This window comes from Gemmatimonas sp. UBA7669, assembly GCF_002483225.1.
Lineage (GTDB): Bacteria > Gemmatimonadota > Gemmatimonadetes > Gemmatimonadales > Gemmatimonadaceae > Gemmatimonas.
In genome coordinates this window covers 57,672-102,991 of sequence record NZ_DLHL01000048.1, presented here as the reverse complement: position 1 = coordinate 102,991, position 45,320 = coordinate 57,672, and the positions used below count along the sequence as shown (strand labels likewise).

At 66.4% G+C, this 45,320-nt stretch carries 47 protein-coding genes, 1 tRNA gene and 1 pseudogene (2 of these 49 cut by a window edge); 7 read left to right on the top strand and 42 right to left on the bottom strand.

Translation table 11 applies throughout. The features are described from left to right. From secA to smpB, 22 genes and pseudogenes are all read right to left on the bottom strand, one after another. A pseudogene (gene secA, locus B2747_RS13900) lies at positions 1–722 on the bottom strand (preprotein translocase subunit SecA); its annotated part reaches 2,147 nt to the left of the window's first position; the annotation flags it as partial. A 60-nt stretch (positions 723–782) separates the two neighbouring features. After that, positions 783–1,406: a nicotinate (nicotinamide) nucleotide adenylyltransferase gene (gene nadD / locus B2747_RS13895; protein WP_291162087.1), complete on the bottom strand. Its 624-nt coding sequence runs from the start codon at positions 1,404–1,406 to the stop codon at positions 783–785. A gap of 14 nt (positions 1,407–1,420) precedes the next feature. Then, positions 1,421–2,338, bottom strand: a complete 918-nt coding sequence (locus B2747_RS13890) for an outer membrane protein assembly factor BamD (protein ID WP_291162085.1) — start codon at positions 2,336–2,338, stop codon at positions 1,421–1,423. A gap of 34 nt (positions 2,339–2,372) precedes the next feature. Then, complete coding sequence (locus B2747_RS13885) at positions 2,373–3,719, bottom strand: nucleotide sugar dehydrogenase (protein WP_291162082.1); 1,347 nt, start codon at positions 3,717–3,719, stop codon at positions 2,373–2,375. 28 nt (positions 3,720–3,747) lie between these two features. Next, positions 3,748–4,860 carry a DegT/DnrJ/EryC1/StrS family aminotransferase gene (locus B2747_RS13880; RefSeq protein ID WP_291162079.1) on the bottom strand — a complete coding sequence of 371 codons (1,113 nt, stop codon included), beginning with the start codon at positions 4,858–4,860 and terminating at the stop codon, positions 3,748–3,750. A gap of 18 nt (positions 4,861–4,878) precedes the next feature. Beyond that, the gene (locus tag B2747_RS13875) at positions 4,879–5,940 is read right to left on the bottom strand and encodes a Gfo/Idh/MocA family oxidoreductase (protein ID WP_291162076.1); all 1,062 of its coding nucleotides are present in this window, start codon (positions 5,938–5,940) and stop codon (positions 4,879–4,881) included. Beyond that, the gene (locus tag B2747_RS13870; RefSeq protein ID WP_343125907.1) at positions 5,937–6,590 is read right to left on the bottom strand and encodes an acyltransferase; all 654 of its coding nucleotides are present in this window, start codon (positions 6,588–6,590) and stop codon (positions 5,937–5,939) included. The genes B2747_RS13875 and B2747_RS13870 overlap by 4 nt, the downstream gene beginning before the upstream one ends. A 47-nt stretch (positions 6,591–6,637) precedes the next feature. Further along, the gene (carB, locus tag B2747_RS13865; RefSeq protein WP_291162070.1) at positions 6,638–9,889 is read right to left on the bottom strand and encodes a carbamoyl-phosphate synthase large subunit; all 3,252 of its coding nucleotides are present in this window, start codon (positions 9,887–9,889) and stop codon (positions 6,638–6,640) included. Next, positions 9,873–10,862 (bottom strand): GDP-mannose 4,6-dehydratase, encoded by a 990-nt coding sequence (locus B2747_RS13860; RefSeq protein WP_291162067.1) that lies wholly within the window; start codon positions 10,860–10,862, stop codon positions 9,873–9,875. The genes carB and B2747_RS13860 overlap by 17 nt, the downstream gene beginning before the upstream one ends. Then, the gene (gmd, locus tag B2747_RS13855; protein ID WP_291162065.1) at positions 10,859–11,830 is read right to left on the bottom strand and encodes a GDP-mannose 4,6-dehydratase; all 972 of its coding nucleotides are present in this window, start codon (positions 11,828–11,830) and stop codon (positions 10,859–10,861) included. Before gmd ends, B2747_RS13860 begins: the two co-directional genes overlap by 4 nt. A gap of 138 nt (positions 11,831–11,968) precedes the next feature. Beyond that, positions 11,969–12,190 (bottom strand): 50S ribosomal protein L28, encoded by a 222-nt coding sequence (gene rpmB / locus B2747_RS13850; protein WP_291162062.1) that lies wholly within the window; start codon positions 12,188–12,190, stop codon positions 11,969–11,971. 10 nt (positions 12,191–12,200) lie between these two features. Then, complete coding sequence (gene rplQ / locus B2747_RS13845) at positions 12,201–12,557, bottom strand: 50S ribosomal protein L17 (RefSeq protein WP_291162059.1); 357 nt, start codon at positions 12,555–12,557, stop codon at positions 12,201–12,203. Between the two features lie 6 nt (positions 12,558–12,563). Next, positions 12,564–13,661, bottom strand: a complete 1,098-nt coding sequence (locus B2747_RS13840) for a DNA-directed RNA polymerase subunit alpha (protein ID WP_291162056.1) — start codon at positions 13,659–13,661, stop codon at positions 12,564–12,566. Between the two features lie 157 nt (positions 13,662–13,818). Beyond that, the gene (gene rpsD / locus B2747_RS13835; RefSeq protein WP_291162053.1) at positions 13,819–14,454 is read right to left on the bottom strand and encodes a 30S ribosomal protein S4; all 636 of its coding nucleotides are present in this window, start codon (positions 14,452–14,454) and stop codon (positions 13,819–13,821) included. Between the two features lie 3 nt (positions 14,455–14,457). Then, complete coding sequence (gene rpsK / locus B2747_RS13830; protein ID WP_291162049.1) at positions 14,458–14,835, bottom strand: 30S ribosomal protein S11; 378 nt, start codon at positions 14,833–14,835, stop codon at positions 14,458–14,460. Positions 14,836–14,838: 3 nt separating this feature from the next. Next, complete coding sequence (gene rpsM, locus B2747_RS13825) at positions 14,839–15,216, bottom strand: 30S ribosomal protein S13 (RefSeq protein ID WP_291162046.1); 378 nt, start codon at positions 15,214–15,216, stop codon at positions 14,839–14,841. Between the two features lie 15 nt (positions 15,217–15,231). After that, positions 15,232–15,348, bottom strand: coding sequence for a 50S ribosomal protein L36 (gene rpmJ / locus B2747_RS13820; RefSeq protein WP_012683466.1), 117 nt, complete (start codon positions 15,346–15,348; stop codon positions 15,232–15,234). A 279-nt stretch (positions 15,349–15,627) separates the two neighbouring features. Continuing rightward, the gene (gene pyrF / locus B2747_RS13815) at positions 15,628–16,341 is read right to left on the bottom strand and encodes an orotidine-5'-phosphate decarboxylase (RefSeq protein ID WP_414652197.1); all 714 of its coding nucleotides are present in this window, start codon (positions 16,339–16,341) and stop codon (positions 15,628–15,630) included. A gap of 41 nt (positions 16,342–16,382) precedes the next feature. Next, positions 16,383–17,381 carry a dihydroorotate dehydrogenase gene (locus B2747_RS13810; RefSeq protein WP_291162034.1) on the bottom strand — a complete coding sequence of 333 codons (999 nt, stop codon included), beginning with the start codon at positions 17,379–17,381 and terminating at the stop codon, positions 16,383–16,385. Positions 17,382–17,432: 51 nt separating this feature from the next. Continuing rightward, entirely contained in the window at positions 17,433–18,833 is a 1,401-nt protein-coding gene (locus B2747_RS13805; protein ID WP_291162032.1) for a hypothetical protein, read from the bottom strand. Next, positions 18,830–20,188 carry an N-acetylmuramoyl-L-alanine amidase family protein gene (locus B2747_RS13800; RefSeq protein WP_291162029.1) on the bottom strand — a complete coding sequence of 453 codons (1,359 nt, stop codon included), beginning with the start codon at positions 20,186–20,188 and terminating at the stop codon, positions 18,830–18,832. Before B2747_RS13800 ends, B2747_RS13805 begins: the two co-directional genes overlap by 4 nt. Positions 20,189–20,196: 8 nt before the next feature. Next, positions 20,197–20,667 (bottom strand): SsrA-binding protein SmpB, encoded by a 471-nt coding sequence (gene smpB / locus B2747_RS13795; protein WP_291162027.1) that lies wholly within the window; start codon positions 20,665–20,667, stop codon positions 20,197–20,199. Positions 20,668–20,774: 107 nt separating this feature from the next. Here smpB and B2747_RS13790 point away from each other — a divergent pair. Further along, positions 20,775–20,858, top strand: a tRNA-Leu gene (locus B2747_RS13790). A gap of 115 nt (positions 20,859–20,973) precedes the next feature. Here the strand turns inward: B2747_RS13790 and B2747_RS13785 are convergent. From B2747_RS13785 to B2747_RS13700, 18 genes are all read right to left on the bottom strand, one after another. After that, positions 20,974–21,507, bottom strand: a complete 534-nt coding sequence (locus B2747_RS13785; RefSeq protein ID WP_291162024.1) for a hypothetical protein — start codon at positions 21,505–21,507, stop codon at positions 20,974–20,976. Positions 21,508–21,516: 9 nt separating this feature from the next. Continuing rightward, positions 21,517–22,011, bottom strand: a complete 495-nt coding sequence (locus B2747_RS13780; protein WP_291162021.1) for an Rrf2 family transcriptional regulator — start codon at positions 22,009–22,011, stop codon at positions 21,517–21,519. Between the two features lie 62 nt (positions 22,012–22,073). After that, entirely contained in the window at positions 22,074–23,492 is a 1,419-nt protein-coding gene (locus B2747_RS13775; protein WP_291162018.1) for an aspartate ammonia-lyase, read from the bottom strand. Continuing rightward, positions 23,492–24,304 carry a hypothetical protein gene (locus tag B2747_RS13770; protein WP_291162015.1) on the bottom strand — a complete coding sequence of 271 codons (813 nt, stop codon included), beginning with the start codon at positions 24,302–24,304 and terminating at the stop codon, positions 23,492–23,494. The genes B2747_RS13775 and B2747_RS13770 overlap by 1 nt, the downstream gene beginning before the upstream one ends. A 30-nt stretch (positions 24,305–24,334) precedes the next feature. After that, positions 24,335–24,988: an MBL fold metallo-hydrolase gene (locus B2747_RS13765; protein WP_291162013.1), complete on the bottom strand. Its 654-nt coding sequence runs from the start codon at positions 24,986–24,988 to the stop codon at positions 24,335–24,337. 20 nt (positions 24,989–25,008) lie between these two features. Then, positions 25,009–26,040 carry a thioredoxin-disulfide reductase gene (trxB, locus tag B2747_RS13760; protein ID WP_291162010.1) on the bottom strand — a complete coding sequence of 344 codons (1,032 nt, stop codon included), beginning with the start codon at positions 26,038–26,040 and terminating at the stop codon, positions 25,009–25,011. A gap of 55 nt (positions 26,041–26,095) precedes the next feature. Continuing rightward, positions 26,096–26,878, bottom strand: a complete 783-nt coding sequence (locus B2747_RS13755) for a hypothetical protein (protein ID WP_291162007.1) — start codon at positions 26,876–26,878, stop codon at positions 26,096–26,098. Positions 26,879–26,885: 7 nt separating this feature from the next. After that, complete coding sequence (locus B2747_RS13750) at positions 26,886–27,659, bottom strand: SDR family oxidoreductase (RefSeq protein ID WP_291162005.1); 774 nt, start codon at positions 27,657–27,659, stop codon at positions 26,886–26,888. Continuing rightward, on the bottom strand, positions 27,628–28,482 hold the full coding sequence (locus B2747_RS13745) for a PHP domain-containing protein (protein ID WP_291162002.1): 855 nt from the start codon (positions 28,480–28,482) through the stop codon (positions 27,628–27,630). The genes B2747_RS13750 and B2747_RS13745 overlap by 32 nt, the downstream gene beginning before the upstream one ends. Then, a complete protein-coding gene (locus B2747_RS13740) occupies positions 28,479–28,745 on the bottom strand; it encodes a hypothetical protein (protein ID WP_291161999.1) in 267 nt (88 codons plus the stop codon). Before B2747_RS13740 ends, B2747_RS13745 begins: the two co-directional genes overlap by 4 nt. A 1-nt stretch (position 28,746) precedes the next feature. Beyond that, the gene (locus B2747_RS13735; protein ID WP_291161996.1) at positions 28,747–28,992 is read right to left on the bottom strand and encodes a hypothetical protein; all 246 of its coding nucleotides are present in this window, start codon (positions 28,990–28,992) and stop codon (positions 28,747–28,749) included. Next, positions 28,993–30,342, bottom strand: coding sequence for a dihydrolipoamide acetyltransferase family protein (locus B2747_RS13730; protein ID WP_291161993.1), 1,350 nt, complete (start codon positions 30,340–30,342; stop codon positions 28,993–28,995). It lies immediately after the preceding gene. 4 nt (positions 30,343–30,346) lie between these two features. After that, a complete protein-coding gene (locus tag B2747_RS13725; protein WP_291161991.1) occupies positions 30,347–30,619 on the bottom strand; it encodes a hypothetical protein in 273 nt (90 codons plus the stop codon). Beyond that, positions 30,619–30,912, bottom strand: coding sequence for a hypothetical protein (locus B2747_RS13720; RefSeq protein ID WP_291161988.1), 294 nt, complete (start codon positions 30,910–30,912; stop codon positions 30,619–30,621). Before B2747_RS13720 ends, B2747_RS13725 begins: the two co-directional genes overlap by 1 nt. 1 nt (position 30,913) lies before the next feature. Further along, a complete protein-coding gene (locus tag B2747_RS13715; RefSeq protein WP_291161985.1) occupies positions 30,914–31,474 on the bottom strand; it encodes a hypothetical protein in 561 nt (186 codons plus the stop codon). Then, complete coding sequence (locus B2747_RS13710; RefSeq protein WP_291161982.1) at positions 31,471–32,805, bottom strand: inositol-3-phosphate synthase; 1,335 nt, start codon at positions 32,803–32,805, stop codon at positions 31,471–31,473. Before B2747_RS13710 ends, B2747_RS13715 begins: the two co-directional genes overlap by 4 nt. A gap of 5 nt (positions 32,806–32,810) precedes the next feature. Continuing rightward, the gene (locus B2747_RS13705; RefSeq protein ID WP_291161979.1) at positions 32,811–33,452 is read right to left on the bottom strand and encodes a CDP-alcohol phosphatidyltransferase family protein; all 642 of its coding nucleotides are present in this window, start codon (positions 33,450–33,452) and stop codon (positions 32,811–32,813) included. A gap of 98 nt (positions 33,453–33,550) precedes the next feature. Next, the gene (locus tag B2747_RS13700; protein WP_291161976.1) at positions 33,551–34,951 is read right to left on the bottom strand and encodes an exo-beta-N-acetylmuramidase NamZ family protein; all 1,401 of its coding nucleotides are present in this window, start codon (positions 34,949–34,951) and stop codon (positions 33,551–33,553) included. A gap of 72 nt (positions 34,952–35,023) precedes the next feature. Here B2747_RS13700 and B2747_RS13695 point away from each other — a divergent pair, with 72 nt between their 5' ends. The 6 genes from B2747_RS13695 (at position 35,024) to B2747_RS13670 (ending at position 42,889) form a co-directional block, all read left to right on the top strand. Next, a complete protein-coding gene (locus tag B2747_RS13695) occupies positions 35,024–36,388 on the top strand; it encodes a serine hydrolase domain-containing protein (RefSeq protein WP_291161973.1) in 1,365 nt (454 codons plus the stop codon). Positions 36,389–36,610: 222 nt separating this feature from the next. Beyond that, a complete protein-coding gene (locus B2747_RS13690; RefSeq protein ID WP_291161971.1) occupies positions 36,611–36,967 on the top strand; it encodes a HesB/IscA family protein in 357 nt (118 codons plus the stop codon). Positions 36,968–37,039: 72 nt separating this feature from the next. Beyond that, a complete protein-coding gene (gene nagB, locus B2747_RS13685; RefSeq protein WP_291161969.1) occupies positions 37,040–39,004 on the top strand; it encodes a glucosamine-6-phosphate deaminase in 1,965 nt (654 codons plus the stop codon). Between the two features lie 51 nt (positions 39,005–39,055). Next, positions 39,056–40,588, top strand: coding sequence for a sodium:solute symporter (locus B2747_RS13680; RefSeq protein WP_291161966.1), 1,533 nt, complete (start codon positions 39,056–39,058; stop codon positions 40,586–40,588). Next, the gene (locus B2747_RS13675) at positions 40,588–41,541 is read left to right on the top strand and encodes a BadF/BadG/BcrA/BcrD ATPase family protein (RefSeq protein WP_291161963.1); all 954 of its coding nucleotides are present in this window, start codon (positions 40,588–40,590) and stop codon (positions 41,539–41,541) included. Before B2747_RS13680 ends, B2747_RS13675 begins: the two co-directional genes overlap by 1 nt. Before the next feature lie 10 nt (positions 41,542–41,551). Continuing rightward, positions 41,552–42,889 carry a sigma-54-dependent transcriptional regulator gene (locus B2747_RS13670; RefSeq protein ID WP_291161960.1) on the top strand — a complete coding sequence of 446 codons (1,338 nt, stop codon included), beginning with the start codon at positions 41,552–41,554 and terminating at the stop codon, positions 42,887–42,889. 193 nt (positions 42,890–43,082) lie between these two features. On the opposite strand, the gene B2747_RS13665 is transcribed toward B2747_RS13670, so the two are convergent. Then, positions 43,083–44,366 carry a dicarboxylate/amino acid:cation symporter gene (locus B2747_RS13665; protein ID WP_291161957.1) on the bottom strand — a complete coding sequence of 428 codons (1,284 nt, stop codon included), beginning with the start codon at positions 44,364–44,366 and terminating at the stop codon, positions 43,083–43,085. Between the two features lie 27 nt (positions 44,367–44,393). Next, positions 44,394–45,320 carry the 3' portion of an amino acid permease gene (locus B2747_RS13660; protein WP_291161954.1) on the bottom strand. It continues 510 nt past the right edge of the window, so only the last 927 of its 1,437 coding nucleotides appear in the window; the start codon falls outside the window, past its right edge; the stop codon is at positions 44,394–44,396.

Below are 45,320 nucleotides of genomic sequence, written 5' to 3'. Positions count from 1 at the left end.
GTGCCGTAGGTGATGTCGGAGGCGTACACCGCCTTGCGTTCCCACGACCCCGGTTCGGTGTCATCGAGACAGCCGACGGTCAGACCAAGCCAGCCGTAGAGATATCCCATCCACTGCGAGTCGCGGCGGGCGAGATAGTTGTTGACGGTGACGAGATGCGCGCCACGCGCCGGCAGGGCGTTGAGGTAGAGTGGCAGCGTGGCCACCAGCGTCTTGCCCTCACCCGTGGCCATTTCCGCGATACGGCCGAGATGCAGCTGAATGCCGCCGATGAGCTGCACGTCGTAGGGCACCATGTCCCACACGAGCTCGTGCCCGAGCACCTGCACCTTGTGGCCCTTGAGACGGCGGCAGGCTTCACGCACGGTGGCAAAGGCTTCGGGCAGCAGCTCGTCGAGCACCTCGGCGATGGTGCTGCGAAGTTCACCTTCCGCCCCGCCACGGCCATCAGCGCCCTGCAGCTCGTTGTCGAGTCGCTCACGCTCGGCGGCATCGGCGGTGTTGTGCTTTTGTGCCTTGAGCTCCGCGATGCGAGCCTCGATGGGGCCGGTGCGTTCCGCGAGGATGCCACGGAACTTCGCGGTCTGCGCCTGAATCTCTTCGTCGGACAGCGAGGCCAGCCGCGATTCGATCTCGTGGATCTCCTCGAGGATGGGCTGCACGCGCCGCCGTTCGCGCTCATGGCGCGTCCCGAACACCTTACTGATCAGACCCTTCAGCATATGGACCTCTCGAACCTCTTCGGCCAGGGGCTGCGCGCGCGGCCCATCTGCCCGAAGGCGTCAGGAGTCCGTTGCTGCGCGAACCCGGGAATTCTCGCGATACAACCCGGTGGATGCGATGTACGTCGCCACGGCATCGGTGACGAAGCCGCGAATGCTGCGGCCCGTCGCCACGCGTGCTCGAATCTCGGTTGACGACACGTCCACCCGTCGCACGGCCAGTCGCCTGGCCTGCACGCCGCCGTGCACCAACTCGTGGTCACCCACACCGCCGCCGTTTCGGTCCATCACCACGAGCTGCACTTGCGTGAGCAGGTGATCGATGTCCTTCCAGCGCGGCAGGGTGGGCACGACATCATGCCCCACGAGCAGGTGGAGGTCTGCATCCGGCCAGCGCCGGCGCAGGTCCGCCACGGTGTCAACCATGAAAGATAACCCGCCCCGCTCGATTTCTGCGGGGTCCACGATGCAATCCGGTATGTCGGCGAAGCAGGCCTGGGCCATGGCCAGGCGATGCGCGGCAGGCGTCTGCTCCGACCCCTTGAGGGGCTGCTGGGCGGCGGGAATGACGAGCAGGCGATCGAGCGCCAACTGGTCCCGCACGTCCTGCACCATGAGCAGATGCCCGATGTGCGGTGGGTCGAACGAGCCGCCGAAGAGGCCGATTCGCAGAGGCGACCGCACGGGTGCCGACCGGATCAGTGGAAGGAGTGCGGGCCGGGCCGGGCGAAGGCCACCGGTGAAGGCACGATGGCCGGCCGCTCAAGCGACGCCGTGTCGGCCGAGACCTTGCCGACCCCCGTGCTGTCACTGGCGACTTTGGCCGTATCGGCCGGCGCGGCACCACAGGCCGCCACGACGTCAGCGTCACCCGGATAGGCCTTCCACATGGCCGTACACGTTTCCGCTGCGTCTTCCTTCCAGCGGATACGAGTGTAGAGCTCATGCAGGCGCAGCCACGACAGGCGAGCCGCCCGGGTGGCCGGATAGGTGGTGACGACGTCCTTGAAGTAGATGATGGCCGGGTCGATGGCCCGACGCACCTTGATGTAATGGACGCCCGTGTCGTAGTCCTTCTGCGCGAACCACTCTTCGAGCTGCGTGATGCGGCGCTTGGCGTCCTCGGTTTCCTTGGCTTCCGGATAGGACGAGAGCAGCGCGCGCAAAATCGACACCGCCTTCTGGCCGTACTCCGGGTCGAGATTCGGACGGCGCCAGAGGCTCTGATACGACGCCCCGGTGCCCAGCATGGCCATGGGGGCCAGCGTGTCGTCCGGGAAACCGTCGGTGACGCGCTCGTAGGCCTGCGCCGCCAGCAGGAACTCCTTCTTGCGCTCATGCGTGAGCGCGAGGTAGAAGTAGGCCGGAGCGAGCAGCGGGTCACGCGAACTCAGGTCAACCGTGAGGCGCTCGAAGCCCAGCTGGGCATTGTCCCATTTCTTCTTCTGGAACTCCACGAGCGTCGCCTGAAACAGCGCCTCGGGGTTCGCGAAGTCCGCCGGTCGGAAACCACGTGAGCAGGCCGCCAGGGCGGCGGCCATGCTCAGCAGCATCAACAGGCGGAACTCCATGCGGAACTCCGGACGATGGTCCGGGCGGGAATGTCGAGCGCTCATGTGGAACAAGATACCCAGTGGGGGGCGTCGGAGTTCAAGTTGACGCTCCGAGGCTGCGGGAACCGGAGGCCAGCGGCACGATGCGGGCGCGGCCTGGCGCGAGCGTCGCGGTGACATTGCGGGTGTCCACCAGCAGCGTGGCGTGATCGACCACGCGCTGGTAGTCCACCTGCTTGTGGTCGGTGACGATGACGACCGCGTCGGCCCAGCGCAGCATCTCGTCGCTCAGTTCCACGCCCTTGCGCACGTGTCCCTCCTCGCGGAACTCGCTCACGAAGGGATCGTGGTACTCCACATGCGCCCCGCGCTCCTCGAGCAGGCGGATGACATCGAGCGCCGGGCTCTCGCGCACGTCGTCGATGTCGCGCTTGTAGGCCACGCCGAGCACCAGCACCCGGCTGCCGCGCACCGCCTTGCGCGCCTCGTTGAGCGCGTCGGCGACCTTCTGCACCACCCACTCGGGCATGTGCGAGTTGATCTCGCTGGCGAGGTCGATGAACCGCGTCTTGTAGTTGAGTGTGCGCATCTTCCAGGCGAGGTAGTGCGGATCAAGCGGGATGCAGTGCCCGCCGATGCCGGGCCCCGGCGTGAACTTCATGAAACCGAACGGCTTGGTGGCCGCGGCGTCGATGACTTCCCAGACGTTCACGCCCAGTTTGTCACACACAATCGCGATTTCGTTCACCAGGCCGATGTTCACCGCGCGGAAGGTGTTCTCCAGCAGCTTCACCAGCTCGGCGCTCTCGGGCGAACTCACCGGCACCACGGTGTCGATGCAGCTGGCGTAGAGCGCCGTGGCCACCTCGACACAGGCCGGCGAAATGCCACCCACCACCTTGGGCGTGTTCTTGGTGTGGTAGACCGGGTTGCCCGGGTCCACCCGCTCGGGGCTGAAGGCCACGAACACATCCTGCCCCACCGTGAGCCCCTTGGCTTCGAGTCGGGGCTGCAGTAGCTCCCGCGTGGTGCCGGGATAGGTGGTGCTTTCCAGCACCACACACAGGCCGGGGTGCGCCTGCCGCGCAATGGCATCGGCGGCGCTCAGGACGAAGGCCATGTCCGGATCGCGCGTCTTGGAGAGCGGCGTGGGCACGGCAATGGAGATGGCATCGCACTCGCCGAGGCGATTCTCGAGCGTGGTGGCCACGAACGTCCCGTTGGCCACCGCCTGCTGCACCTGCGCGCCGGGAATATCCTGAATGTGCGACTGTCCACTCATGAGCAGGTCCACGACGCGTTCGCTCACGTCATAGCCTATGACGCGGAAGCCGGCGTGCACGAACTCGAGGGCGAGTGGCAGCCCCACATAGCCGAGGCCGACCACACCGATCACCGCCGAGCGATCGGCGATGCGGGCCAGCAGTTGATCCTTGGTGCTCATGGAGTGCGACCTGGTTGTCAATGTGAGCTCAGTGACCGAAGAAGCCGCGCACGGCGGCAATGACTTCGTCGAGCTGTGCCGTGGTGAGCTCGGGATAAATCGGCAGGGACAACACTTCCTTCGACGCGCGCTCGGCCTCAGGGCACTGGCCTTCGCGGTATCCGAGATACGCGAAGCAGGGCTGCAGGTGAAGCGGCAACGGGTAGTACACGTTCGAGCCGATGCCCTGCGCCTTGAGATGCGCCTGCAGTGCATCGCGCTGCGTAACGCGAATGGTGTACTGGTTGTAGATGGACGTGTTGGCCGGATCGACAAACGGCGTGGTCACCTCGGCCAGATTGGCGAAGGCCGCGTCGTAGTAGGCCGCGTTGCGACGACGCGCGGCGCTCCAGCCTTCGAGATGCGGCAGCTTGGCCAACAGCACGGCGGCCTGCAGGGCATCGAGACGACTGTTGTAGCCCACGATCTCGTGATAGTACGTGCGGCGGCTGCCGTGCGTCCGCAGCTTCATGAGCGCCTCGAAGAGCGCTTCATCCTGCGTGACCATCATGCCGCCGTCGCCGTAGCCGCCCAGATTCTTGGACGGGAAGAAACTGTAGGTGCCGATGGCTGCGGCTTCACCGGCCATGACCTTCCTGCCATCGATGAGGCGACTCGCGCCAATCGACTGCGCGGCGTCTTCAATGACCGGCAGACCCTGCGCCGCTGCCGCGACCTGCTCAATGGGCGCCATCTGCCCGAAGAGATCCACGGCAATCACGGCCTTGGTGCGCGACGTGATGGCAGGCGTGACCTGCGCCGGATCGATGTTGTAGGTCTTCGGATCGATGTCGACAAACACCGGACGCGCACCCACGTTGTGAATGGCGCCGCCGGTGGCAAAGAACGTGAACGGCGTGGTGATGACTTCATCGCCGGCTCCCACGCCCAGCGCACGCAGCGCGAGCAGAATGGCGTCGGTACCATTGGCACAGCCCGCGGCGTACTTGACCTGAGAGAGGCCGGCCACGTGGCACTCGAGCTGCGCCACGGGATCGCCAAGAATGAAGGCCTGCTGGTCGACGACCTGCATGAGCGCCGCGACCACCTCATCGCGGATGGTCGCGTGCTGGGCCTTGAGATCGAGAAGAGGGACGGCCATTGCTGTGAACTCTGTGAACTAGAGGTTGACCCGCAACGGCAGCGGCACGTCACGGCCGGTCTTCGCGGATTCGTAGATGCCAAGAATGAGCTCGAGCGACTTGCGCCCGGCGCGCCCGTCGGTGTCCGGCGTGGCCTGACCACGCAGCACCGACACCACGTTGCGGTAATAGCCTTCGTGGCCAAAACCATAGACGCTGGGCGGGTTGGTGTTGGCCTGCTCCACCAGCTTGTCATCGTCATCGTAGTCGGCAAACTGCCAATGCTCGACGCGATTGACGGCGGTGCCGCCGATCTTCACGCTGCCCTTCTCGCCGAGGATGGTGATGGAGCCCTCGAGATTCTTGGGGAACGTGAGCATGGTGACTTCGATGACGCCGATGGCGCCCGATCGGAACTTGAGCACGGCGGCCCCACTGTCCTCGGCTTCGATGCGCCGCGCGAGCGTGGCCGTCTTGGCCATCACGCTTTCCACGGGGCCCACCAACCACTGCACGAGGTCGACATAGTGCGAGGCCTGATTCATGAAGGCTCCACCGTCGAACTCCCAGGTACCGCGCCACGGCGCCTGATCGTAGTAGTCCTGCGGACGCGTCCAGCGCACGGTGCAGTTGGCCATGTAGATGCGACCGAAGCGACCGCGATCGATGGCGCGCTTGAGCAGCACGATGGGCGGATTGAGCCGGTTCTGCTTGACCACGAACAGGTGCACGCGGTTGTCGTCGCAGGCCTGCACCAGGGCGTCGGCCGCGGCCAGCGAGATGGCCATGGGCTTCTCGCTGATGACATGACGCCCCGCGCGGGCCGCCAGCATGCCATGCTGCGGATGCAGACCACTCGGCGTGGCAATCACCACCGCGTCGCTGGGCACCTCGGCCAGCATCTGCTCGATGCTGGTGAAGAACGGGACTCCATGCGCCACGCCGGCCTGCTGCGCGCGCTCGGGCACGATGTCGCACACCGCCACGAGCTCGAGCTCGGGAATCTTGGCGATGGCATCAAAATGGTTCTTGCTGATGCGACCGCAGCCGACGAGAGCCAGGCGGATGCGGCGATCGGCGGGCACGAGTGCTTCGCTCACTGCTGCTCCTCAACAGGTGTAACCATGTCGCCGCGACGCAGATAACGTCGGCCGGTGCCGGGACAGCGCAGCTCCTCGGCCGTGGCGTCACCGGCGTGCGGGCCTACGACGTCGAGGCGATGTCCGGCCTCCGACATCCATCCGATGCGACGCGCGGGCACGCCGGCCATGAGCGCAAAGTCGGGCACATCGCGCGTGACGACGGCGCCGGCGCCGATGAAGGCATGCCGACCGATGGTCACGCCACACACGATGGTGGCGTTGGCACCAATGCTCGCCCCACGCCGCACCAGCGTGCGCTGATACTCGTGCTTGCGCGACACGCTACTGCGCGGATTGATGACGTTGGTGAACACCATGGACGGTCCGCAGAAGACATCATCTTCCAACTCGACGCCCTCGTACAACGACACATTGTTCTGGATGCGGGCGTTGTCACCCACCGTCACGCCGTTCATGACGACGACGTTCTGCCCCAGCGAACAGCGGGCGCCAATGACGGCCCCTCCGTTGACGTGACAGAAATGCCAGACACGCGAGCCAGCGCCAATGCTGGCGCCATCGTCCACATAGGCCGACTCGTGCACGAGCGCACCCGCGCCAAGCGTGACGCCGGCGCCCACGTGTCCCTCACCGGGCCGGGCGATCATGCCCGGCGGTACGCTGGCGTTGGCCGACGGTGACGCGTTGGCCGTGCTCACTGGGCGCCAGCGCTCCGCGAGGCACCAAGGATGGCGTGCCACTCCTGCAGCGAACGCACGCCCGGCTCGCGCGTGCGGCGCGCCGCGATGGCCTCAACCGCCGCGTTGGCCGCCGTGAGGGTGGTGGTGTACGGCACGCGGTTGGCGATGGCCGCCTGCCGCAGCTTCTCGTCGTCCACCTGCGCGTGCTTGCCCAGCGGCGTGTTGACGAGCAGCTGCACTTCGCCGTTCAGGATGAGATCGACGCCGTGCGGCCGACCTTCGTGCACCTTGAGCACCGAGGTGACGGGGATGCCCTGCTGCGTGAAGTAGGCCGCGGTACCGCTGGTAGCAAAGATGCCGAAGCCCAACTCGTGGAATCGCGCCGCCAGCCTGGCCGCCGTGGGCTTGTCGCCATCGTTGACCGTGAAGAACACGGCGCCCTCGCGCGGCAGCGCGTTGTCGGCCGCGATCTGCGACTTGAGGAAGCTCATGCCGAAGTCATCGTCGATGCCCATGACTTCACCCGTTGAACGCATCTCGGGGCTCAGCACCGGGTCGAACTCGCGGAACTTGTTGAAGGGGAACACCGCCTCCTTCACGCTGATATACGGCGGCACGATTTCTTCCGTGAAGCCTACCTGCGCCAGCGTTTCCCCCAACATGAGCCGCGCCGCCACCGAGGGCAGTGACACGCCGATGGCCTTGGACACGAAGGGCGCCGTGCGCGACGCGCGCGGATTGACCTCGATGACGTACACCTGGCCGTCCTTGTACGCGTACTGCACGTTGATGAGGCCCACCACGCCAAGCTTCCTCGCGAACGCGACGGTATGCGCCTTCATCTGCGCCACGGCCTCGGGCGGAATGAGATACGGCGGCAACACACAGGCGCTGTCGCCCGAGTGAATACCCGCGCTCTCGATGTGCTCCATGACGGCGCCAATGACCACCTGCTCGCCATCGGAGAGGGCATCCACGTCGGCTTCGAACGCATCCTCGAGGAAGCGATCGACCAGCACCGGACGCTCTTCACTGACGCGCGCCGCGCGCTCGAAGTAGTCACGCAGCGAGGGCTCGTCGTGCACGATCTCCATGGCGCGGCCACCGAGCACGTACGACGGACGCACGAGCACCGGGAACCCGATCTCACGGGCAATGGCCACGGCTTCGTCGACGCTGGTGGCGGTGCCGTTGGCCGGCTGTTCCACGCCCAGCTCGCGCGCAATGGCCTCGAAACGACGGCGATCTTCGGCGGCGTCGATGGCGTCAGGCGAGGTGCCGAGAATGCGCACTCCGGCCGCCTCGAGCGGACGCGTGAGCTTGAGCGGTGTCTGACCGCCCAGCTGCACGATGACACCCACCGGATTCTCCCGCTGCACGATCTCGAGCACGTCCTCGAGCGAGAGCGGCTCGAAGTAGAGCTTGTCGGAGATGTCGAAGTCGGTGGAAACCGTTTCGGGATTGGAGTTGACCATGATGGTCTCATAGCCCTGCTCGCGCAGCGCCAGCACGGCGCGCACGCAGCAGTAGTCGAACTCCACGCCCTGTCCAATGCGATTGGGGCCCGAGCCGAGGATGACAACCTTCTTGCGACCCTCGGTGGCCGCTTCGCTCTCTTCGTCGTAGTTGCCGTAGAGATACGGCGTGCTGGACGGAAACTCACCGGCGCAGGTGTCGATCATCTTGTACGCCGGCCGCACGCCCAGCGACCAGCGCAATTCACGCGCCGCCTGTTCGGTCTGGCCACGCAGTGCGGCCAACTGGCGATCGGAGAAGCCCAGGCGCTTCATGTGACGCATGGCGTCGGCGTCCACCGACGGCAGCGCCGCGTACTGGGTTTCGGCTTCCAGCAGCTCCTGCATCTGCGCGAGGAACCACGGATCAATGCCGCTTACCTGATGCAATTCCTCAACGCCCATGCCCAGCTGCATGGCACGCTTGACCTGGAAGATGCGTTCCGGCGTGGGGCGGCGCAGGGCGCCGCGCAGTTCTTCCTTCGAGCCTTCCGTGAGACGATCGTCGACGAGTCGCTCGCCCACCACCCAACCTGCGCGGCCGGTCTCGAGCGCACGCAGGGCCTTCTGGAAGGCCTCCTTGAACGTGCGGCCGATGGCCATGGACTCACCGACCGACTTCATCTGCGTGGTGAGCCCCGGATCGGCGGCGGCAAACTTTTCGAAGGCGAAGCGCGGACACTTCACGATGACGTAGTCGAGCACCGGCTCGAAACTGGCCGGTGTGGTCTTCGTGATGTCGTTGGGCACTTCGTCGAGCGTGTACCCCACGGCCAGCTTGGCGCCGATGCGCGCGATGGGGAAGCCGGTGGCCTTGGACGCGAGCGCCGACGAGCGCGACACGCGCGGATTCATCTCGATGACGATGAGCTCGCCCGTGGTCGGGCTGACGGCGAACTGCACGTTGCAGCCGCCGGCATCCACACCAATCTCGCGAATGATAGCTACGGCCGCGTCACGCATGACCTGGTATTCGCGATCCGTGAGCGTCATGGCCGGCGCCACCGTGATGCTGTCACCGGTGTGCACGCCCATCGGGTCGAGATTCTCGATGGAGCACACGATGACCACGTTGTCGGCGCAGTCGCGCATGACTTCGAGCTCGAACTCCTTCCAGCCCAGCAGCGAGCGCTCGATGAGCACCGAGTGCACCGGCGACAGATCGAGACCACGGCGCACCATGGTCTCGAACTCTTCGCGGTTGTACGCCACGCCGCCGCCGGTACCACCCAGCGTGAACGACGGACGGATGATGGCCGGGAAGCCCGTGTTCTCCACCGCGACCAGCGCTTCGTCGAGCGAGGTGACGGTCGTGCCCGTCGGGCACTTGAGCCCGATCTTCTCCATCGCGTCGGCGAAGAGCTTGCGATCTTCGGCCACCCGAATGGCGCGGGCGTTGGCGCCGATGAGCTCGCAGCCGTACTTCTCGAGTACGCCGTCGTCGTAGAGCTTGAGCGCCACGTTGAGCGCGGTCTGACCACCCATGGTGGGCAGCACCGCATCCGGACGCTCCTTGGCGATGATCTTCTCCACGAACTCCGGCGTGACCGGTTCCACATACGTGCGATCCGCAAACTCCGGATCGGTCATGATGGTGGCCGGGTTGGAGTTGACGAGGATGACCTCGTACCCCTCTTCGCGCAGGGCCTTGGTGGCCTGCGTTCCGGAGTAATCGAACTCGGCGGCCTGCCCGATCACGATCGGCCCCGAGCCGATGACGAGAATGCGGTGCAGGTCAGTGCGCTTCGGCATGGATCAGATCGTCGATGATGTCGTCGAGAGTGCGCAGCGGGCGCCAATCGGTGGCGCGCTGCAGCTTGTTCGGGTTCCCCACCAGCACGGGAACATCAACCGGCCGGACCAGCGCCGGATCCTCCACCGGTGTCGCATGCGAACCCGCGCGCGCCAGAACCCGGTCGAGCACCTGCTGCACCGACCATCCGGTGCCACTGGCCACATTGTACGCCTCGCCGGGCGTACCGCGTTGACAGAGCGAAATATACGCAGCCACGACGTCCGAGACATGCAGGAAGTCGCGAATTGGCGTGCGATTGCCAACCGCCATGGGTGTGCCCGGCGCGGCGTCCCGGAGCTGCACCGCGCGCTGCACCAGCGCCGGCAACAAGAAACGCGGCGCCTGCCCTGCCCCACTGTGATTGAAACTGCGGGCGACCACCACCTTGAGCGCCTCGGCCCGCCATTGCTGAAGGGCCAGGACTTCCTGCGCCGCCTTGGTGGCCGCATACACCGTGCGCGGCGCCTGGACGTCGTCTTCGTGCAAACGCTCACCGTGCGACGGATGCCGGCCGTACTGCTCGGCACTGCCGACAAGCAATACGACGGGGTCGCGGCCCTGTGCGTCGCGCTGCTGGCGAACGACATGCAGGAGTCGCGCGGTGGCCGTGACGTTGATATCCCAGGCCGCGGCGGGGTCGGCGGCGGCCGTTGGCACATGCGAGACGGCGGCCAGATGCACGACGGTGTCAGCGGCTGCCTCGCGCGCGACGTGCGCCACGTAGGCATCGTCGCGCAAATCCCCCAGCATCCAGCGCGTATCTGGCGCACCGTCCGCCGTGGACGACGCGTTGCCCGGCTCCGTCTCGGTGGCCAACGCCGTGACAGCGGAGGCGCCGGCCTTCCAGAGCGCGGGCAGCAGCCAGCCCCCAACAAAGCCGGCCGCTCCGGTGACCAGCACACGCCCCAGCGGCCGAACGTCAGTGCTCACGCGTTGGAACGCTGATACCGCGCGAGGTCGGCCTCAACCATCATGGCCACCAACTGCGCAAAGGATACCCGGGGCTGCCAGCCGAGTTGGGTCTGCGCCTTGGACGGATCCGCCACCAGCAGGTCCACTTCGGCGGGGCGGAAGAAGCGCTCGTCCTGCACGACGTGATTGCGATAGTCGAGGCCCACGGCGCCAAAGGCTGCCTCGCAGAACTCGCGCACCGAAAACGTCTCACCCGTGCCAATGACATAGTCATCCGGCGTATCCTGCTGCAGCATGCGCCACATGGCGTCCACGTAGTCACCGGCAAAGCCCCAGTCGCGCCGTGCGTCCAGGTTGCCCAGTCGCAGTTCCTGCTGCAAACCGAGCTTGATGCGGGCAACGCCATCGGAAATCTTGCGCGTGACAAACTCGAGGCCACGCCGCGGCGACTCGTGATTGAACAGAATACCGCTCACGGCGTAGAGCCCGAAGCTTTCGCGGTAGTTCACGGTGATCCAGTGGCCGTACACCTTGGCCACGCCATACGGCGAGCGCGGATAGAACGGCGTGCTTTCCCGCTGCGGTGTCTCCACCACCTTGCCGAACTGTTCGCTCGAGCTGGCCTGGTAAAAGCGCGCCTTGGGTGCGGCCTTGCGCAGGGCTTCGAGCATACGCGTCACGCCGAGCGCCGTGAACTCGCCCGTCAGCACGGGCTGATTCCACGAGGTCTGCACGAAGCTTTGCGCCGCGAGGTTGTAGATCTCGTCGGGCTGGGCTGCCTGAACCACGTCGGTGAGCGAGGTCTGGTCGAGCAGGTCGGCCGACACCAGTTCAATGCGATCGACGAGGTGCGCGATGCGTTCGTAGGGCGTGGTGGACGAGCGTCGGACGACGCCCACGACGCGGTAGCCCTTGGCCAGCAGGAGCTCGGCGAGATACGAGCCATCCTGGCCCGTAATGCCGGTGATGAGCGCGGTTTTGGTCACGAACCGATCAGTTCCGTGTTGTGAGTTCGAGTATCGGGTACTGGGTGTCCATGACAACCCGGCGAAGTCGCCGTTGGATACACGACGCGGGGAGACTCGCAAAGCGAGCTCCCCGCGCAACCTGCCGAAGCAGAATGCTTACGCGACGGCGACCTGACCGCGCGGCGCCCGCGGCACCTTGCCGGCGGCGAGGCAGCGCGTGCAGACCTTCACCTTGATGACCTTGCCGGCCTCGAGGGTGCGCACGACCTGGAGATTGGGCTTCCAGGTGCGGCGGGTCTTGTTGTTGGCGTGCGAAACGTTGTTGCCGAAGGCAACACCCTTGTCGCAGCTGTAGCAGCGGTTGCGATTAATGGCCATGGGTGGTGCCTCAGCTGAGGATCAGTTCGATCCGCGCCATCTCCGCGCCGTCACCCTTGCGGTGGCCGGTCTTGAGAATGCGCGTGTAACCGCCCGGACGCGAGACAAACTTGGGGCCGATTTCCTGGAACAGCTTGTCGGCCGCCTCACGCTTCTGGACGTGCTTGCCGGCCAGTCGACGCGCGTGCAGCGTGCCGGTGCGGGCCTTGGTGATGAGCTTCTCGACGAACGGGCGGAGCTCCTTGGCCTTGGCCTCGGTCGTCTCGATCGCGCCCTGCTCGATGAGCGAGGTCGCGAGGTTGCGGAGCAGCGCGAGGCGCTGCTCACTGGTCCGCCGGAGCTGGCGGTTGGCCTTACGATGGCGCATGGGAGATCAATCCTCGTCTTCGTCGTCGTCGGGCGCGTTCTCGGCAGCGCGGCTGGGCGGAGTGCCCATGTCGAGGATACGGACACCGTCCGTGGACTCCTCGTAGCGCATGCCGAAGTTGAGCCCTTCCTTCTCGAGCAGCGCGGCGATTTCCTGCAGGGACTTCTTGCCGAAGTTCTTGACCTGGAGGATCTGCGCCTCGGTCTGGCGAACCAGATCGCCGAGCGAGCGGATGTTGGAGTTCTTCAGGGAGTTGACCGAGCGAACCGAGAGTTCGAGATCGTCGATCGGCGTGCGGAACAGCTCAGCGAGGCGGATGGCGTCCGAGTTGGCGCCGTCACCCAGCATGCCGGGCTGCGCAGACGCGGAAGACCCGAAGCCCACAAAGTACTGGAAGTGGGTCTGGGCCAGCGCGGCCGCGTAGCTCACTGCCTCCTCGGGCGACATCGTGCCGTTGGTTTCGACGGTGAGCGTGAGCCGGTCGTAGTCGGTGCGCTGCCCGACGCGAGTATCCGCGACGGTGAAGTTGGCCCGACGAACCGGGTTGTAGATGGCATCGATGCGCACCACGTCGACCGGCAAGTTCTTGTCGGACGGGTGGGAATCGCTCTCGACGTAGCCACGTCCCTTGTTCACGTAGAGTTCGACCGAGATATCGCGGTCGGACGTGATGGTGAAGAGATGGTGCGACGGGTCGACGACCTTCACGCCACCGGTGGCGACGATGTCGCCGGCGGTGACCGCGCCCGGGCCCGACTTGGCGATGCGGAGCACGGTCTGCTCCACTTCGTCCGGCAGGGACAGGGTCAGCGTCTTGAGGTTGCCAATGATCTGGTGCACGTCTTCCACGACGCCCTCGATGGTCTGGTGCTCATGCACCACGCCATCGATGCGGAACGCCCACACGGCCGAGCCGCGCAGCGACGACAGGAGCAGTCGGCGCATGGCGTTGCCCAGCGTGTGTCCGAAGCCACGCTCGAGCGGCTGCAGACGGAATTCGGCCAGATTCGGGTTGTCCTCGCGCTTGGTGGCTTCCACCAGCTGCGGACGGACCAGCCCAGAGAGATCGATCGTTGCCATGAAGAGATCAGGAGAAAAGGTCACACCGGGAGTCACCGGTGACGCGCTGCCCCGCCCCGAACGCGCGGCAGCCCCGTAGAGGGGTTCGGGCCCCGACCAAACAGCGGCTCGGAGTTCTGAGTTGCGAGCTTTGAGTAAGGCACTCAGAGCTCACAGCTCAGAACTCGAAGCTGCAGTTGTGTTACTTCGAGTACAGTTCGACGACGAGCTGTTCCTGCGCCGCGAGCGGGATGCTCTGACGCTGGGGCTTCTCGAGCACGCGACCGCTGAACGACTCCTTGTCGACCGCGATCCACGAGAGCGAGGCGCCACGCGCCGCCTGCTCCATGGCGCTCTGCACGAGCACGAGCTCGCGCGAGTCCTGCTTCACGCGGACTTCTTCGCCCGGACGCACCTGGTACGACGGGATGTCGAGCAGGCGACCCTTGACCTCGATGTGGCGGTGACGGATGAGCTGACGCGCGGCCTTGCGGCTCGGGGCGAAGCCCATGCGGTACACGACGTTGTCGAGACGGGTCTCGAGGGCGGCCAGCAGGTTGTGACCGGTGATACCGGCCTGCGTGGACACGCGCTCGAACGTGTTGCGGAACTGCTTCTCGGAGATGCCGTAGATGCGCTTGATCTTCTGCTTCTCGCGCAGCTGCTTGGCGAACTCCGACATCTTCTTGCGACGCGCCGTGGCCTGACCGTGCTGACCCGGAGCGTACGGACGACGCTCAACGGGGCACTTCTCGGTGAAGCACTTGGTGCCCTTCAGGAAGAGCTTGGCGCCCTCACGACGGCACTGACGGCAGCTGGGACCAGTGTAACGGGCCATGGATCAGACCCTCCGGCGCTTGGGGGGACGGCAACCGTTGTGCGGAATCGGGGTGACGTCACGAATGGACTTCACTTGGAGACCGGCAGCGGCGAGCGCCTGGATGGCCGACTCGCGGCCGGAACCGGGACCCTGCACGCGCACATGCACGCGGCGCACGCCGAGCGTGAGCGCCTCGCGCGCGCACTGCTCGGAGGCCACAGTGGCAGCGAACGGCGTGGACTTCTTCGACCCCTTGAAGCCCGCCTTGCCGGCCGAGCCCCAGGACACCGCATTGCCATGCAAGTCGGTGATCGTGATGGTCGTGTTGTTGAACGTGGCGCTGACGTGGGCGATGCCTTCCGCCTCGACGACGCGCTTGGTCTTCTTCGCGGTAGCCATGGCTTACTTGGTCACCTTCTTCTTGCCCGCGATGGCGCGGCGCGGCCCCTTCTTGGTGCGCGCGTTCGTGTGCGTGCGCTGCCCGCGCACGGGGAGGCCACGACGGTGGCGCGTGCCACGGTACGAGCCGATGTCCATCAGGCGCTTGATGTTCATCGCGACTTCCGTGCGCAGGGCACCCTCGACGCGATGGTTGCGCTCGATTTCCTGACGGAGCTTGTTGAGGTCGGTGTCGTTCAGATCGCGCACACGCTGCGCGGTCGACACGCCGGTGGCCTCGAGGATCTTCTGGGCGGTCTTGCGACCAATGCCGAAGATGTAAGTGAGGCCGATTTCGATCTTCTTTTCACGCGGAAGATCAACGCCTGCGATACGTGCCATAGGTTACGCTTCCCCTCAGCCCTGACGCTGCTTGTGCTTGGGGTTGCGCTTGCAGATGATGCGAGTCACGCCCTGTCGCTTCACGACTTTGCAGTGCTCACAGATCGGCTTGACGCTGCTGCGAACTTTCACGGGTCACCTCGGCGCTCACGCACCGACGGAGTCTCCCGCACCGCCATCAATCGGCGGCCGGCCGGACTCCCCATGTGTTCATCGCCCATGAAGCATCGTGGTGGTGAGACCCCGATTCCGCGCACGAGCGAAGCGAAAGTGGCCAGCGGATTGGCCGGTGAAATGCCCGAAAAAACAGGCAAGACTTTAAGCCTAGCTGACCTGGGCAGGCCCCGCAAGTGCGCTACCTCAAGAGCGTTACCACAAGGGGGACGCCGCAGACGCGCCCCGGGCCGAGCGCTAGATCAGCTCCGCCCGCACCGCGGCCATCGCCGCCACCGGATCGGCGGCGCCCGTCACCGCCCGACCCAGGATGAGCCAGCGGGCGCCCGCCGCCGCCGCGGCTGACGGAGTCATGACCCGCCGCTGGTCGTGGGTGGCGCCGCCGGCCAGCCGGATGCCCGGCACCAGCAGCCCCAACCGCCCGCCATACCGGGCCCGCACGCCGGCCGCCTCATGGCCGGAGCATACAATACCCGCCGCCCCAGCGTCCGCGGCCAGTCCGGCCAGGCGCTCCACCTCGCCCTGCACCACCACTTGCTCGCGGCCCCAGGCCTGTTCCACGCCACCGGCGTCCATGCTGGTCAGGACCGTGACCCCGAGAATGCCACAAGTCTCGCCCTCCGCCGAACTCTCCGCGGAGCCCTCCGCCGCACCGGCCACCGCCGCCGCCATCATGTCCGTTCCGCCACTCGCGTGGACGGTGAGCAAACTGGCACCGAGCCGCGCCACGCTCCGGGCCGCGCCCCGGACCGTGTTGGGGATGTCGTGCAATTTGAGGTCAACAAACACGCGCTTCCCTTCGCCCCGCAGCCAGCGCACGACCTCGGGCCCCTCGGCCGCAAACAGCTCGAGCCCCACCTTGTAAAAATCACAGGCGCCGCCGAGTCGACGAACCAGCGCCTGCGCGTCGGCCATGGTGGCCACGTCAAGGGCAACAATGGCTTCGACCACGTCGGCGGACGCGGCAGGGGCAGTAACGGGGCTGGACGAGTTCACGAGGGCCAGGTGAGAGTGCCAATCACGCTGCGCAGGTCCCGCACGCCTTCCCGCTCGGCCCAGCGCCCAAGGTCGCGGGCGATGCGCTCGGGAGCGCGCGGATTGCGAAGGGCGGCCGTGCCCACGCCAACCAGCGAGGCGCCGGCCATGAGGTACTGCAGGGCATCGTCGGCGGTACTCACGCCGCCCAGGCCAATTAGCGGAACCCCCGGCAGGGCGCGGCTCACTCGCCAGGTGGCCAGCACGCCAATGGGCAGCAGCGCGGGCCCACTGATGCCCCCACTGCCAAAGCTGATGCGCGGACGCCGACGCGCCGTGTCGACCACCAGCCCCGGCATCGTGTTAACCAGGGTGAGGCCCGTGGCGCCGTTGTCCACGGCCACACGGGCCGTGTCGGCAATGCCGGCGCCAAGTGTTGGCGAGAGCTTCACGAAGATGGGCCGACTGGTGACGGCCCGCGCACCACGCACCAGCGCCGCGAGGGCATCGGGGTCCGCACCGAACTCGAGGCCGCCCGCCTTCACGTTGGGGCAACTGACATTGAGTTCGAAGCCATCGACACCCGCCTCGTTGGTCAGTGCGGCAACAATGGTGGCGAAATCGTCGATGCTGTTGCCCACCACGTTGACGAGCACGCGTGTGCCCGGATGATGAGCCGGCATCCAGGGCAGATACTGCGTGCGCACGGCCTCGAGGCCCGGATTGGCGAGGCCGATGGCATTGATCATGCCTCCGGCAAACTCACTCACACGAAGCGGCGGATTGCCGGCCCGGGGTGAGACGCTCACCGCCTTGGTGGACAGGCCGCCCACCGCATCGAGATCCACCACGTCGTCAATCTCGACACCAAACCCGGCGGTGCCGGAGGCCAGCACCAGCGGGTTGCGAAACGCGAGGCCCGCCACGCTGATGCCCAATGGGGCCTGCACGGCCTGTACCGAGGGGGCGGCAGACGCAGGCATGCTGTGCGGCGCAGGCGTAGTGGAGACCGTCACGTCAGCTGGGAAAAGGGAAACCGAAGATGAGCGGGCAAGACACCGCGGTGTTCAGGAGCCACCGCGCGCGGTCCGCAAACGGCGTACGCTGTCGGCCCACTGCCGCGTGACTTCACTCCAACTGAATCTGAGCATCTCGGGCGCCGTGACAAAGTCCGGCAGTCCGGAAGGATCATCCCCACGAAGTCGCGCGGCCACGGCGCTGGCCGCATACTCGGTGGTCACGCGGCGGCGCCAGCGATCGGCGCTGTCGGCAGTAAGTGGCGAGGGCAGCAAGGTGGCCGCGTAAAGCGCAGCTGGCGCGAGCGGTGACGACGCACTGCGGCGCGCGAGATCCACAAACACCGCCTGCGCCAGTGCCGGGGCCTGCAGCGAATCGCGCAACACTTCCGCCGCGAGAAATTGACCCGCCCCGGTGCCGTCGGCCTTGCCTGCCAGCATGCGAACCAGCAGCCACTGATCAGCAACGCGGCGCGCAAACGCAGTGCGCATGACACCGGAATCGAGCTGCGCCAGTATGGCGTCCGACTCCTCAAGTGTTTGCGCGCGGCGAAGAGCCAGCCACGCCGTGCGCGCCACCGCCTCACGCACCACGAGCGTGTCTCGTCCCGCAAGCTCGCGCGCCGTGCCGAGGTGCCAGGCGGCCAGGGAATCGCGATCCACTCGGAGCAGCTGGTCGCCCAGCGTGTAGTGCAACTGGGCACGCAGCGGCTCCCGCACACGCGCGGCGTCGTAGGCGAGCACCACACGGCGCGCGCCATCCACGCGGCCGGCCGCCGCCATCTCGCGCACGCTGCGCAGGGCCTCGTCACGATAGTCCCCGCGTCGCGCGCGCAGCACGAGCAGGGATTCGCTGCGCGCAAAATCCCGCGCCGTGGTGGACGCCGAGATCAATTCCCAGGGCAGAATCTCGCCACTCGACGCCCCGAGATAGCCGGTCACCGCCTCGAGGTCACCCATGGTGAGCGCCGCACGCGCGGCCCAGAGCCGCGCCTCACGCGCCACCTCGCGGTCACGCGAGTCAATGAGCGAGTCGAGCCGGAGGCGCGCGGTGGCCATGGCGTTGCTGCGGACATCGCAGGCACCAAGCGCCACACGCGCGCGATCGCGCTCGATGGGCGTGACATCGGTGCGGTCCAGCAATTCAAGAATGCGTTCGCGCCCACGTTCACAGTCACCCGACAGGGCATGACCGCGCCCCGCGAGATACAGGGCGCGCGTGCGCCACTTGGAGGTGGGAAAGCGCACCAGCACCGACTCAGCGCGCTCGGCCGATTCGAGAAACCGTGCCTGCGCCTCGGCCTCCTGATTCTCGCGCAGTCGGCGATCCCCCTGCTTTGCCGCGGCCTGTGCGTTGTACACGCCGTTGTAGTACACGCAGCCGGTGGCCAGACCCCACATGCCCAGCACCATCGCGATGCGTCGTCCGGCCGAGGCGACCACACGCGTCATCCGCCCACCTTGCGTTCGTACTCGGCGAGATAGCGCACGATGGCGTCGGCCAACCGCGCCGCCAACTGCTGCTGCTTCGCCTCGCTCGTCATCCACGCCGCTTCCGCCGCGTTCGTGCCGAAGCCGATTTCCACCAGCACCGCCGGCATGAAGGCCGTGACCAGCACCCGAAAGCCCGCCTGCTTGACACCGCGATCGGGACCGGGATGCACCCCCTTCATGCCGCCCTGAATGAGCTCCGCCAATCGCGAGGACTCGCGCAGATGTTCGTTCTGCGCCATGTCGCGAATGATGAAACCCAGCGGATCATCACGTGACGCATCGACGGTGGTTTCGAAGCGAATGGATTCGTTTTCCATGGCTTCGACACGCCGCGCATCTTCGGTCTTGGCTTCGGCCAGGAAGTACGTCTCAAAGCCACGTGCGGCACCGGGACTCTTCCATCGCGGATTGGCCGCGTTGACGTGGATGGACACGAAGAGATCGCCCTTGGCCTGATTGGCAATCTTGCCACGATCGGACAGCGCGATGAGCGTGTCCGTCGTGCGCGTCATGACCACATCGATGCCGCGTTCCTGCAGCGCGGCGCGCAGTACTTTGGACACCGCCAGCGTGATGTTCTTCTCGTAGACCTTGCGCGGGTTGCCAATCGGGCCCTGCATGCCGTTGTCCGGACCGCCGTGTCCCGCGTCCACCACCACGACATGCCGGCGCGTTGGCAGCAGCCGGCCCTCATCGGTTCGGGTATTGTCGGTGCGCACGGTGGGCGGCGCCGCCACGGGCGCCGAGGCAGTGCTTGCCTCTGCGCGCCGTGTGGTGGGAGCGGTGCGCCGTGTGCCCACCAGTGGGGAAAAGCGCCGCAACTCGCGCTTTTCCGCATCGTACAGCACCCCGGCGCCGAGGCGGGGGAGCACGTCCGTGGCCAGTGACCACGGTACATACACAAACGCGTCACGACGAATGACGTCGGTGCTGAGCGGCAGCGTGTCGGTTCCCGCCAGCGCCCAGGCCGCGCCAGCCTCGATATCAAGGCCGCTGGTGCCGACTTCAAAGCGGTATCGCCAGGGCGCGCGACGGTCGACGACCAGTTGGCCGCCCAGGGCTTCGGCCAGCAGATCGGCACGCAGGGCACGGCCACCCATGGGGTGAGCCATGGTGGGCACCTCACGCAGCCGTTCTCCCATACGCACGGCGAGCGTTGTTGGCGCCCCCGCGGCCGGCGCAGCGGTTTCCTGCGCCAGAGCGGACGCAGGCGGTACGGATCCAGCCAGAGCCAGCCCGCCGAGCAGGAGCGCGCTGCGGGCGGCCTGCCGGAAGCCCCATGCACCGATGGGCACGATCCGTGGCTCAGTCACGAGGCCAGCTACCGCGAACGCAAGGCACGCGCGATTTCCCGCTCGGCGTCCTTTTTCTTGAGATCTTCACGCTTGTCATGCTGCTGCTTCCCTCGCGCCAGAGCAATGCGCGTCTTCACGCGCCCCTGCTTGAAGTACAAATCGAGGGGGACCAGCGTCAGTCCCTGGCGTTCCACCGCCCCGATCATGCGACGGATTTCCCGCTTGTGCAGCAACAGTTTGCGCGTCCGGGTGGGCTCGTGGTTGAACACATTCCCATGCCCATACGCGCCGATATGCAGGTTGAGCAGGAAGACCTCTCCCTCGTTCACGATGCCGAAGGCATCGGTGAGGTTGGCACGCCCATCGCGCAGCGCCTTGACCTCGGTCCCCGTGAGCACCAGGCCCGCTTCCCAGGTGTCGAGGATTTCGTAGTCGAGGCGCGCGCGCTTGTTGCGCACGATGAGTTCTGTCTGCTCTTCGGTGTCCTTGGAAGCCATACGTGGTGTTAACGTAATCGAACGAGGCGCAAGCGTTGACTTCCGGGGTGCCCCTCGCCTATTCTTACCGCCTTGCCGCTGCCGGGTTCACCGGCACGTGGCAAGACGCCGAAGTGGTGGAATTGGTAGACGCGCTGCGTTCAGGGCGCAGTGTCCGCAAGGACGTGCCGGTTCGAGTCCGGCCTTCGGCACCTCACGTTTCCCGGGTCAACCGGCAAACGTTCCCTGAAAACCAACGGGCAGTGGCCATCCGGTCGCTGCCCGTTGTGTTTTCCCACTCTGTCCGCCCGCTCCGGTCTGCCCGCGTCAGTGCGCGAGCGTAGACGGTTTCACGTCCTCGGGCAGCGTGGCCACGCCGTAGGCGGCGCGCAAACTCTCGTTGCATTGGCCGCGCGTGTCCATGACATAACGAGTGGCGTGCTGCAGCACCTCCGGTATCGGCTCGGGAATCCCGACCGCCGCGAGCATGACCCGTGCGAGCCGCACTGCCGGGGCCTCGGCGCTGCCCCGCACGGCCAGCGCGGCCGTGTACGCGCGCCAACGCTCCGCCCAGGCTCCGCCGTACTCCGGATCACGACGGCCCTCGCCGGCGATGACGGGCGCCAGCAGATGCGCCACATCGGCCGCGGTGCGGTCGTCGAGCGCATCGCGCTCTGCGACAATCAGCCCGACGGCACGCCGGCAGAACACCAACTCACGCGCGGCGCGCTCGCCTGACACGCCAAGCGACTGCAACCACTGGAGCTCGGTGGCCGACGGGTCCCGAAGGACGGTGCCGAGATACCGCTCGGCCCGCATTCTGCGCTCACGCGACGCCCGCCATTCTCCCCACATGCCCATGGCGCGCCGTCAGGTCTGCAGGATGGGGAGACCGCCTGGCACGGTGGGGGACGGCTCGTATGCCGGCAGTCCCACCCGATCACGAACAACCGATTCGTCGGCCAGCAGATCGCTGAGCTTCACGCCCTCGAGCACCTCGTCGATGCGCTGCTGCAGCAGCATCCACACCGGCCGAATGCTGCAGTTCTCGGATTCACCGCAACGCCCGGCATCAACCGGATGGGACACGCAATGCAGATCGAAGGTGGCCAACTCGGAGGCCTTGATGACATCCCGCACCGTGATGGCGTCGGGTGTGCGAGCCAACGCGTAGCCGCCCCGCGCACCGCGCGTGCTGTTCACGATGCCAGCCCGCCGCATGCGCAACAGAATCTGCTCGACATAGTCGGCTGGGAGTCGCTCCCGCGCCGCCATGTCGCGACCGGTCACGGGCCCGTCTCCCGCCCGACGGGCGAGGTGCAAGGCACAGATCAGGCCGTATTCGGCCCAGGTCGTAATCCGCATGAGTCCAGTGTAGGCCGACGGGAGAGAACAAACAAGGCGCGCGGGTGCCGTGACGGCGGAGCTCAGCCCCCGGCGCTGCTGCCATGCGCCCCGGACGGGACGCCGATTTCCGTGAGGCGGCGCAGGTCCAGCACCGTATCCACCTCGTCCTCCGGTAGTACCCCTTCCCGGCGGACCAGGTCCCGGATGAGCACGCCTTCACGTACGCTCCGTTTGGCCAGTTCGGCGGCCGCCGCGTAGCCAATCTGGGGCATGAGCGCGGTGGCCAGCGCCGCCGAGCGTTCCACCCAATACGCGCACATGGCTTCGTTGGCCGCGATGCCCTGCACACAGCGCGTGGTGAAGCTGTCGATCGCGTTGGTGAGCAGTTGCATGGACAGCAGCACGTTGTGTGCGATGACCGGCATCATGACGTTGAGCTCCAACTGCCCATGCTCGGCTGCCAGCGTGACCGTGGTGTCGCAGCCGATGACCTGGAAGCACACCTGGTTCACCATCTCCGGGATGCTCGGGTTGATCTTGCCCGGCATGATGCTGGACCCGGGCTGGACGGCCGGGAGCACGATCTCGTCGAAACCGGTTCGCGGGCCCGACACCATGAGGCGCAGATCGCTGGAGATTTTCGACAACTCAATGGCCAGTCCGCGCAGCGCACCGCTGAACGCGGCCACATCTCCCATGCTCTGCATGAGCTGGATGCGATCGGCGCCCACACGCAACGTGGTGATACCCGTGATTTCGCGCAGATGAGCGACCGTGCGCTCGGGATAGCTGGGTTCGACGGTGACGCCGGTACCAACGGCCGACCCACCGATGCCGAGGTCGTTGAGATAGTCAACCGCCTCGTGCAGTCGGCGCAGGGTGCGGGTCATGGTGCCGGCGTAGGCGGCAAACTCCTGCCCGAGACGAATGGGCATGGCGTCCTGCAGGTGCGTACGCCCCGCCTTCACGACGTGATCGAATTCCCTGCCCTTGCCGGCCAGCGATTCGGTGAGTGCCTCCAACGCCGAGCGCAGCAACGGCCACTGCCGCAACACCGCCAGGCGGATGTTGGTGGGGATCGTATCGTTGGTGCTCTGCGCCATGTTCACATGGTCATTGGGATGCACGGGCACATACTGGCCCCGCGCCTTTCCCAGCAACTCGTTGGCGCGATTGGCCAGCACCTCGTTCACGTTCATGTTGTGCGACGTGCCGGCCCCGGCCTGCCACGGATCGACGACGAACTGTTCCTGATGCTGCCCGGCCAACACTTCGTCAGCCGCAGCAACAATGGCCTGGGCAATCTCCGGCGCCAGCCGCCCCGTGTCGCGGTGCGTGAGCGCCGCCGCCTTCTTGATCCACACCTGCGCGATGACAAACGGCTCGAGGGGACGTTGACCCGAGATGGCGAAGTTCTCGAGCGCGCGCACGGTCTGAATGCCGTACAAGGCGCTATCGGGCACGTCGCGCGTGCCGAGCGGATCACGCTCGGTACGCATCAGGGCAGCGCGACGACGGTGTCGACGCTGGTGACGATGTGCAGCACCGTCTTGGCGTCGGGCAACACTTCGTTGGTGCGCCAGCGCGTGAGTGTGAGCGACCGCAAATTGGCCGGGCTGATGAGGAAGCTCGTCAGACCGTTGGCCGGGATGTCGAACGCGCCGTCGTCCTTCACTTCGCAGTACACCTGGCGATTGGCAAAGCTGGACGACGTGGGGTCAGCGTACTTGAGCTGGATGATGACGGCCGCCGTGGGATCGTTGGTGGCGTTCCAGCGCACTGGCAGCGGCAAACCGGGCTGGGGCAGCGTGAGCGCCTGCGGCAGCAGCGGTTCGGCCAGCTTCACCGAGATGTTCTGGGCAGGAAACGCGCCGGCGCTGCCGGGAATGCTGACCTGCGCCACCTCACCACCGGTGTACAGCAGCGGGCTGGCATCGGGCGTGGCGTAGCGCTGCAGGGCGTCGGCATACGGCATGGTGATGGTGTTGCCACTGGCGGTCAGGGCCACCGACTCACCGGCGCGGAACTGTCCACGCGCCACCTGCGGCAGGGTGTCTACGCCCTGGAAGATGCAGTTGTCCGACTGCTGCAGCGTGCTGTTGGGCACGGCGATGGTGATGGCTTCGAAGAAGATCACCGTGGCATTCGCGCGCACCGCCGTGTTGCTGGTGGCCCGTCCGCGAATGTTCACGGCACCGTAGCGATTGGGCGTGGGCGTGGAATTGTCGGTGAGGCCGCCACAAGCGCCAATGAGCGCGAGCGTGGTCAGAACAGCGGCGCGGCGGGCCGTGCGCAGGGAAAGGCTGGACATGATGGAAAGTCTCTGGTGCCGGATGCCGCGTCAGGCCCCGATGGGCCGAGCCGCTCCATGCAGAAAGGGATTGGACGCACGCTCACGTCCGATGGTGGTGGTAACACCGTGTCCAGGCAATACCCTCACACTGTCGTCCTGTGTCGCAAGACGCTGAAGCGAGCGGTGCATGGCCTGCGGATCGCAGAGCGGCAGGTCGGTGCGGCCGATGGAACCGGCGAACAGCACGTCACCCGACACACAGAGGCCGTGGCCCACAAACGCCACGTGCCCCGGTGCGTGACCCGGCACATGCCAGACGTCAAAGCGATAGGCACCCAGCGTCATGACGTCGCCTTCGGCGAGGGTGTGCGTGGCCGGTGGTGGTGTTTCCACCGAGAGCCCCCAACGGGCGGCGCTGTCAGCGGCACGCTCGTAGAGTGGCTGATCTGCCGGATGCAACCAGATGGGCACCTGGGCGGCGCGCACGATGCCGGCGACACCACCCACGTGATCGAAGTGCGCGTGCGTGAGCCACACGCCAGCAAGCGCGCAACCACTCTCCTTCACCGCCGCAAGCAAACGCTCCGGTTCATCGCCCGGGTCGACGAGCACCGCCTCACCGGACTCGGGATCGGCGAGGAGCCAGCAGTTCTCCTCCAGCGGCCCCACGGTGAGCTGACGGACCTGCAATGGGCGACTCACGCTCGTGTCCTGTGGTCCTTTCAGTGTGCGGCGACGTGCGCCGCTTCCGGCGCCGCGCTGTCTTCGATGCCGTGATGTGCCAACCAACGTTCGGCTTCGAGCGCGGCCATGCAGCCCGTGCCCGCCGAGGTGATGGCCTGGCGGTAGTAGTCGTCGATGACATCACCCGCGGCAAACACCCCGTCGACACTGGTTGCCGTGCGGCCTGGCGTGACCTGCACGTAGCCATGCTCGGTCGTGCTGAGCTGGCCGGCCAGAAAGCGCGTGTTGGGCGTGTGGCCGATGGCGACAAAGAGCCCGCCCACTTCGAGCTCACTGGTGGCGCCGGTCACGGTATCCTCGAGACGCACACCGGTGATGAAATCGTCGCCGAGCACGTCGGTGACTCGCGCATTCCAGATGACCCGCACCTTGGGATGCGACAGCACGCGCTGCGCCATGACCTTGCTGGCGCGGAAGCTGTCGCGACGATGCACGACCACCACTTCACTCGCGAACTTCGTGAGATACAGCGTCTCTTCCATGGCCGTGTCGCCACCACCAACCACCACGAGCCGCTTGTTGCGATAGAACGGCATGGCGCCGTCACACACGGCGCAGGCCGACACCCCACCGCCCGTGGTGGCCAGCCGCTGCTCGTTGGGCAGACCAATCCACTTGGCCGCCGCGCCGGTGGCCACGATGACGGTGTGCGCCTGCACGGGCTCGCTGTAGTTGGGCACGACGGTAAACGGCCGCTCGCCGAGTCGCACTTCCTTCACGAGTTCGGAGACGACACGCGTGCCGTGATGCACGGCCTGCGCCTTGACGCGCTCCATGAGCTCGGGGCCGCTGAGCGGCTCGGGAAAGCCCGGGAAGTTCTCGATGTCGGTGGTGAGCATGAGCTGGCCACCGGGCAACTCCGTGCCCACCGGTTCTCCCTCGAACACCAGAGGCCGCAGGTTGGCACGCGCGGCATAGATGGCCGCGGTCCAGGCCGCAGGTCCGGAGCCGATGATGACGACGTTTTCTGGCGCAGCGCCAGCGGTCGAGCCGGGAGTCGAAGCAGACATGAGCGACAGTCGGGAAACGTGAGACAATCGAGGATGAACGATCGCGAAGGACCGTTTATGACACGGACAGAACGCCCAGCGCCCCATGACAATGGGAGACCGTACCGACCAACGCGCGAAACGGCCCGCTGGCTCCACGCTCTGCCAGCGCGGCATCGGCCGCGACGATGGGCGCCACGTCGATCATCCCCACGCCGTAGGTCCTATGGACGCAGGGAAAGATAACGGCCGCGTCGAGTGACGGGTCGCTATCGGCGAACTGCTGCATGGCCAGCGGCATGCTCCAGTCCCTGGGCCCTCGCGTGGCCGGACAGCGCGCCGGCTCGACGCAGTTCACCGGGCACATCCAGGTGGCAAAGCTCACATAGTGCCGCAGGTCCGGAGCGGCCCGCTCCCAAGGAGTAGGCGGCGCGGTGCGCAAAGGTTCGGCACGGACCTCACGCCCGGGCCAACGCAGGCGGGCGCGCTCGAGCAGCCACTCGAAGCAGAGGTGCGGCATGAGCGGTGACGGCACCATGGCGTGTCCCGCCAACGCGTCCGGACCGGCACTCCACCAGCGTGCGAGATAGCTGGTCCACGATTCGGTGACGACATGCACCGGCCAGCCGGCGTATTCGCCCTCGCGCCACCTGGTGGCGACAGGACATGCCGCATCCTGATCCACCACATCGACCCTCGCGGCGGTCAGGGCGCCGCGCGACATGGCGCGCACCAGTTGCTGGGTATACCAGCTGCCGTAACACCCACCGCCCATGACCACGATGTGCGCGAAGTGCAGTGGCGCACGCGCGGTCGGCGACAGGGCGACCAACTCGCGGCCTGCTTCTGCGTCCGGCACCTGTGCCTCAGCGCCTCAGGTGACGTCCGCCGTCCACCGGCAGAATGACACCGGTGATGTATGGCGCGTCCACGAGCGCGTGGATGGCCTGCACCACGTCGTCGGGACCGCCAGCACGTGCCAGCGGCACATCACGCAGGAACGCGGTCACCGACGCGTCACGCATGTCGTCGGGCGGCAGCACGAGGCCCGGGGCCACAGCATTCACGCGACGATGCGGTGCGAGCATGTCCGCACCCGCGCGTACGAGCTGCGTGAGCGCGGACTTGGTGATCTGATGCGGCAGCAGATTGGGCCAACCCATTTCGGTGGCCAGATGATCGGCCATCTGCACAAACACGCCGCCGGGTTCGAGCCACCGCGCCGCCGCCTGCAACAGAAAGAACGGCGCGCGCAGATTGACCGCCTCGGTGCGCATCCACTGCGCCGGCGTGACCTCGTCGAACGGCACCATCTCCATGAGCGACGCCGAGCTGACAATCACGTCAAGGCGGCCGAACGCACGCGCCGCTTCCTCCACCACACGGGTCGGCGCATCGGCTTCGGTCAGGTCGGCCTGCAGCAGGTGCGACGTGGTGCCGAACTCCTCGCGCAATCGCCGCGCCAGCTCCTCGGCCTCCGCGCCAGAGTGTCCGTGGTGGATGACCACATGGTACCCGCGCTCCGCAAAGCTGCGCACGATGGCCGCCCCCAAACGACGGGCGCCGCCGGTGACGAGCACCGTGCGAAGCGTGGCCGTGTCGCTCACGTCAGCCGATCCGTCCTCTGGCGACCGCTTCATCCTGCCAATCGAGCCAGACCTTGGGTACCAACTGCCCTCCGAGGCGACGCGGCCCTTCGAGCGTGCCATGCCAATCGGACCCCCCGCTGGGCAGCAGCTCCACCTTCTCGGCATGCTCAACGAGTCGCGTGACAAGATAGGGCGGATGGCTGGGATGCAGGCACTCCACGCCGTCGAGGCCAAGCGCCTTGAGACGCGTGAGGCGCGGAACCGTGGCCGCTTCTCCCGGATGCGCCCACACGGCGAGGCCGCCGGCTTCATGCACGAGCGTGATGGCATCGGCCACTTCGAAGCGTTCACGCGGCACGTAGGCGGGACGCTTCCACCCAATCCACTTGTCGAAGGCGTCGCGAAACTCGCTCACCCAGCCCCCGGCCACCATCGCGCGCGCAATGTGCGGACGTCCCACCGCTGCGTCGCCTGCTTCGGCGCGTACGGCCTCCATGGTCAGCGGGATGCCATGACGATTGAGGATCTCCACGATCTCCTCGGCGCGCGCGACACGATCGGCCTTGAGGCGCTCGAGGGCAGCGGCCATGGTGTCCGGCTGTGCGAGATGCAACCCGAGCAAGTGCAGCTCGTCGTCCACGAAGTACGTGGAGAGCTCCACTCCTGGCACGATACGCACCCCCAGACGCTCGCCCGCTTCCCGCGCTTCCGCGAGGCCGTCCACGGTGTCGTGATCAGTGAGGGCCATGGCATACAGGTTCGCGGCCGCGGCCGCCTCCACCACAGCTGCCGGTGGCAGGGCGCCATCAGATGCGGTGCTGTGCACCTGCAGGTCCACGAACGCCGGTGTCGGCGACGTGGCGGCATCACTCACGAGTGATAGCCGGCCTCGGGTGCCCGCGCGCTCGGCTGCGACGCGCGGAAAAGTGTGATGACCGTGGCGTCGTCCAGTTCGGCGAGCGCCTGCTCACGAGAGCGGGTGCCCATGGGGGAATAGCGCGTGACGCGCAGTTCGCGCTCACTGCCGGTGCCTCTCACGAAGATGAGGCCGAACTCGTCTCCCACTGACTGCGTGAGAAATCCGGACGGAAAGACCTGCCACTCCGTCCCGTCGATCTGTATGCGCCGTGTCGGCATGTCATGCTCCCCGTACTTCCTGCCAACAGTCGGTGACCGATTCCACGCCGAGGGCCTGCGCCAGCAACTCGGCGCTGGCGGCTTCGGTGAATTCGAGGAAGTGTCCCGTCGTGGCAGCGTGTTCGAATACCCAGAAATGCGCGGGCACTGCGGCCGCACGCGCCTGGCGTGCGGGCAGTGCCGCGAGGTAGGTCGCGCGCTCCGCCTGGTCGACATGTCGGTCGAACACGTGGAGCGCGCGGGCCACTCAGACTCCCGCTTCGGGGAAGGACTCGAGGGCCTTCTTGATGTCGCCCATGAAGCGGTCGGCATCGGCGCCGTCGACCACCTTGTGGTCGAACGACAACGAGAAGTAGCAGCAGGTGCGAATGGCCAGCGTGTCTTCACCATCCGGGCCGGTCACGACCTTGGGCCGCTTTTCGATGGCGCCGAGGCAGAGAATGGCCGTGGTGCCCACGGGGATGATGGGCGTGCCCGTGATGCTGCCAAACGTGCCCGGATTGGAGATGGTGAATGTGGCGTCCTGCACATCGGTGGGACTCAGCTTTTTGCCACGCGCCCGCGCCGCCAGATCGTTCACACCACGCGAGAGTCCGGTGAGCGAAAGCTCATCGGCGCGCTTGAGCACGGGCACGATGAGGCCCGTGGGATCGAGCGCCACGGCAATGCCGAGGTTCACCTGCTTGCGATAGATGATGTCGTTCCCGGCGACGGCGGCATTGAGCACCGGATGCCGCTTGAGCTGCGCGGCCACCACCTGCAGGATGAACGGCATGTAGGTGAGCTTCTGGCCCGACTGCGCCTCGAACTCCTTGCGCATGGCGTTGCGAATACGCGCCACGCGGGTGAGATCGATTTCCCAGAACGTCGTGACGTGGGCCGCGATACGACGTGCGGTGGCCATGTGATCCGACGTGAGCTTGCGCATCTTGGACATCGGCTCCACCACATCGCCCGGCCAGGGCGAGGGCAGCGGGCCATGCGACTCGGTACCGGCGGGCGCGTACATGCTCGCACCGGCCACGGGCGCCGGCGCGCTCCCCGCCGCGGGACGCGCCGTGAGGTAGGCCTCGAGATCCTTGCGCGTGACACGGCCGGCAATGCCGGTACCGGACAACGCGGCGATGTCCACACCATGCTCCGCCGCCAACTTGCGCACGAGCGGCGAGGACTTGGTACGCAGACGATCCTCGAGGGAGCCGGGCGCAGACGCCGGCGCTGACGTCGCCGCGACGACGGGCGTTGCCGGCAGCGAAGCCGACACGGCCGGTGCAGCAGCAGCGGGTGCAGCAGCTGCTACAGCAGCCGCGGGCGCTTCCGGGGCGGGCGCCGCCGCCGCTGCGGCGGCAGCCGCGGCGTCCGTCTCGAGACGCGCTACCACCGTGTTCACCGCAACGGTCTGGCCTTCGGTGATCAGGATCTCAACGATCGTGCCGGCCGATGGCGACGGAATCTCGGCGTCCACCTTGTCGGTGGAAATCTCGAAGATCGGTTCGTCGCGCTTGACGGTGTCACCGACCTTCTTCAGCCAACGGGATACCGTCCCTTCCGCGATGGACTCACCCATCTGCGGCATGATCACGTCTACACGGGCCACTCGATCATCCTCGGTCGTTGGAAGCGGCGTCCGCCGCTCGGTCGGCAAGACGCAGGCGCCACAAGGCCACGATCGGCAACGTCACCGCGCCGATCGCAGCACCGTAGCCGGCGTACACCCACCACTCACAGGCAGGCAGGCCGGGCTCTGGCGTACAGCGATTGAAGAACCCCATGAGCTTGCCGATCCCGACTCCCGTCATGGATCCGCTCACGGCGCCGATGAAGAATGTAAAGCACCCGACGCCGATATTGCGACCGACGCGGTCCTCGGCCATCAGTATCCCGCCGCGATGAGGTGCCGGGGGTCCGCTGTGCGGTGCAGGACGTTGAAGAACTTTTTCACGCCCTTGTCGAGACGGCTCTCCCCGATCTGATCGGTGTGCCCCTCCACCAGCGTGTAGTGTCCTCCTTCCATGCGCACGGTCACACGCAACGTACCGAGGGCGCCGGTGTAGGCGCGCGTGCGCGCATCAGCCGACGTACGCGTGAGCCCAAGCGCAGCAAAGTGCGTGTCGGCCGACTCCAGCACGACGTCGGGCGTAAGCGTGGTGCGATGATACAGCTTCATGTCAGTTCTTCTTGGGTGCGGCGGCCGGCGGCGTGGCCGACGGCGATGCGGGCGGCACAGCCGCGGAGTCCTGCGCCGCCGGATTCGGATCGCGACGCGTGGTCTGCGGTGTCTCAAAATTGCCAGGCTCGTCGGCCGACAGAATGTCCTGCGTCCAGTCGACGGTCTTCTGCAACACCTGCGTGGAATCGCGACGGAACTGGATGGCCATGGCCCACATGCCGGCCGTCACGTACATGAGATTGCTGCGATAGGTGCCCAGCTCCTGGGTCTCTTCGAGCCCATTGGACACGGTCTTCATGTCCTGATTGGTGGCGAAGATGCGGCCCTGCCCGCCCGAAATGGGCAGGCCGGTTTCCGCATCGTGCACCGTGACTCGCCAGTAAATGGGCTCCAGCGCGCGCGTCGGGCGGGTTTCGGATGACACACGGATGACGAAGTCGTCGGTCCGGAAACGAAGCTGCCCCGCCGGCGGCCGTCCCGCGTCGCAGCCGGCCATGGCAAGGCCGGCGGCGACGAGCAGGGCCGCGCGACGTACGAGACGCGCGCGCAGGATGGTCATGATTGGTAGTACTCGAGCCCGAGGTGGGTGATCTGCTCCTCACCCATGAGGTGACGGAGCGTGTTCTTCAGCTTGGTCTGCTGAATGAAAAGATCATGCTCGGGCTGCAGCCCCGCAGCCACCGTAGGCGCCTTGTAATAGAAGCTTAACCATTCCTGAATCCCCTTCATGCCCGCGCGCTGCGCGAAGTCGGAGAACAGGGCGAGGTCGAGCACCAGCGGCGCCGCCAGGATGGAGTCGCGGCACAGGAAGTTGACCTTGATCTGCATCGGGTAGCCGAGCCAGCCCTTGATGTCGATGTTGTCCCAGCCTTCCTTGTTGTCGCCGCGCGGCGGGTAGTAATTGATGCGCACGACGTGCGAGAAATCCTTGTACAGCTCGGGATACTTTTCGGGCTGCAGGATGGTGTGCAGCACGGAGAGCTTGGACTCTTCCTTCGTCTTGAACGACGCCGGATCGTCGAGCACTTCACCGTCGCGGTTGCCGAGGATGTTGGTGGAGTACCAGCCCTCGAGGCCCAGCATGCGCGCCTTCATGCCCGGCGCGATGACGGTCTTCATCCACGTCTGGCCCGTCTTGAAGTCCTTGCCGGAGATCGGCACGCCCTGACGGTTCGCCAACTCCACCATGGCCGGGAAATCGGCGGACAGGTTGGGCGCACCGTTGCAGTAGGCCACGCCTTCCATGATGGCAGCGTAGGCGTAGAGCATCGACGGCGCGATCGCGTCGTCGTTCTCCTCCATGGCCTTCTCGAACGCTTCGATGGTCTGATGCTGCGGGCCGGCCTTGATGTACGTCTCGGTGGATCCGCACCACACCATTGCACCGCGCGTGGCGCCGTTGGCCGCCATGAAGTTGCGGATGTCGGCGCGCAGCTGCTCGGCGAGTTCCTTCTTGTTCTTGCCCGTCTTCACGTTCGTCGCGCCGGTGATGCGCGTGACGTAGCGGCTTTCGAACACCGCCGGCATCGGCTTGACGCTCTTGAGGAAATCGGCGATGGGCTCGATGTCATCCTTCACGAGCACACCGGCCTTGGTCGCGGCCGTGTACGCGTCATCCGGAATGGGATCCCACGCACCGAAGACGATGTCGTCGAGCGACGCGAGCGGCACGAAGTCCTTGATGAGCGGGCTGCGGTTGTCCGTGCGCTTGCCGAGGCGGATGGTGGCCATCTGCGTGAGCGAGCCGATGGGCACCGACAGGCCGCGGCGCACGCGCTCGACACCGGCAATGAACGTCGTCGCCACGGCGCCGAGGCCCGGCGTGAAAATGGCGAGCTTCCCGGTAGCCGGGGCAATGGACGCGGGGGTGCCGCGGGTCGAGTCGGACACTGCGTTTATTCTCCAGGAGAGGTAGAGGTCGGAGCAGCGGTGGAGATGCGATGCACGTACGCCAGACGCTGGAAGAACGTGATCCAGGCCGTCACCATGAGCAGGCTGACGATGACGCCGAGCACCCAGCCGTCGAGCGCCAGACCAAAGAACGCCTGAGGCGCGGACAACAGCGTGATGCGCTCGGGGCGTTGCAGCACGCCAACGCGCGCCGAAAAGCCGAGGCCCTCGGCGCGCGCGTTGGTGTACGACGTCAGAAACGTCGCAATGAGCGCCAGCACGGACACAATGACCATGCCGTCGTTCATGTGGCGCGGGTGCGTGGCATAGAACACCACCAGCCCGCCCAGCAGAAAGCCATCCGCCACGCGATCGAGCGTGGAATCGTAGAACGCGCCGAACGCGGACGTGGTCCCCGTGCGACGGGCCACGGTGCCATCGAGCACGTCGAAGAGCGCCGTGAGCCCCAGAAACCAGCCACCGGTGCGAATGTGGCCGGTGGCGAAGATCACGCCTGCCGTGCAGGTGCACAGCGTGCCGATGGTCGTGATGGTGTTGGGACGCACACGCTTGGCGACCAACCAGTCCGCCACGGGGGCGATGACGGCCAGGTATCCTTTGACGATGGCGTTCCAGAGTGCTTGCATCACGACGCGGTTGACGGACCGGGGCCGAGCAGTTCGGCCATCCCGCCCGGCATGGCCGGGCTCGGGACTAGCCGGGGAAAGCTAGAAGCGCCCGTGCATCAACGGTAGAGATGGAAGCGCCGGGCATCTTTCTCAAAGGCGAGAATGTCCGGCAGGGCGCGGTCGAGCACGGCGTCCGGGTCCGCCCCACTCATGAGGGCTTCGCGCAGGGCGGCCGAACCCATGCGCATGTCCCAACCGGCTGGCGTGACGCGAAGGGAGTCGCCGTGGACGCGGGCCAGCGCCCACAGGATGGCGGCCCCCACGCGGGCCGGCTGCACCCGCTCGCGGTCCAGCACCTCGATGCGCACGCCAGGGATGGCCCGGCCGTTGTACTTGTTGTCACCCGGCTTCTCCGGCGTGAAGCGCTCCGGCCGGAATCGCACCCCCGTCAGCGACAAGTCTTCGAGCAGCCGGGCCACCGAGTCCGCGCGCAGCCAGGGTGCGCCGAAACGCTGGAAGGGTTCGTTGGTGCCCCGTCCCACCGAAACATTGCTGGCCTCGAACGGCACCAGCGCCGGATAGATGAGCGCGCTCACCAGATTGGGCATGTTGGGTGAGGGCTTGATCCAGGGGAGATCGGTCTGGTCAAACCACATGCCGCGGCGCCAGTTGCGCATGGGAACGACCGTCAGCCGCGTGCTCATCTTGAGCTGGGTCTGAAACAACTTCGCCATCTCACCCATGGTGAGGCCGTGGCGCAGGGGCACCGGGTAGAGCGCAAAGCCATTGGTGCGCCCGGTCGGTGTGGGATACGCCGGGTTGGCCAGCGCCGAGTCGAGCAGCACGCCTTCGGTGAAGGCGCCCGAAATCGGGTTGGGACGATCAAGCACCAGGACGGGAATGCCCCGCCGTTCGCCCGCCTGCATGCTGTAGAGCACCACGCCCACGTAGGTCCAGGTGCGGGTACCAATGTCCTGCAGGTCCACCACCAGCACGTCCACGTCCTGAAGCAGACTGTCGGCTGGGGCCATGGTGTGCTGCTTGTACAGCGAGTGCACCTTGAGGCCGGTCTTCTCGTCCCGCTCGTCGCCGATCCCCTGCACATCGAGCGTTCCGAGTGCGCCATGCTCGGGAGCGAAGAGCTTGACCAGCTTCACGCCAGCGCGCTGGGCGCGCGGGTCGCTGAAGAGCAGATCCACCGAACGCCGCCCCCGCTCGTCCACTCCGGTTTGATTGGTGACCAGGGCGACACGCTTGCCGGCGACGAGCTTGATGCTATCGTCCAGCAGGACGGTGATGCCGGGTCGGACCTTGCGATCGATGTTGCGCGGATCGTAGGGTCGTCCATCGGCGTCCACGGCGGGTCCGCCTCCGGGGCCTGGATTGCCGGCGCAGGCCATCGCGAACACCGCGGCGGTCGCGTACGCGGCGGCACAGGTAGCCACCCGGGCGAAACCCGTGGCCGCCAGTCTGCGAAGTGTGGTCGCGCCCGCGCGCCCACGGTTGGTCGTTGCCATCTCGATCTGTTCTCCCTGAAATTGGCGGGGCCGTCGCACCGATGGCGCCGGCATGACCCACCGAATCAACCCATGAACCGCACGTCGCCCCACCTCCCCACTCGCGGCACCCGGGCCAGCCAGTCGGCCTCCTCCTCCAAGTTACACGGGCGACGCGGTCTGAGCGGGGCTCTGCTGGCGGGGCTCGCGCTGTTCGTCACGGCGGTCCCGCTCGCCTGTGCACGCCGGGCCGGCGGTGCGGAGGCCGGTGCGGAGGCCGGTCCGGCGGCCGCAAGCGCAGGGCCACGAGCGAAGGTCGCGTCGCGCACGGCGCAGGCGGTGTACGACAGTGTGCGGCGCGTGCTTGATGCCGGCGTGGCCAGTGGGGCCTTTCCGGGAGCCTGGGCCGCCGTGGGGACGCCCGATGGTGTGGTCGCCGTGTATGGCGCCGGTCAGCTCGACAGCGCCGATGCCACCCGGCCCGACGCGAACACCGTGTGGGACCTGGCCTCACTCACCAAGGTGATCGGCACCACCAGCGCCGTGGCGCGCCTGGTCGCAGACGGCGCCGTGGCGCTCGACACGCCCGTGGTGCGCTATCTGCCGCAGTGGACCGCGCGAGGTGCGGAGCGGGTTACGGTGCGACATCTGCTGACCCACTCCAGCGGCCTGCCGGCCTGGCGGGCGCTGTACAAGGAGGCCGCGACGCGCGAGGAGGCGCTTACGCAGGTCTTTGCCACCGCGCCCGACACGCTCCCCGGGCTGCGTTTCGTGTACAGCGACTTGGGATTCATTCTGCTGGGGCAGTTGGTGGAGCGCGTGTCCGGCACCACCTTGGCCGACTTCGAAGCCCGACAGATCTTCGGGCCGCTTGGCATGCGCGAGACGCGCTTTCTGCCACCATCGACCTGGCTGGCGCGCACCGCACCGACAGAGCGCGATCCGTGGCGGCAGCGGCATTTGCGCGGCGAAGTGCATGATGAAAACGCGCACCGCCTGGGTGGCGTGTCGGGTCACGCGGGCCTGTTCTCGACCGGGCGCGACCTGGTGCGCTTTGCGCGCATGTATCTCAACCACGGACGTCTCGACGGCGTGCGCGTGCTCGACTCGGCCACGCTGGCGACCTTCACCCGCGTGCAGGACAGCAGCGTGTCGCGCCGGGCATTGGGTTGGGAGACGCCCACCGGCGGCAACAGCGCCGGCCGCCGCCTGTCGGCCCGGGCCTTCGGCCACACTGGCTTCACCGGCACCTCGCTATGGATGGATCCGGAACAGCAACTCTTTGTGCTGCTGCTGACCAACCGCGTCAACCCGACCCGGGAGAGCCGCGGCATTGGCACGGTGCGAACGGCGCTGGCCGATGCGGTGTCGCAGGCCATGGCGTCGGCCTCCACGTCCCTGTCCCCGTCGTCCTCCCCGTCGTCCTACCCGTCGGCAGCGGGCACGGGTCGGCGTTGACTTCAGCCGTGGCTCCCCTGCCCGCCCGGCACGAGGCGGTATCGCCCGCCAAGCGTCGGGATCTCAAAACGGCGGCCGGGGTTTCTTGCAAGGGGAGTATTCCTCTCGCTAATTTTCACGAAGCACGACACGACATCGCACGCCCCCTCCGCGAGGGCGGCCCGGGCGGCGCGATGCGGTCATTCAGGCCGGCAGGCTGGCCGGCCGCACTGGAGGACAAGCATGAGCACGATGCAGACGCCCGACGTCATGGTAATCCTGACCCCCGTGGCCGCGGCCGAAGTGCGCAAGTTCATGGAGGCCGAGGGCGTGGCGCCGGAAGTTGGCGGCCTGCGCGTTTCGGTCATGCCTGGTGGTTGCAGCGGCTTCAAGTACGGCCTGGTGATCGAAGACAAGTCGGCGGACGACGATCTCACGGTGGAGCTGGAAGGCATCAAGATGTTCGTCGATCCGTTTTCGGCGCAGTACCTGAGCGGCACGACCATCGACTACGTCTCGTCGATGCAGGGCTCGGGCTTCACGTTCAAGAATCCGAACAGCACCGGCGGCTGCGGCTGCGGCAGCTCGTTCTCGGCCTGACGTACTCCCCCATCCGCACTGCGCGCCACGTTGCGCGCGGTGTCGGAACGTATTCCCACACCACCCCCCATCATGTCTCTGGCCTCCGGATCCCCGGCGGCCCCTGACGCCACGCAGGCCCGTGCACTCCGTGCGAGTGCCGGGCCTGTGCGCGTTGGCGGCTCGCCGTTTGTCGATGCGCATGTTGTCGGCACTGTTCGCGAACGCATTCCCACCATTGTCATCGACGAACACGGCGCCATGGCGCGTGTCGTCGCCGGCCGCATTGCCACGCTCATGCGTGAGCGCGCCGCAGCCGGACGCACGGTGGTCCTCGGACTCGCCACCGGGTCCACGCCCATTGGTGTGTACCGCGAACTGATCCGGTTGCATCGGGAAGAAGGCCTGTCCTTTCAGCACGTGATCTCGTTCAACCTGGACGAGTACTACCCGATGCAGAAGGACAGCATCCACTCGTATCACCGCTTCATGTGGGAGAATCTGTTCTCGCACGTGGACATCAATCCGGCCAACGTGCACATCCCCGACGGCGCGCTCGCGCGGGCGGATGTGGACGCGGCCTGCCGCGCCTACGAGGAGGCCATCGAAGCGGCGGGTGGCATCGACTTCCAGCTGCTCGGCATCGGCAAGACGGGCCACATCGGTTTCAACGAACCCGGCTCGGGTGAGAACAGCCGCACGCGTCTCGTGCATCTCGACTCGATCACGCGTCGTGATGCCGCCGCCGATTTCTTCGGTGAAGACAATGTGCCGCGCGAAGCCATCACGATGGGCATCGCGACCATCATGGGCGCGCGCGAGATCGTCATTCTTGCCACCGGTGAGCACAAGGCAGGCGTGGTGCGCCGCTCGGTGGAAGGCGAGATCGATCGGGCCGTGGCGGCCACGTTCCTTCAGCGGCACCCCAACACCACGTTCTACGTGGACGACGCCGCCGGTGCGGAGCTCACGCGTGTAGCCACGCCGTGGCTCATCGACGAGGTGCATTGGGATGAAGCCCTCATGGTGCGCGCGGTGACGTGGCTGGCGGCCAAGTGCAACAAGGCCATTCTCAAGCTCACGCAGCACGACTACGCCGAGAACAATCTCACCTCACTGGTGGCGCAGCACGGTTCGCCGGGTGCCGTCAACGGTCTGGTGTTCAACTATCTCGGCGCCAAGATCCGCGGCAAGAGCAAGTTGCCGCGTGGCCTCAAGACCATCTGCTTCTCGCCGCATCCCGACGACGACGTCATTTCCATGGGCGGCATTCTCCGCAAGTTCGTGGAGAACGGCAACGACATGACCGTGGCCTACATGACGAGCGGCAACATTGCCGTGTTCGATCATGACGTGCGCCGCTACATGGATTTCCTCGTGCGCCTGAACGCCGAGCGCATCGGGGAAGGCGCCAACGTGACGCAGCTCGCGGCCACCGTGCATGACTTCCTGCAGCGCAAGCAGCCGGGTCAGGTGGACATCCCGGAGGTGCAGGACATCAAGCGCATCATCCGCGAATCGGAAGCGGTGAGCGGCATCGAAGTCATGGGTCTCACCAAGGACAACGCGCGCTTCCTCAACCTGCCCTTCTATCAGACGGGCAAGGTGCGCAAGGACCCCATCGGTCCCGCGGACGTGGCCATCGTGGCGGACTTGCTGCGCGAGCAGATGCCCGACCTGATCTTCGTGGCCGGCGACCTGTCCGACCCGCACGGCACGCACCGCATGTGCAAGGAAGCCATCGATCGCGCGGTGGCCGAAGTCTATGTGGGCGAGTTGGCCGCCAAGCGTCCCGAGATCTGGCTCTATCGCGGCGCGTGGCAGGAGTGGCCCATCACGGAAGCCACGGTACTGGTGCCGCTCTCCCAGGAAGAGCTGACCATCAAGATCCAGGCCATCTTCAAGCACCAGTCGCAGAAGGACTCGGCGCCCTTCCCCGGTCAGGACGAGCGCGAGTTCTGGCAGCGCGTGGAACAGCGCAACAAGACCACTGCCGCGCAGCTCGACCAGCTGGGATTGGCCGAGTACTTCGCGATGGAGGCGTATGTCATCGCCTGACGGCTGGCGTCGGGCTGAGTCGCGGCTGGTGTGCTCCGTGGAGGCGTCGCGATGAGCGGCGGCTTCACGGGCCTCGACTGGCTGGTGCTCATCGCCTATCTGGTGGGCACCACCTGGCTCGGCATCTGGCTGGGCCGCGATCAGAAGGATGCGCGCGACTACTTCGTGGCCAGTCAGCGCATTCCCTGGTGGGCCATTCTGTTTTCGGTGGTGGCCACCGAAACGAGCGCGCTCACCTTCATCTCGATTCCCGGTTTGGCCTACGTCGGCAATCTGTCGTTTCTGCAGGTGGCGGCCGGCTACATCCTGGGTCGCGTGGTGATCTCCTACACGCTGCTGCCGCGTTACTACCAGGGCGAGCTGGTCACGGCCTACGCCCTGCTCGAGCGCCGCTTCGGTCTTGGCACGCGACGTTTTGCGTCGGTGGTGTTCATGGCGACGCGCGCCTTTGGTGATTCGGTGCGCGTCTTCGCCACCGCCATTCCCATTGGCCTCATCATCGGGCCGGTGGTGCCGCCCGAGTATGTGGGGCCGCTGTCCATTCTGATTCTCGGCGCGTTCACGGTGCTGTACACATACCACGGCGGCATGCGCGCGGTGGTGTGGACCGACGTCGTGCAGACAGGTGTGTACGTGCTGGGTGGCGTGGCGGCGCTGTGGCTGCTGGGCGAGGGCGTGGAAGGTGGCTGGACCGCCATCCTGAATGGCGCGCGCGGCCAGGGCAAACTGCAGTGGCTCGACACCTACTCCGGCATCGATCGACCGCACACGCTGTGGGCTGGCCTGATTGGTGGTGGCTTTCTGTCCATGGCCTCGCACGGCGCCGACCAGCTGATCGTGCAGCGCCTCATGGCGTCGGGCTCGTTGACCGACGCCCGCAAGGCGCTCATGGGCAGCGGCCTCGTGGTGTTTGCGCAGTTCACGATGTTCCTGTTCATCGGCATCGGGCTCTTTGCGTTCTATCAGGGCGAAGCCTTTGCGCGACCGGACGCCATCTTCCCGCGATTCATCGTGGAAGTGATGCCGTCCGGCCTGACGGGCCTGGTTATTGCCGCCATTCTTGCGGCGGCCATGAGTACCGTGAGTGGCGCGCTCAACTCGTTGGCGGCGGCGTCGCTGCACGATCTGTATCTGCCGCTGACCGGCAAGCGTGCCGAAGATCCGGGCGTGTTGCGGGTGGGCAAGCTGTTCACCCTTCTGTGGGCGGCCATTCTTCTTGGCGGCGCCATGCTGTACAAGAACGAAGGCACACCGGTGGTGACGATCGCGCTGTCGATTGCCTCGTTCACCTATGGCGGCTTGCTTGGCGCATTCTTTCTCGCCATGCTGGTGCCGCGGGCGAAGCAACGTGATGCCATTACCGGCATGGTGGTGGGCATCGGTACCATGAGCTTCGTGGTGTTTGCCAAGGCACTGAGCGGCTGGTTCCCGGCGCTGGCGCCCACCCTGGCGCCGTTTACCGTCATTGCCTGGCCGTGGTATGTGCTGATCGGCACCACCCTGACATTCACCACGGGTGTGCTGATGTCGTTCATTCCCTCGTCAGCTGACGGGGCTGGCTCTCCTGTTTCGAGGAACGCGTGATGAGTGCGGGACCACTGGATCCGACGCCGCTGGTCGTTGGGGTTGATGGAGGCGGCAGCCGCACGCGGGTGCTGCTGAGTGATGCCAACGGCGTTGTCCTGGCGCGAGTGGAAGGCGGCGCGACGGCGCTGCGTCCCGGCCAGGAACATGCGGCAGCCGACATCATCAAGGCGTTGATCGGTGAGGCGCTGGCGTCGGCGGAGCGCACGGACACGAGGCCGGCCGTATGTGTCGTGGGTGTGGCCGGCGCCGGTCAGGAGCGGGCAGCGCAGGCGCTCTGGTCGGCATTGGCGCAGCGACGCATTGCCGACGACGTGTCGGTACAGGCCGATGCCACCATTGCCATGGACGACGCCTTTGGCGATTCCGCAGGCGTGCTGCTCATTGCCGGCACAGGCAGCGTGGCCTTCTCCAAGGCGCCCGATGGTCGTATCGAACGCTGCGGCGGCTGGGGCCCCAACGTGGGAGACGAGGGCAGCGCGGCGTGGCTCGGCCGCAAGGCACTCAGTGTGGTCACGGCCGCGCAGGATGGCCGCGAACCCGAGACGGCCCTCACCGGTGCCATTCTCACCGCGCTCGAGCTCGAACAGCTCGATGACGTCATTCCGTGGGCGGCGGCCGCCACGCCCGGCACCTTTGCGCAGCTTGCGCCCGTGATTCTGCAGGTGGCGGCCAGCGGCGACCTGCGGGCCAACGCGCTCATCAGCTTCTGCGTGGAAGAACTCGCGCTGCATGTGCGCACGCTCGCGCGGCGCTGCTTCGTGGACGAGCGCGCCGCCATTCCCGTGGCGTTCTCCGGCGGTTTGCTCTCGCGTGGTTCGCTGGTGCGCAAGCGACTCGAGCAGCGTCTCAAGAGTGCGGTGCCGGGCGCCATGATTCGCAACGACGAGGTGGATGCCGCACGCGGTGCCGTGCGCCGGGCCCGTCGTCTGCTGGGCATGGAAGTCGCTTGAGGCCGCCCGCGTGACCGACGCCCGCCTGCTGATTGTGGACGATGATCCGGCCATCGTGGCCGGCATCGTGGCGTCGTTTCGCAACACGGCGTATCAGGTCATCACCACCACGCATGCCGAGGAAGCGGCGGCGTTGTATCAGGCGCATGACCCACACGTGGTCATCCTCGATGTGAGCATGCGCCCATTGGACGGTTTTGCCGTGCTGGCCCAATTGCGTCGCCTCGACCCCGATGCCTGTGTCATCATGCTCACAGGCCACGACGAGGTGACGGTTGCGGTTCGTGCGATGCGCGAGGGCGCGGAAGACTATCTCACCAAGCCCTACGATCGCGAAACGCTGCGGCTGACGGTGGACAAGGCGCTGGCGCACGCGCAATTGCTGCGACAGCACCGACTCACCGCGGCGCAATCAGAGCTCGATGCGCCGTCGGTGGAGGCGGTGCTCACGCCACCGGTTGCACGGCTGCTCCAGATTCTCGCGCGCAAGCGCAGCCCTTTGCTGGTGCTGGGTGAGGCGGGCACGGCCAAGCAGTTGGCGGCCTCCATGCTGCACCGTCTCGCCGACGGCCCATGGGAACCGCTGCTGCGGCTCAATGCGGCGCAGAAGTCGCCGGCCGAGGCGGTCGCACGGCTGTTTGGTGAGAGCGGTGGTGACGGCCTGGACAGTGATCGTGGCCTGGTGCACCTGGCGCGCCGCGGCACGATGTTCATTCATCTCGTGGAGTCGCTGCCACTGTCTGCGCAGGCCCGATTGGCTCGGCATTTCGGTTCGTCGCCCGAGGGTGGGCGAAACGCGGACATGCCGTCGCGTGCCCGCCTGGTGGTCAGCAGTCGGCTTTCGCTCGAGGAAGCCACGCAGCAGCTCGACCGTGATCTGATGCATCTGTTTGCGCCCATGCCGCTGGTGGTGCCGCCGCTTCGGGCGCGCGGACGCGACGGGCTGGCGGCCGTCGCGCGCGTGGTGCTGCGCCAGCAGTTTGCGCGCACGGGTGCCGGCCCGGAACGCCTGAGCGAGGAAGCGGCCGACCTGCTGGCGGCGCTGCCATGGCGTGGCAACCTGCCGGAACTCGAGGACTGCCTGACCATGGCGGCGCTGCACAGCGGCGAGAGCGACGTGCTGACGGCGAATGCCCTGCGTCAGGTGTGGAGCGAGCCGGCCCAGCGTGTCTCAACCCCGACAGGGCCCAGCGAGACCGGCGTGGTGCTGCGCACGCTGGCCGAGGTGGAACGCCAGCACGTGGCGGCAGTGATGCGCGCCTGTGATGGCAATGTGAGTGAGGCGTCGCGCATTCTGGGCATTACACGCACCACGCTGTACAAACGTCTGCGCGAACTGGGAGCGTGAGAGGTTGACGATCAAGCTGCTGCACGGCCACTCGTTTCCACCGCGAGACCGCTAACGGCTCACGCCGAGAAATGAAGGGCGCAGAGTTCGCAGAGGAAAATTGCGAACACGCGCCCTTCAGTCGTCTTCTTATCCGTGTAGTTGCCGCCCAATCCGCGTCATCCGCGACAAGGCCGTTCTACGTCGACTGCGATCAGGCGGCCGCCGTCTCCGGCTCGGGTTCCTTGAGCTCGCCCTCCCAGCGGCCCATGACAGCCGTGGCGAGGCAGTTGCCCAGCAGGTTGACCGAGGTGCGCGCCATGTCCATCACGGCATCGACGCCGAGAATGACGGCAATGCCCTCGAGCGGCAGGCCAAACTGGGCCAAGGCGCCGGAGAGAATGACCAGAGAGGCGCGCGGCACGGCCGCCACGCCCTTCGACGTGAGCATGAGCGTGAGCATCATGAGCAACTGCTGGCTCAGCGGCATATCGATGCCGGCTGCCTGGGCCACGAACACGGATGCGATGGCCAGATAGAGCGTGCTGCCGTCGAGATTGAACGAGTAGCCGGTGGGCAGCACGAAGGACACGATGCGCCGCGGTACCCCGAACTTCTCCATGGCCTGCATGGCCTGCGGGAACGCCGCCTCCGACGACGCCGTGGAGAACGCGATGAGCCAGGGCTCTTTGACCAGCGCCCAGAAGCGCTTGAGGTTGATGCGGAAGATCAGCGCCGTCGGCACCAGCACGATGAGCACGAAGATGATGAGCGAGACGTACAGCGTGCCCACCAGCTTGGCCAGATTGATCATGACATCGAGACCGCTCTTGCCCACGGTCACACCGATGGCCGCGCCGATACCGATGGGCGCATAGGCCATGACGATGCCGACGAACTTGAACATGATGTCGCTGAGCGACTGCAGCCAATCGAGCATGACCGTCTTGGACGGTCCCTCCACGCGTGCCAGCGCCACCGCGAAGATGATGGCGAAGAACACGATCTGCAGCACCTCGTTCTGTGCCGCCGCCTCAAAGAAACTTTGGGGCACCGTGTGCTCGAGCACCGACGCAAACGTGGGCGTCTTGCCAGCCAATGCCTGGAATTCTTCGCTGCTCGCGTCCGGCGCGATCTGGAGCCCCACACCCGGCTTGGCCACATTCACGGCAATGAGGCCGATGGCCAGCGCCAGTGTGGTCACCACCTCGAAGTAGATGATGGAGCGCAGCGCCAGCTTGCCCACCTTCTTCATGTCGTCGCCATGTCCCGCGATGCCCACCACCAGGGTGCTGAAGAGCAGCGGCACGATCAGCGACTTGATCATGCGCAGGAAGATGTTGGCGAAGGGCTTGAGGTTTGGCGCGAAGTCGGGCGCGAGCCATCCGATGAGGATGCCCACAATCATCGAGATCACGATCCAGCCCGTGAAGCCGATGCCAAGGAAGCCTTTCTTGGCGGGGGCGGTCGTGTTGGTGGCGGAGGAGAGGTGAGCCATGTCAGGAAGGAGGTATCGCGGAAGAACTCAGGACGACGCGCCGGACTTCGGGCGACGCAGCACCGAGTGGCGGTAGCCGTAGGCGAAGTAGAACGCGAGGCCGATGGCCATCCAGACGGCAAAGGCCACCCAGGCAGACGACGGCAGACCGCGCATGACGAACACACAGGCACCCGCGCCCAGCAGCGTCACGCCCCAGACAAAGGGTACGCGGAAGGGCCGCGGGCGATCGGGTTCCCGAATGCGCAGCACCAGTACGCCAATGCACACCACCGAGAACGCGGCGAGTGTACCAATGTTGGTCAGGTCATAGGTGGCCGCATCGTCGGCCACGAGCGCACCAAGGGCCACACACACGCCGGTGATGAGTGTGGTGACCTTGGGCGTGCGCGTCTTGGGATCGAGCTTGGCGGCAAAGGGCGGCAGCAGACCATCACGAGCCATGGCGTAGAAGATGCGCGGCTGGCCGTACTGAAACACCAGCAGCACCGCCGACATGGACACCACGGCACCCGCGGCCACAATCCAGCTGGCCGTATCGAGACCGGCCAGCGACAGCGCCTTGGCCAGCGGGTCGGAACTGCGAAGCTGATCGTAGGGCACGAGGCCGGTGGCCACGAGGCCCACAATCACGTAGATGAGCGTGCACACCGCGAGTCCACCCAGAATTCCGATGGGCAGGTTGCGCTGCGGGTCGCGCGTTTCCTCGGCGGCCGTGGAAATGGCGTCGAAGCCGATATACGCAAAGAAGACGATGGCCGCGCCCTGGTGAATGCCGAGGAATCCGTTGGGCGCGAACGGCTTGTAGTTGGCCGGATCGATGTGCATGGCGCCCACGATCACGAAGAGCGCCAGCACCAGCAGCTTGAGCACCACCATGATGTTGTTGGCGCGCGTGCTTTCCTTCGCGCCCTGCATGAGCAACACGGTGATGGCGGCGACGATACCAAAGGC

Bases quoted from the DNA above. Each gene is read 5' to 3' on its own strand.
- B2747_RS13890 (WP_291162085.1), bottom strand. From the start codon at position 2,338: ATGAGCGCTCGACATTCCCGCCCGGACCATCGTCCGGAGTTCCGCATG.
- B2747_RS13885 (WP_291162082.1), bottom strand. From the start codon at position 3,719: ATGAGCACCAAGGATCAACTGCTGGCCCGCATCGCCGATCGCTCGGCG.
- B2747_RS13880 (WP_291162079.1), bottom strand. From the start codon at position 4,860: ATGGCCGTCCCTCTTCTCGATCTCAAGGCCCAGCACGCGACCATCCGC.
- B2747_RS13870 (WP_343125907.1), bottom strand. From the start codon at position 6,590: ATGATCGCCCGGCCCGGTGAGGGACACGTGGGCGCCGGCGTCACGCTT.
- carB (WP_291162070.1), bottom strand. From the start codon at position 9,889: ATGCCGAAGCGCACTGACCTGCACCGCATTCTCGTCATCGGCTCGGGG.
- rpmB (WP_291162062.1), bottom strand. From the start codon at position 12,190: ATGGCCATTAATCGCAACCGCTGCTACAGCTGCGACAAGGGTGTTGCC.
- rplQ (WP_291162059.1), bottom strand. From the start codon at position 12,557: ATGCGCCATCGTAAGGCCAACCGCCAGCTCCGGCGGACCAGTGAGCAG.
- rpsD (WP_291162053.1), bottom strand. From the start codon at position 14,454: ATGGCCCGTTACACTGGTCCCAGCTGCCGTCAGTGCCGTCGTGAGGGC.
- rpsK (WP_291162049.1), bottom strand. From the start codon at position 14,835: ATGGCTACCGCGAAGAAGACCAAGCGCGTCGTCGAGGCGGAAGGCATC.
- rpsM (WP_291162046.1), bottom strand. From the start codon at position 15,216: ATGGCACGTATCGCAGGCGTTGATCTTCCGCGTGAAAAGAAGATCGAA.
- B2747_RS13805 (WP_291162032.1), bottom strand. From the start codon at position 18,833: ATGACGCGTGTGGTCGCCTCGGCCGGACGACGCATCGCGATGGTGCTG.
- smpB (WP_291162027.1), bottom strand. From the start codon at position 20,667: ATGGCTTCCAAGGACACCGAAGAGCAGACAGAACTCATCGTGCGCAAC.
- B2747_RS13785 (WP_291162024.1), bottom strand. From the start codon at position 21,507: ATGGGCATGTGGGGAGAATGGCGGGCGTCGCGTGAGCGCAGAATGCGG.
- B2747_RS13780 (WP_291162021.1), bottom strand. From the start codon at position 22,011: ATGCGGATTACGACCTGGGCCGAATACGGCCTGATCTGTGCCTTGCAC.
- B2747_RS13775 (WP_291162018.1), bottom strand. From the start codon at position 23,492: ATGCGTACCGAGCGTGATCCGCTCGGCACGCGCGACGTGCCCGATAGC.
- B2747_RS13770 (WP_291162015.1), bottom strand. From the start codon at position 24,304: ATGTCCAGCCTTTCCCTGCGCACGGCCCGCCGCGCCGCTGTTCTGACC.
- trxB (WP_291162010.1), bottom strand. From the start codon at position 26,040: ATGTCTGCTTCGACTCCCGGCTCGACCGCTGGCGCTGCGCCAGAAAAC.
- B2747_RS13750 (WP_291162005.1), bottom strand. From the start codon at position 27,659: ATGAAGCGGTCGCCAGAGGACGGATCGGCTGACGTGAGCGACACGGCC.
- B2747_RS13740 (WP_291161999.1), bottom strand. From the start codon at position 28,745: ATGCCGACACGGCGCATACAGATCGACGGGACGGAGTGGCAGGTCTTT.
- B2747_RS13725 (WP_291161991.1), bottom strand. From the start codon at position 30,619: ATGGCCGAGGACCGCGTCGGTCGCAATATCGGCGTCGGGTGCTTTACA.
- B2747_RS13720 (WP_291161988.1), bottom strand. From the start codon at position 30,912: ATGAAGCTGTATCATCGCACCACGCTTACGCCCGACGTCGTGCTGGAG.
- B2747_RS13715 (WP_291161985.1), bottom strand. From the start codon at position 31,474: ATGACCATCCTGCGCGCGCGTCTCGTACGTCGCGCGGCCCTGCTCGTC.
- B2747_RS13705 (WP_291161979.1), bottom strand. From the start codon at position 33,452: ATGCAAGCACTCTGGAACGCCATCGTCAAAGGATACCTGGCCGTCATC.
- B2747_RS13700 (WP_291161976.1), bottom strand. From the start codon at position 34,951: ATGGCAACGACCAACCGTGGGCGCGCGGGCGCGACCACACTTCGCAGA.
- B2747_RS13695 (WP_291161973.1), top strand. From the start codon at position 35,024: ATGAACCGCACGTCGCCCCACCTCCCCACTCGCGGCACCCGGGCCAGC.
- B2747_RS13690 (WP_291161971.1), top strand. From the start codon at position 36,611: ATGAGCACGATGCAGACGCCCGACGTCATGGTAATCCTGACCCCCGTG.
- nagB (WP_291161969.1), top strand. From the start codon at position 37,040: ATGTCTCTGGCCTCCGGATCCCCGGCGGCCCCTGACGCCACGCAGGCC.
- B2747_RS13680 (WP_291161966.1), top strand. From the start codon at position 39,056: ATGAGCGGCGGCTTCACGGGCCTCGACTGGCTGGTGCTCATCGCCTAT.
- B2747_RS13675 (WP_291161963.1), top strand. From the start codon at position 40,588: ATGAGTGCGGGACCACTGGATCCGACGCCGCTGGTCGTTGGGGTTGAT.
- B2747_RS13665 (WP_291161957.1), bottom strand. From the start codon at position 44,366: ATGGCTCACCTCTCCTCCGCCACCAACACGACCGCCCCCGCCAAGAAA.